The following is a 57671-nucleotide window of genomic DNA, read 5'->3' as shown; positions in this document are numbered from 1 at the left end:
ATGGGAGATGCTGGAACAGCCGCAGACGGTGGAAGCACTGACAGACAAGATGGCCGCATATTATGAGATCCCAAAAGAGGAGCAGGGAGAACTGGCGAAGGATATAGAGGCATTTGTACAGGAACTGCTTGTATTTGGCGCTGTGCGCCGGGAACTGGGCTGTCCGAAGGGAAGCTGTGAGGGGCGGCTGCATATTGCGGGAATAAAAATCGAAGTCTATGGAGAAAAAGGATGCATTCCGAAGCAGTTTGATGCATTTCGCATGACAGATGGTGGAAATCCGGAGAAAGCAATCCCGGATCTTATCCTAGAACTGGCAGAACGTCTGCCAGGGAGCCGTCAGAACGGAACCATTCTGATCCGCAACAGGGATCTGACGGTTGCCATCTGGGAGGAGGGCTATGTTTTCCGGTTCGATACACTGAAGAATATTTACGAAATCTGGATGAAAGAAGACGGCAGTTATGCGCGGATTTATTATCGCTGCCCTATCAACGAGGAAGAGCAGGATTCCCTTTTCCTTGCAATCCGCCCGGTATTTCTGTTTCTGGCGCAGCGAAGGGGAATGTTTGCACTGCATTCGGCATCCCTTTTGTATCTTGAAAAAGCCTGGCTGTTTTCCGGTCCGTCGGGGATGGGAAAATCAACCCACACGGCACTCTGGAAAAAATTGTTTGCGACACCGTTTCTGAACGGGGATCTGAACCTGATCGGAAAAGAGGGAGAGAAATTCGTTGTCTATGGCATCCCGTGGTGCGGAACATCAAAAATCTTTACGACGGAGAAAAAAGAGCTGGGTGGAATTGTACTGTTGGAAAAGGCGCCGTCGGAAGAACTGGTTTCTCTGACAGAAGAACAGAAAACGCTCCGCGTGATGCAGCGCATGATTTCCCCACCCTGGACCGCAGAGCTGATGGTAAAAAATTTAAAATTCGCAGAAGCGGTTGCAAAGGAAAAGCCGGTTTACTTCCTGCGATGCACAAAGAATGACACAGCGGCGGAAACGATACGGCGGCAGATCGAGGAGGATGAATCATGAAGGAGCTTCGGCAGAAGATAGGGAAATACCTTCAGGCAGAAATGCTGCAGAAGATGTGGAAGGAATTTCGCTGGATTTTTCAGTACGCCAGAAGGTACTGGAAAGCCATGCTTTTTTATACGGCGCTTGGCATTTTCGGAACCGGTGTTTCACTGGCATCGAGTGTGATCTCAAAGGATCTTGTCGATATCATTACAGGCCACCAGACAGGAAAGCTGATTCAGACCTTTGCGCTGATGATAGGATTTTCCTTTGGAAATACCCTGATTTCCCAGGCGACCAGTTATGCCTCGACGATGATTAACCTGAAAGTAGACCGGGAAATCCAGAATGACATTTTTGAAAAAATTCTGGTGACGGACTGGGAATCCTTAACCACTTATCACACGGGCGATCTGGTTACACGCTGGAGCTCGGACGCATCGAACATTTCCGGAGGTATTCTGAACTGGCTGCCGAATCTTGTGATTTACACGGTAAAATTTATCAGTGCACTGGCAGTTGTTGTTCATTACGATCCGACATTTGCAGTCTTTGCACTGCTCGGAATCCCGTTCAGTGCCCTGCTGTCGCGCCCGCTGCTGCGGCGGATGACAAACAATAATCAGCGGAGCGCACAGATGAGCGCGAAGCTGTACGGCTTCAACCAGGAGGCATTTTCCAATATTCAGACGATTAAGGCATTCGATATGATTCGATTTTATGTAAATCGTCTGAAAAATTTGCAGCAGGACTACATCAAAATGCGGCTCGATTTCCAGAAAATGTCCATTGCAACATCACTTCTGATGACGCTGATCAGCTACGTTGTTTCCTACAGCTGCTATGGCTGGGGAATTTACCGTGTCTGGAGCGGAGCAATTTCCTATGGAACGATGACCATGTTTCTGTCCCTTTCCGGTACGCTGACCGGTGCGGTCAACTCTTTGGTAAGCCTTGTGCCGTCGGCGATATCGCTCGGCATTTCAGCCGGCCGTCTGATGGATATCGTAGAGATGCCGCAGGAGGATTACAGTGCAGATGGCGAAGTAGAACGGTTTGCGGAGAAATATCAGTCGGGAGGTATCGGACTTAAGATGCAGGATCTTTGCTATACGTATCACACAGGGACGGAAGTGTTTTCGAATGCTTCGATGGAAGCGTGGCCGCATGAGATTATTGCACTGGTTGGCCCGTCGGGAGGGGGGAAAACAACCATGCTCCGCCTGATTTTGTCCCTGCTGCGTGCGCAGGAGGGGGAAGCCTGGATCGGTGCAGGAGAGGAACCATCGCAGAGGCTTGCCCTGTCGCCGTCTACGCGAAAGCTGTTTTCCTACGTGCCGCAGGGAAACACGATGTTTTCGGGAACAATAGCGGAAAATATGCGGAATGTGAAGCCGGAAGCAACGGAGGAAGAGATTATGGAGGCATTAAAGCTGGCATGTGCCTGGGATTTTGTGGAAAAACTGCCAGACGGTATTGAGAGTATGGTGAAAGAACGCGGCGGCGGATTTTCAGAAGGGCAGGCACAGCGGCTTTCGATTGCGCGCGCACTGCTTCGGAAATCACCGATTTTGCTGCTGGATGAAGCAACCTCAGCACTTGATGTGGCGACAGAGCGGAAGGTGCTGAACAATATTATGACGGATACGTATCCGCGAACCTGCATTGTAACGACACATCGGCCTACGGTACTCGGGATCTGTACGAGAGTGTATGCGATTCGGGATAAGAAGTGCGAAGTGGTGGGTGAAACGGAGATCGCGGAGATGGAGAAGGATTTTTAAAGATAAAAAAAGAAAAAGCAATGGGGACGCACCTCATTGCTTTTTCTTTTGATAACTTGCTGAAGATGAATCGGTAATTTTAGCACTAACAACCGCAAGACCTGGCTCTGAACAGTTATCAAAGTTTTTAGAGCAGGTTTGCTTTTTAGCTTACCGAGTAGGTGAAGCCGGTCATCTTCAGATCGTCGATGCTGGTTCCGTGATTTAAATGGATACCAATCGTCAGCGGATTTGATGCTGTGCTGGCAAAGGTAAACGTAGCAGTCTTTCCGGAGCAGGATGCCTGTACAGATGCATCATCCGTTTCCGCCTGATCAACCGTGTCGTTGAACGTAATGTTCAATGTGATCGTTCCGTTAATACCTGACCAGTCTGCCATTGCAAGACCTTTACCGCCATTTGTGCCCCAGCGATCCCACACGCCGTGGTAAGTAACATTCAGAGTTCCTTGGCCGCTTGCCGCATAAACGCCTTCTGCCATTCCGGTGTCGATAGAGACAACAGGTTTTTTATAAGTTTTAGTCATAGGTCAGTAATTTCCTTTCTTGTGAAAATTCTTTTTATTACAAAATTATTATAGAAATAAAATCACACACATGTCAATAGATCTGAGGTAAAAAATTACAATTTTAATTAAAATACATGTTGCTTTATAATCTGTCACGTGAACGAACAGAAAAACAGTTTTTTATTTCTCAAACTGTGATTTTTCCGGAAACAGGATAGAAAATGCATGGTTTAATTCCTGTTTTACTTTTTCATATGGGACTTCAAAGTTGTTGTCGTTGATACAAATACATTTTGACTTCTGCTTCGTAATCGTCTTTACCAGCTCCGGGTTTTCCGGCTGCAGATTAAAGTATCGGCAGAATTTATGAATATTCTTCGGAACAAAATTTCCGCTCAGCTTCTGATATTCCCGCAGAACATACTGGCTGATATCTTCTTTATGACGGAAAGGATGGCAACAGACATGATGCAAAAGCTCTTCTTCGTTTTTCCAGAAGAAACGGTAGGACTCTTTTTTTAGCGGGGATGGTCCGTGTACGGTATAAAATCCGGTAAACCGCGGAAATGCCATTTCCAGAAGATTATATCCGAAATACATCAACGGATAGCCGGGATGAAAATATGCGCCCGGCTGTTTCTTCATATTTTCCCGTTTATCGAAATATTTGGCGAGAACCATCGCATTGTTCAGATAGACATACGGCATAATCTGGTCATCTGCATTTGCAACATCTGGCTGAAGCGCAAGCATGTCAACAGGTCTTTCGTCTCTAAAAAAATCTTCCGGAGAAACTTTTTTTATGAGAAACATATCATCATTGAAATAAACAAAATTTTCTGTCAGCCATTCAATGCGATGAAAATTCCACTCAATCGGATGGGAACTAAAGGTAGGAAGAAATTCCGCAGGAATAAAATCCTCGTGCCGCACAATATGCAGTTTGGGATGCTCTTCCTTTAACCATTTCGGCAGATGCCCATAGGTTATAAAATGAATTTGGTTGACCCATGGTGCAAATGTTTCAACACCACGGAACCAGTATTTCAAAATATCCCAGTCGCGATATCTTGCGGTACTGTTATCCAGAGATTCATCCACAAAGATTCCCTGCTTTCTTAAGGTTTCCTGCCGCTGCATGTCCCAGACAGGATCTGACCCGTCTACCCATGTAATCACAAAATCAATTTTAGGAGTTTTCATTTGCTGTGATCCTTTCGTACAGTGTTATGTGTGGCTTGTTTGTATTATATTAAAAAAATTACAAAAACTGATATTTGTATAATTTTATCACAACATGTACTGGCGTACAATGAAAGAGTGGTGAAAGAAGGTTGACGTTCTGTATATTATGGCGACCTGATGCTGTTTCACCTGGTGATTGGTGCAATGTATCTGGCGAAGGAAGAGATGACATATGAAGGAAAAAATGTTTCTGTGGTCAGAAAGCTGCTGAAACAGTATGGGTCAGATCCGTTTGTTCGAAAAACCCTGACGATACGGAATTGCCTGCATTACGCAGTTCAAATCAAATCGGTATTCTGGAAACTATTGAGCTTCACCCTCGTATTATTTTTACGTATTCACGCATATGGTTTTTTGTCAGCTATCCTCGTTTTCATGTCCCGGCTTGAAATTGACAGTCTGTAGACGATTCCTGACAAATCTTTCTTTTTTCTGAATGTTTTTAACTTTGCTTGTTATTTTTTCATCATTATAGTATGATGAATACAACAGCCAATTTTTTCAGAAAGGGGGAAAAACGCATGGGTATTACAGCTTACCTGCCGGTTTACTGGCTGATCGCACTCGTCGTTTTTTTAGTGATTGAGGCAGCAACACTTGGCCTTGCGACGATCTGGTTTGCAGGTGGGGCGCTTGTTGCTTTGATCGCCGCCATGTGCGGAGCCGGGATTGTAATTCAGATTGTACTGTTTCTTGTTGTATCGCTGGTACTTCTGTTTTTTACACGTCCGCTCGCCGTTCGCTTTCTGAATAAGGATACACTGAAGACGAACGTGGACCGTGTGGTTGGCATGGAAGGAGTTGTGACGGAGGAAATCTCCAATCTTGCGGGAACCGGAATGGTTTCGCTTGAAGGAAACATGTGGACTGCGCGTACAGAGAACGAAGGAGGTACGATTCCCGTGGATGCAGTTGTTACGGTGCTCCGTGTGGAAGGCGTCAAGCTGATTGTAAAGGTCAAAGAAAAAGAAGGAGGAAATGAAACATGAGTGGTGGAGGAGTTGCAGGAATTTTATTGATTTTGCTTCTTGTGGTTGCATTGTTTATCGCAGCATCGTGTGTGAAAATTGTACCGCAGGCTAGTGCTTACGTGGTAGAGAGCCTTGGAAAATACAAGGACACCTGGGCAACCGGTCTTCATTTTAAGGTTCCGTTTATCGAGCGTGTAGCGATTCGCGTAAACCTGAAAGAGCAGGTGGTGGATTTCCCGCCGCAGCCGGTTATCACAAAAGATAATGTTACGATGCAGATTGATACCGTTGTATTCTTCCAGATTACCGATCCGAAGCTGTTTGCATACGGTGTTGTCAATCCGCTGATGGCAATTGAAAACCTGACGGCAACAACGCTTCGAAATATCATTGGAGATCTGGAGCTCGATGAAACGCTGACATCCCGTGAGATCATCAACACGAAGATGCAGGCTGCGCTTGATATCGCGACCGATCCGTGGGGAATTAAAGTAAACCGTGTCGAGCTGAAAAACATTATGCCTCCGGCAGCCATCCAGGAAGCGATGGAGAAACAGATGAAGGCAGAGCGTGAACGCCGTGAAGCAATCCTGATTGCAGAAGGGGAGAAAAAATCGACCATCCTTGTTGCCGAAGGTAAAAAACAGTCGGCCATCCTCGATGCAGAGGCTGAAAAACAGGCGGCGATTCTTCGTGCAGAGGCAGAAAAAGAGAAACGAATCCGTGAGGCAGAAGGCCAGGCAGAGGCAATCCTCAAGGTACAGCAGGCAAATGCCGATGGTATCCGTGCGATCAAAGAAGCCGGTGCGGACGATGCCGTTCTTACCTTAAAGAGCCTCGAGGCACTCGGTGTTCTGGCAAATGGAAAGGCAACAAAGATTGTTGTTCCGTCCGATCTGCAGGGACTGGCAAGTCTGGCCACCACATTTAAAGGTATTGTGGAGGAACAGAAAGTGCCGGCAGGAAAAGAAGTGCAGAAGTAAAATAGAGATAAATCGATAAGAAAAGAGAATTCTCCCACAGAAAGCGTGATGCCGGATGTGGGAGATTTTTCATGGACAGCGAACAAAAGTCCGCAGTTACAAGAGCCCCCGGTGACAGCCGTGATAACGGGAAAAATGGAAAGAGAGTGTTTTTAAAGTGCATAAAAATGCATATTATATGAATAATATAAAGAAAATACGTAAAAATATACATTCTCCTCTTGACAGACGAACAGGTCTGTTTCATAATAGAGACTATTCAAGGAAACCAAGGGGCAAAAAACCTTTTGACCCAACATCACAGTATAGGAAATAATAAAATACACCATATGCAGATATAAGGAGGAACAAGCCATGGATTTAAAAGGACGCGATTTTCTGACATTGAAAGATTTTACACCGGAAGAGATTGCCTATCTGCTGGATCTGTCCGCAGAGCTGAAGGAGAAGAAAAAGAAAGGCATTCCGGTGGATACCCTGCGTGGTAAAAACGTTGCGTTGATTTTTGAGAAAACCAGCACCAGAACCCGCTGTTCCTTCGAGGTAGCTGCACACGATCTCGGTATGGGAACAACGTATCTGGATCCGACCGGTTCCCAGATCGGCAAAAAAGAGAGCATTAAAGATACAGCCCGCGTTCTTGCCGGTATGTATGAGGGAATCGAGTACCGTGGATTCGGCCAGGAGATCGTAGAAGAGCTGGCAAAATATTCCAAAGTCCCGGTATGGAACGGACTGACGAACGAGTACCACCCGACCCAGATGCTCGCCGATATGCTGACAATCCAGGAAGAGTTCGGCCACTTAAAAGGCATCAAACTCGTTTACATGGGCGACGCCCGCTACAATATGGGAAATTCCCTGATGATTGCATCTGCCAAGATGGGAATGGATTTTGTGGCCTGTGCACCGAAGAAATACTTCCCGGACGCAGAGCTTGTGGCTCAGTGTGAGGAGTATGCAAAGGAGAGCGGTGCAACCATCACCCTCACCGAGGACGTAAAAGAAGGAACAAAAGATGCCGATGTTATCTATACCGATGTCTGGGTATCTATGGGTGAGCCGGACAGCGTATGGGAGGAGAGAATCCACGATCTGACTCCGTACCGTGTCACAAAAGAAGCAATGGCAAATGCAAAAGATACCGCCGTATTCCTGCACTGCCTGCCGTCCTTCCACGATCTGAAAACAAAGATCGGAAAAGAGATCCACGACCGCTACGGCCTGAATGAGATGGAAGTAACCGATGAAGTATTTGAATCTGCGCAGTCGAGAGTATTCGAAGAAGCAGAGAACCGTATGCATACGATCAAAGCAGTTATGGCAGCGACCCTCGGAGCATAAAGTTTTGGGTGGAAAAACCGGAATAGACTGTGTATAATAGAATAACGAAGAAACACGCACAGCAGCGCTGCGGAAAACTCTTCCGCAGCGCTGCTGTTGATTTTACGAAACGAAGAAAGCGTGCTTCTTATGTGAGAAAGCGACACGGGGAGTGTGATAATACGATATGCTGGAAAATAAGAGAGCTGAGACGCTGCGCCTTCTGCGGGAATCCGGGAAAAATGTTTCCGGACAGGAGCTGTGTGAACATTTTGGGATTTCCCGCACCGCAGTATGGAAGATGATGAATCAGTTGAAGGAAGAAGGATACGAAATTGAGGCTGTTCAGAATAAGGGATACCGTCTGTTAAATGAGCCGGATCTCGTAACGAAGGATGAGCTGGAAAGCCGCACGCATACGAAATATGTCGGACAGACGGTTTATTACAGCCGCGAGGTGGATTCGACAAACACGTGGGCGAAGCGGCTGGCGGAAGAAGGTGCGCCGAACGGCACTCTGACAACGGCCGAGACGCAGACCGCCGGAAAAGGCCGCCGCGGCAGAGTCTGGAAATCGCCGGAGGGAACTTCCGTTTCGATGTCGATTCTGCTGTATCCGGATCTTGAGCCGGCCAAAGCACCGATGCTGACGATTGTAATGGGACTTGCCGTAGTGCAGGGTGTGCAAAGAGCGCTCGGTGTCGATACGAAAATCAAATGGCCGAACGACGCGGTGCTGAATAGGAAAAAGCTCTGTGGGATCCTGACAGAGATGAGCGCACAGATTGATTATATCAATTATGTTGTCATCGGAACAGGAATCAATGTCAATCAGATGGAATTCCCGGAAGAAATCGCGGAGATTGCGACCTCACTGGCGATAGAAATGGGTCATCCCGTCAACCGGGCGAAAGTGGTCGCAGCAGTGCTGGAGGCATTTGAGGAGGATTATGAAAAATTCCTGGAAGCAGGGGATCTCTCTGAGCTGAAGGAAGCATATGAGGCTGTGCTTGCAAACAAAGATCAGCCGGTGCGTGTACTCGATCCGAAGGAACCGTTCGAGGGCGTTGCACTTGGCATCACGCCGACCGGTGAGCTGCGCGTGCAAAAAGAGGACGGAACGATCGCTGAGGTGCATTCCGGCGAGGTTTCGGTGCGAGGCTTATACAGCTACGTATAGAGAGACCGGAAAAAGGAAGAGAAAGGAAAAATCATGTATTCAGATAATGAAAAAGTAGTGCTCTGCGGAGCAAGTGCATACGAACAGAAATATTATTTTAACCAGGATTTTGCATCCCTGCCACAGTCTGTGCAGGATGAGCTTCATGTTATGTGTGTTATGTTTACGGTGGAAATCGGCGGTATTTTTACCATGTGGTTTGACAGCGACGGAAGTCTGCAGTTTGAGACGGAGGCCGTAGACGCAGATGCGATGTACGACGAGATCGGCGGCGCGCTTCGGATTAAGCAGTATCAGGAAGAAAAAAAGGAGCTGCTGGAATCCCTGGAGCTGTATTACCGTGTCTTCTTCCTCGGTGAGGAGGTGCCGGAGGAGGCGCTGATGGAAGAGGACGGAGAGAAGCAGAATGGAAAATAAGAAACGTACACTGCAAAAGATGCCGCCACTGAGAATCGGAAACGTGGAGATGCCGAACCCACTCGTGCTTGCACCGATGGCGGGGGTGACGGATCTGCCGTTTCGTGTTCTGTGCAAGGAGCAGGGCGCGGGCCTGATCTGTATGGAAATGGTGAGTGCGAAGGCAATTTTATATAAAAATAAAAATACCGAGGATCTGATGACGATCGATCCGGTTGAGCATCCGGTGTCCCTGCAGCTTTTCGGCAGTGATCCGGAGATTTTGGGGCAGATTGCCGCGCAGATCGAAGAAAGGCCGTTTGATATTCTGGATTTTAACATGGGCTGCCCGGTGCCAAAGGTTGTCAATAACGGCGAAGGCTCGGCCCTTATGAAGGATCCGCATCTGGTGAGGGAAATCGTGACAAGCATGGTAAAGGCAGTGAAAAAGCCTGTAACCGTAAAGATCCGAAAGGGCTTTAACGAAGAATCGGCGAATGCTGTGGAAATTGCGAAGATCCTTGAGGACTGCGGAGTGGCCGCAATTGCGGTTCATGGAAGAACGAGAGCGCAGTTTTATTCCGGAAAAGCAGACTGGGATATCATCCGCCGGGTAAAAGAGGCAGTCTCGATTCCGGTTATCGGAAACGGCGATGTGACAGATGCGGCGAGTGCCGAGGCACTGGTGGAGCAGACCGGCTGTGATGGAATCATGATCGGACGCGGCGCGGAAGGAAATCCGTGGATTTTTAAACAGATTCTTCATTATATGGAAACAGGCGAAACGCTTGCAAGGCCGACCCAGCATGAGGTAAAAGAAATGATGCTCCGCCATGCACGGATGCAGGTGGAATATAAGGGCGGCGCGATCGGCATCCGCGAGATGCGCAAGCATGTTGCATGGTATACGGCAGGCTTTCCGCACTCGGCAAAGCTGCGCGCGGCGATCAATCAGGTGGAGAGCCTGCAGGCGCTGGAACAGATGCTGAATGAGTGGGAACGAGGATAAAAAATAAGTCAAAAAAGTACCTATGATATGCCAATATTGATATATCATGGGTGCTTTTTCTGTGCTATACTGATAAACAGAGGTATTGGGACAAAAAACACTAAAGAGGGAGTGTAGTGTATGACTATGAAGGAACTTTTCGCACCGTCCGACATGACGGTGGGAAAGCCGTGGGAAAAGATTGTAGCTTTTACAATCCCTATGCTGATCGGCAACATTGCCCAGCAGCTCTACAACACGGTTGACAGTATTGTAATCGGAAAATATGTCGGGGACAACGCGCTTGCGGCAGTTGGAAGCGCCAGCCCGATCTTAAACCTGCTTCTGGTTCTGTTCGTCGGAATTTCCGTCGGCGCCGGCGTCATGGTGTCGCAGTATTTTGGAGCAAAACAAAGAAAAGAGCTTTCGATGACGATCGGAAACTGCGTCACGCTGACAGCAATTTCCTCCATCATTATTATGATTCTGGGAGCCGTCCTCTCAAGGCCGCTGCTGGAAATGCTGAAAACACCGGATTCTATCATCGACTGGTGTACCTCGTATCTGGTGATCCTGATGGTGGGCTGTGCCGGCAGTGCGTACTATAACATTCTATGTGGTATCCTTCGCGGACTCGGCGATTCGATTTCGGCGCTGATTTATCTGCTGGTGGCAACGGTCATCAACATTGTATTGGATATTGTATTCGTTTCCCAGTTCCACATGGGCGTTGCCGGAGTTGCATACGCGACCGTGATTGCGCAGGCAATTTCTGCAGTACTCTGCATGTGGCGTCTGATGCGTATGACCGACATCTTTGATTTCAGACCCAAATATCTGAAAATGAAAAAACAGTATTCGATGGAAATTATCCGCCTTGGTCTGCCGTCCGGTATTACCCAGGCGATCTTCTCCATGGCGATGGTTATCGTACAGTCGCTGACCAACAGCTTCGGTGAAATGGTTATCGCCGCGAATGTTATCATCATGCGTGTCGATGGCTTTGCAATGATGCCGAACTTTTCGTTTGGTACCGCGATGACAACGTATGCCGGTCAGAATGTCGGTGCACGCCGTATGGACCGCGTAGAGCAGGGTGCAAAACAGGGAACACTGGTTGCAGTCGGAACCTCAACGACCATTACCCTTTTAATTGTTATTTTCGGCCATCATCTGATGGGAATCTTTACGAATACCACAGAGCTCGTAACATTAAGTGCCAATATGATGAAGATCCTTGCGGTCGGCTATATTGCCATGGCAATAACACAGTCGCTTTCCGGCGTCATGCGTGGAGCAGGCGATACGATGACCCCGATGTGGATTTCGATGGTTGTTACCGTTGTAATCCGTGTGCCGCTGGCATACGGTCTGGCCTTTCTGACCAGAACGCCGGAGCTGCCAAACGGACGATATCAGGTACTCTGGATTTCCATGCTGGTAAGCTGGTGCATGGGTGCGCTTCTGACGCTGATTTTCTATAAAAAAGGAAATTGGAAAAAGAAAGCACTGACAGGAAGCTCATCCGAAAAATAAAGGAAAAATAAGAGAAAGATGCAGGAAGGATTTGTGAAAAAGAAAATCTTTCCTGCGTTTCTTTTTTTCTTGACATTCCGTGGGCAATCCTTTATACTACTTTAATTGTTAGGATAGGCGGAGTCTATCCTTATTTCAACCGGGAATACTGAAAATACAGCGCATTTCCGGAGAGTTTACAGAATAAAATCAGATATGACTGGATACAGAAACGATAGAAAGGGTGTATAAAATGGAACAGAAAAAAACGATTCTTACCTATGCCGGCCTGAAAAAACTGGAGGACGAGCTTCATGATCTCAAAGTAAACAAACGTAGAGAAATTGCCGGTAAAATCAAAGAAGCAAGAGAGCAGGGAGACCTTTCCGAGAACGCCGAGTACGATGCAGCAAAAGATGAGCAGCGTGATATCGAGGCAAGAATTGAAGAGATCGAAAAAATCCTGAAAAACGCAGAGGTTGTTGTTGAGGACGAAGTAGATTCTGATAAGATCAATATCGGATGTAAAGTAGACGTACTGGATCTGGAGTATGACGAGGAAATCGAGTTCCAGATCGTTGGTTCCACCGAGGCAAATAGCCTGGAAGGAAAAATTTCCAACGAGTCTCCGGTAGGAAAAGCTCTGATCGGCGCGCACAAGGATGATATTGTCGATGTAGAAACACCGGCCGGAATTATGCAGTACAAAGTACTTTCTATCCAGAGAAATATCTAAAAAATACAAAGAAAAGGGAGTGAAGAGATTGGCACAGCAGACACAGGAACAGGACATTAACCACTTACTGAAGGTTCGCCGCGAGAAACTTGCAGAGCTGCAGCAGAACGGAAGAGACCCGTTCCAGATTACAAAGTTCGATCAGACACATCATTCGCTTGAGGTGAAAGGTCTTTACGAGGCACATGAGACTGAGCTGTTAAAAGACCGCCAGGAGCCGAACGTAGAGGGAATGGATGAGGAGCAGGCGAAAGAAGCTCTTAAAAAGGATTACGAAGAGAGAAGAAATATCATGGACGCAAGTCCGATCCATGTGGCAATTGCAGGACGTATGATGTTTAAGAGAGTCATGGGCAAGGCTTCTTTCTGCAATATCCAGGATTTACAGGGAAGCATCCAGGTATACGTTGCAAGAGATGCGATCGGAACAGAGTCTTACGCTGATTTTAAAAAATCGGATATCGGTGATATCTTCGGAGTGGAAGGATTTGCTTTCAGAACAAGAACAGGTGAGATTTCTATCCATGCAGAGAAGGTGACACTCCTCTCCAAGAGCTTACAGATCCTCCCGGAGAAGTTCCACGGTCTGACAGATGTAGATACCCGTTACCGTCAGAGATATGTAGACCTGATCATGAATACAGAGTCTAAAGATACCTTTATCAAGCGTTCCAAGATTCTCAGTGCGATCCGCAAGTACTTAAGCGGAGAAGGATTCATGGAAGTTGAGACTCCAATGCTTGTACAGAACGCAGGTGGAGCAGCAGCAAGACCGTTCGAGACACATTTCAATGCCCTGAACGAAGATCTGAAGCTTCGTATTTCCCTTGAGCTGTACCTGAAGAGACTGATCGTCGGAGGACTCGAGAAGGTATATGAGATCGGACGTGTATTCCGTAATGAGGGTCTTGATACAAGACATAACCCGGAGTTCACTCTGATGGAGCTTTACCAGGCATTTACAGATTACCACGGCATGATGGATCTGACAGAGAATTTGTATCGTTTTGTTGCACAGGAAGTGCTCGGAACGACACAGATCGTATACAAGGGAATCCCGATGGATCTCGGCAAGCCGTTCGAGCGTATCACAATGGTTGACGCAGTGAAGAAGTACGCAGGCGTTGACTGGAATGAAGTTGAGACTCTGGAGCAGGCAAGAGAACTTGCAAAAGAGCATCATATTGAGTTTGAAGAGAGACATAAAAAAGGTGATATCCTGAATCTCTTCTTTGAGGAGTTTGTAGAGGAGCACCTGCTTCAGCCGACGTTCGTTATGGACCACCCGGTTGAGATCTCGCCGCTGACGAAGAAAAAGCCAGAAAATCCGGAATATGTAGAGCGTTTCGAGTTCTTCATGAATGGATGGGAAATGGCAAATGCTTACTCTGAGCTGAATGACCCGATCGACCAGAGAGAACGTTTTAAAGCCCAGGAAGAACTGCTTGCACAGGGCGATGATGAAGCCAATACAACAGATGAAGACTTCATGAACGCATTGGAGATCGGTATGCCGCCGACCGGTGGTATTGGATTCGGCATTGACCGTATGTGTATGCTTCTGACAGGAGCTGAGGCAATCAGAGACGTGCTGCTCTTCCCGACAATGAAATCACAGGGCGCTGCTAAGAACGAAGCAAACAACGCAGCTCAGTCTGGTGCAGCAGCTCCGGCAGAGACAAAAGTAGCTGAGAAGGTTGATTTCTCCAATGTGAAGATTGAACCAATCTTTGAAGAAATGGTTGATTTCGATACATTTGCAAAATCTGATTTCCGTGCAGTTAAGATTCTTGAGTGTGAAGCAGTTCCGAAATCCAAGAAGCTTCTGAAGTTTGTACTGGATGACGGAGAACGCAAGGATCGCGTGATTTTAAGTGGTATTCACGAGTATTACGAGCCGGAAGAACTGGTTGGTAAGACAGCAATCGCTATCGTTAACCTGCCACCGAGAAAGATGATGGGAATTGATTCCGAGGGTATGCTGATTTCAGCAGTACACGAGGAAGATGGTCACGAGGGACTGAACCTTCTGATGGTAAATGACAGAATCCCAGCAGGTGCTAAGCTCTATTAAGATGATGTAAAGATGTACCGTTTTACCAAATAGACGGGACGTACTTCATTTGATAAAAAACTAAAAAAACAGCGATTTACATTAAACTTACATCAATTGATGCAGAAATCGGTGCAAGCAAGGGAAAATCGCATAATTAGTGCAATGGGTGGGCAATTCCAATCGGAGTTGCCCATTTTCTAAAATGAATGGAAATGCAAATCGATATTTAGCGAGGTAAAGATATATGCTTCATTTAGAAAAAGTAAATGGTAATAATGTCTGGGATATCCTGAAACTGACGGTATCGAAATCGCAGAAGAACTTCGTTGCCACCAATGAGATCAGCATCATTGAAGCGTATACTGCAATTACGGGAAACGGTCATGCATTCCCGTTTGGTATATATGATGAGGATAAGCCTGTAGGCTTCCTGATGATTGGTTTTGATGTTGATGATTATTGGACGGATGCACCTGAAATTGCAAAGGGAAACTATAATCTGTGGCGTCTTATGATCGATAAGGCATATCAAAACAGAGGGTACGGAAAAGAAGCGGTCAGCCTTGCATTAGAGTTCATAAAATCTATGCCTTGTGGAGAAGCGGAATACTGTTGGCTATCATATGAACCCGATAATGCAGTTGCCCGTCAGATGTATCGCTCTTTCGGTTTCGAAGAAACCGGTGAAATGGACGGCGAAGAACTGATCGCTGTTCTGAGACTGCAATTAACAACTTCAAGTTTTTGAAACTGAGAAATAGGAAGTTGTGGAGGTAATTATCAATGAGAAATATTTACGATAATAGTGAATTTTTTGCCGCATATGCGGAAATGGGAAGAAGCAAAGATGGTCTGAAAGCTGCTGGAGAGTGGCATCAGTTGCAATCGTTATTCCCTAAATTACAGGGAAAAAAAGTTTTGGATTTAGGATGTGGTTACGGTTGGCATTGCAAATATGCCGCACAAATGGGAGCTACTGAAATTCTTGGTATTGATAGTAGTCAAAAAATGATTGCAAAAGCAGTAGCTGATAACTCTGATGACAAAATCAAGTATAAAGTTTGCGGTGTTGAAGAATACATTTATCCTGAAAATACTTATGACCTAGTTGTTTCTAACCTGGTACTGCACTATATCGAAAATTTAGCTAATGTTTATCAAAAGGTGTATTGCACATTAAAAGTAGGTGGGTATTTCCTATTCAATATTGAACATCCGACTTTCACCGCAGGTGTTAATGAGGATTGGATTTATGATGAAAATGGGAAACCTAAATATTGGCCAATCGACAATTACTATTACCCAGGCGAAAGAGAAACCAATTTTCTTGGTCAACGAGTAATTAAACAGCACCACACATTAACGCAGATATTGAATCCACTTATAAAATGTGGTTTTCAAATTGAGGCTATTGAGGAAGCAATGCCTCCGGCAGATATGATGGGTATGCCGGGAATGTGTAATGAAATGCGTAGACCTATGATGTTGTTGGTTAAGGTTAAAAAGGTTTAATAAACAACTTCTAGTTTGTAGATGCAAATACATAGTAATTATGGTGTAGGGGACAAGGAATTGTTCCTTGCAAATCGCAATTTATAAAGGAGAATATTGATGAACCTATTTTTATGTTCGCACTTTTCAAGTGTAGGAAGTCTGATAAAGGAAGAAATTGAAAATAAAAAAGTCGCATTTATTCCAACAGCTTCGCTGCGTGAAGGCTACACCGGTTATGTCGGCTCGGCTCGAAAATTATTCAAAAAGTTGGGAGCAATCGTAACTGAAATTGATATTTCAACGGAGGCTTATTCAACGATACAGTCTGTTTTTGAAGATGCGGATGTGATATATTTTACCGGCGGAAATTCTTTTTTCCTTATAGACCAGCTCCGTAAAACGGGAACGGATGAGCTGTTGAAGAAAGAATTGGCAAAGGGAAAACTGATGATTGGTGAATCGGCAGGTGCGATTATATGCGCTCCAAGCATCCAATATATCGAGCAAATGGATGAAAAGCCGGAGGACTACTCACAAGAAGATGATGCAGGGCTTGATTTGATTGATTTCTATGTTCTTCCGCATTATCTTACAGCACCATTTAAGAAAGTTACCGAGAAAATAATGACTGAGTTTTCGGATTTGAATCTATGCCCAATTAACAACCGTCAGGGAATTGTAATTGATGGTGAAGGTTCAAAGGTTATTTGTAAAGACTAATTTGAAAATTCTAGTTGATATTTCACATATTTTAGGAAATTTAATAACTGTTATATTTAATTATCAAATTCTTCGCAAACCCTTGAAAATACTAAGTTTGTAGCAAGTGAGCTTTCCCTTACTCTTTCCCTTGTGTTATATTCTCACATTGGTTTTCATGAACCTTAATATGGGAAAAAATAAGGGAAAGAAAATTTCATAACACAGTATAACAATAACGACATGGTGAACTGATTGAAATGTTTTCGATATTTAACTCTATAACTGATTATTAAAAGAAAATGGAGATAAGATACGATGAGAACAATTTATGCAGAATACAACATAAATCACGATAGTATTGATGTTTACACAAGTGCCGGATATATGCTTCGCATTGATTGCTGGAAAGCTGAAAAAAATCTAAAAACCACATACGGATCAGAATGTGCGCTTACTTCATTGGCTGTGGATGAGCCTTTGGAATATGCAAGATTATATCTTGAGGGTAATTTACAGATGTGGGTAGATGCAGAAGACTCACTAGAGTTATAATTCTTATCCATATAAATAATATGCAAATATATATCCCATCAATATAGCGAATATACTGAAGTAAAAGTATCTTTATAATCAATTTTAACCAAAAGAATATGTTCTTAGAGGAGGTGTCTCCCGAAAGAACATATTCTTCTATTATGGGTATTATAAATATAGAACATGCTTTTCTTGTGCTACAATTTCTTCACTATGAGTTACAACAATAACTGTTTTTCCCTGTTCACTTAACTCATGCAATATATTCATAACAATCTCACTATTTTTTTTGTCTAAGGAACCAGTTGGTTCGTCTGCTAATACAATCGAACATTTCTTTAGCATTAAACGAGCTAACGCAACTCTCTGCTGTTCGCCACCAGATAATTGATAGACTTTTTTGTTAATTACTTTCTGTAAACCAACTTTTTCAAGAGCTTCATTTATTAAAATATCCGTTCTACCTGATTTTTTTATTATTTCTAGATTTTCTTTTACTGTTTTGTTTTCCAAAAGGGCAAAATTTTGAAATAAAAATCCAACAACTTCTTTGAAATATTTCTGCTTTTTTCCTTTTTTTGTCACATCAAAACCATTCACAATAATAGAACCTTTGTCAGGAGTTTCAATACCTCCAATCATATTAAGTAAAGTACTTTTTCCGCATCCACTTTCGCCACTAATTACCAAAAAACTGCTATCTGGAATTTCCAAATGAAAATTTTTGAACAAAATTTTATCATTATATGCTTTGCATAGATTTTCAATTATTATCATAAGCAACCTCCTTTTAATGATTTCGGTATGTTTGTTTTTTCAACAATTGTGATATTAAAGAAAATAATTGTAAATTCTATTAGTGCCATAAATGAACTAACAAGAATGCTAATTCCTACTTCAGTCTGTACCGATAATAAAGAATAGATAAGCATACCTACTAATATCACAAAATTTTCCACTACAATCATTTTAAGAAGTGTTTTGTGCCGTTCAAATAAACTATATCCAAAGATTTTCATCAAGGAAATTTTCATTGCATTTTCTCGGAACTCTAGTCTACTTACGGTAACAATAATCATAATATTTAAAAGCAATACAATCGTACAAAGAGAACTTAAAAATCCCACGAGTTTTATTAAAAATGTGTGATTATATAAATACTGTTCATGTACGTTTGTAATTACTAGCTGATAATTTCCAAGCATATCTTCATACTTTTTGCTGATATTTCTTAGCTGTTTTTCATCACATTGAAATAAAACTGCTCCTGCTTTATAGCTTTCAAGATACCCACCATTGACTGCTAAATCTTTGTTTGCCTGATAAATAATTATCGGATTTTTGCTTTTTTCGATACCATTTATTCTACTTGTATCTAAATAGGAAAAGTATTCTGTTTCGCTATACTCTATGTACTGAATATTTAATTGTTGTAAATTATCATGATTTAAAACATGGCTCAAGGAGTCATAGGCTAATTGCTTGTTTTTAGCAAAATATCTATTCTTTGGAATGAAAATAATCAAATCAGAAGATTCATTCTCTACTGCATTTATCTGCTTCGTAAAACCTTGTAACATATCTTTTGCATGATTATTTACATATATCACATCATTTTTATCATTTAAAATATTCAAGCATATTACAGGCTTTAATGTGTTATATTCATTCTTGTATAGTTTATTCCAAAAAGCTTCTTCTTTTTCAGCATTAAAATCAGTAGTCTTTACGGTAAAATAATTTGCATCATAATATTCTTCTAACAAATGTTCATTTGTAAATAGGTTATTATGAATACTACTAATATTAGTGATAATTGTAAAAACAGCGGCTACCCCTGCTATAAATTTTAACGAATAAATTAAAAAATCCACTCCTCTTTTGTGTGTTGCATTTGCGAATGCCTTTCTAATATCAAAAAAGCAAAAAGAACAATATGGAATAGTGGAAAGAATAATTCCAATGGAATATAAAATTGTGACGAGTCTATTCTCATATGCTCCCGATATATAATTTGACAGCAATATTTTTGCAACAATAAATAATGCAATGTCAAAAGTTACATCGAATAAAGCAGCCTTAAATGCTATGAAACCAGCACTTTCTCCTAAGGAAACTCGTACAACAACCTCTTTTTTTCGCCTAACCACTTCAATTACATTTAGAACAATCATCAATGCAATAATCATACCCCATATAATAAAAATCATGTCCTTTTCCGTAGAATTCCAATATTCTGGATAAGTTAAGCTATATTTTTCTGATAATTTCTGATATGCAGAGATAATATTGTCCTCATTTCCTATGTATGAGATAAAGTTTTCATAACCCACAGAGGTACTTTGCAATTCTGAGAGATTATGAAATTTTACTTTCGTAATTCCGGAAACTAAAGCGGTATATTCTGATTCTTCTATGTTTGCAGTATTTTTTAATGTTTGTCTGATTACTTTATCATCGCCATAAATATGAAGTGTTGAAAGGTATTTATTATTGATTTCATTGTACTGAGAAAAAATATGTACATCATTCTCCGTTGCAGTTTCTGATACATCTTTCAGAAACTGCGACATATCTTCACTAGCAACTTCATAGCGTGATGACGTAAAATATGCTGTAGAAAAGTTCCAAAGCTGATCTTGAAATATTTCAGATTGCATAAGTATTCCAAAAATCAGGAAACAAAACAAACATAAGTTTTTAATTGCTTTCATTTATTTCAACCCCAGATTCCATACTTTATTTGCTTTTTCAAATATCGTAGTCAATATTGTGCTATTTTCATCAACAATCCATTGATCTTCTTGATCTTCAGCTTTTTTGCTACTTGACAACATAATTTGAGTATTCAAATCCTTATAGTCATTAAATAGCACGCCTTGACTTATTCCTTGGTGAAATGGTTTTATCCAAATAATTAGTGCATATCGAACATCTGACTCAGCTATCGCAAGATTTCCATTCCAAAGCAAATAATCAGGGACAGACACACTATACTGGAATCCATCTTTATCTGTGTAAATTTTTACTCCAGATTCTTCTATTTCAGGGAAGTCTTTCTGAAATTCGTTATATGGTTTATAACTCCCGAAGTACCAAAATAAATTATAGCAACAGAACAAAATAACCAAAACAATTCCTATATATTTTATTTTTTTCTTCATTTATATACACTCCACAAAAAAGAGTGGTTGGAATTCCAACCACTCAGCCATTATCCCGAACCTTTGTTTAGTAGCTATTACCGTAGGTAATACTATTTCCTTTATGAGCAACCTCAATTTTAGACCAATTACCTTTACCAACATTTGAACCCGAAAAAGAACCATTTCCATTTTTGACATATGCGTAATGATCTTTAGTTGAATGATATGCGTGTGCATAATCTTCATTAATAGCAAGAGTATTATAACCATAAGTCAAAACACCTTTTCCGCCATCAGATGTAGTGCTCAATTCCCACTTTTTATCAAATGTCTTATTCCCGTTTGTAACAGAAAATGCCATTACTGGAATTGATGAAGAAATTAACATTGCACTAATAGCTACCCCTACAATCACTTTCTTTGCTCTCATAAGTTTTACCTCCTTTGATCTGCTGTATTTCTATTTATATTTTATCAAATAATTTGTATCCAGTCAATCAGTATCTTGACTTATATAGCGTCGAATTGTAAGATATATTCCTTGTAAAATTAACCAAAAGAACAACAGATTTATTGATAATGCTTTTTTAATTACTTCTCCAAAATAAATGATGACAGCCGCACTTGTCAGTATCATCAGTAGGGTAATAACATCCCAACAGTTTTTCTTATATAATTCTATAACCTTTATTTCTATCAGTATCGCCAGTATTCCTGTCCCTGCCACACATATTCCCACAACCAATATCAGCAATAACCAATATATGATTCCGGCTATAATCTCATTTGGAATTTTTGTGCTGATTTGTGCCACAGATTGCCCGGCATCAATCGTCCAACCGATAAAAGTTTGTATGAATGACGCTGCATCATGGAAGAATGATTTGCAATCGGAAAGAAACACATCTGACTGTACTGCCTGAAAAAGAGTGGTTGTCAGCGAATACCATGCAAGAAGGAACAAGGTTGTTTGGAACATTACCGTTTTTGCTTTATACTGTCCTGCAAGTCGCTCTTTTTGTGTTTCGTATTTCGCTTTTTCATTCTGATAGGCTGTCCGGTCACAGGCTTCACATTTTTCATAGGGTACCGGCTTTTCTACCGGTATCTCTACGATTTTCTGATGTGTCCGGGCATAATCCCGTTGTTGTGTTAAGCATCGTATTTTATCTTGACATTCCCCTATCGTGACGTTTGCGCTTCGCAGCTTCTCTTTCTCGTTCCGCAATGCTCTGTCTGCTAGCTTCAAGTCGTTCTTTAATGCTTGAATATTCCCGGCTCTGTTCTCTTTGTTTAATTTCTCGTTCAAGGTCAGAGATTCGTTGAGCTGCGTCTTTAGTTCCACGATAAGCTGGTCTTTCTGTTCCAGTTCTTCTTGTATCTCCTCGGTCAAGAGGAGAAGTTCTTCCAACTGTTCGGCGTTCTTTGATTCTCTGGATTCGTTCATCTATATCACGTCCTTTCTCTATCTGCTGTTCCAGTTCAGCAATTCGGTGTTCTGTTTCAGTAATAAACTGTTTTCGCTGTTCAGCTTCTGTACCAATTTCTGCCATTGCTGATTTTCGTTTTCCAAAAGTTCTATCTTCGTTTTCTGTTCTTCCATCTTGGAAAGCAGTTCCTCGGTATTTGGCAAAATGTTGAGCAGCTCGGATAACTCGCTGTTTAATTTTTGCAATTTCTGATTCTGTTCCTGCATAAGAGAGAGTTGGGTGTCCCGATTCTGCATTTCCAGAATCATTTCTGCCATTAAGGTCTGCTGTTCTTCGATTTGCCCAATCATGGATTCCATTAAGGGTATAATTTCCCGGCTTTCTTCTAATGTCATTTAATCGCTCCTTCCATAATGATAATGCACCCGATACTTTTCCAAAGGTGTCCAGTATCTTTTGCAATAACGTGTTTTGTTGTTTTATGATTTGATTTTCCGCTACTTTCCACGAACCTTTTATTTCCTGCCCGGCAAGAAACTTTTGTTCAATCTTTCTTGCGTCAGCGCCTTCATGGATGGTAGGAATCTGGAGTTTTCCCTGTTTTTCATAAGAACGGTGATCGACCTGATTATGCAAAGGAAGATGTTCATTACACACCTTTGCCCACTCACTCCGCCACAGTTCACAATTTTTTGGATTGTTCCATCCGGTAGCATCGGTCAGCACCCGTTTCCATTGCAGGCGGTTTCTTGCACCAATCTTCTGAATTCCGTTTTCGTCTAATACAGGGATACGGATTCCATGACGGTCAGGGTTTTTCTTATCCTGCCACCAGTTCGGATGGGATTCATCAATCACGATATTTCCGTTTTTATCTCTGACAAAATCCCAATCCTTGACTTCTTTCTTTCCCCAAGAATGATCCGGGTTAAAAGGACGCATAGTCAGAAGCAGATGAACATGGGGGTTGCCATCCCCTTTATCGTGGATACTCCAATCAGCACACATTCCTCTATCTACAAAAGTTTTTTGAATATAGTCAGTTGTATATTGAATTTGTTCCTGTCTGTTCCATTCTTTGGGAAGGGCAAATTCAAATGACCTGCCAAGTTGGGCATCTGCATTTTTTTCAATCTTCAATACCTCATTCCATAACCTTTGTTTCTGAAATGTGATTTTAAATTTTTCTAAAGTAGCTTCTTTATCTTCTGATCTTTTGTATCGGACAGATTTTTGAAAGCGTTTTATATTTTCTTCTAGTACTATCTGCCATTCAGGAGGTACGTTTTCACACATCATAAGACTGGTGTAGACCACTTCTTTTTTAGAAGTGTAATAACTGATTCTCCCGGTTTCCTCGTTTTTCATCACATCCCCATTGAGATATGCGGAAGCGGAGATAACAGATTTCCCTTTACTTCGTCCGACTATTTTGATTGTGTAATGAAAAATCGCCATGTCTGGATTCCTCCTTTCTGACGTATCCGGCATAGATTTCCGGCAACATTGCTTTCAGTTTTAGAAAAAGCAGCATTGCCGGAACGCCCTCTGCGTAAGAGTGCCCTGCGCATAGCAGCCTGCATGGAATGCGCCTCTCTGGCGAAGAGTGCCTCCTGCGGCATGAGCAGGTCTGGCTGAAAGCCCCGCCGACGGAACGAGCCCGGCAAGCGTGAGCGAAGACCGGTTGCCACTTGTGGCAAACTTATTGGGACGACCTCTGGTTGTCCATAAGTGCGCCCTTCATGAAAAAGCAATGAAGGGAATGAAAAACTCATCCCCCGCCATTACACTTCATCCATATCGGTATTTGTTTCTTTCTGCATTGCCTTTGAAAAAAATTTCCCATTGGCTTCCTGCTTTTTCAGAAAACCAATCAGCTTTGGGATGTCCTCTTCCTCAATAGGCGCACCGAGAACGGATTCCACCGCACCGCCAACCTGACAGAGCCTATGGGTTCGTTTTTTACTTTCTTCGGCTTTCTTTCGTTTCAGAAGTTCTTTCTTCTGTACTGCATATCGTTTTGCTTTTTCAAGGCTTTCCTGTTCCTTCTTTTCCATTTCAAGCATTCGTTCTTCATAACTTTTTGTTGATTTTGCCATGATTACATTCCCCTTTCTTTTACAAACATAAGTTCTCGGTTGCGTATCAGAAGAAGCACATGGTATAATCTTCTTGCGTGTAGGTATATCATGGCTTCGGTCTGATAGAACCTTTGGCGGTTTCTTGGGAAGCCGCCTTTTTAATTTGCCGCAGTTCTTGTTACGGCTTTTACATTTCCTCTATCCCTCAAATCACGACCTTCATTAGCTTCCATAAACATTTCCAGAATATCGGTTTTAATCAGGACTTTGCGACCAACCTTTAATACTGGAAGTTTCTTCCATTCTACAAGCTGTCTTAAGGTATTTCTGCCGATTCCCGTATAGTCAGCAGCTTCTTCGATGGATAATGCAATTTTTCTTTGCGTCATATAATCACCTCCTTATAAATTGCATTATGCAATTCTTGTGATGTAAGTATATCCTTTTCACATCTTTTTGTCAAGCGTTACGAAATATTAAAAATAAATATTGCATTGCATATTGCAATTTTGGAAAAACAATGCTATAATTCATACATACCGAAAAAGGAGGCAGTCAGCATGAAAGATAAAGAATTACGCAAGCTGATAGGCAGCAGAATAAAACAGCGCCGTCTGGAATTGAATCTGACACAGCCTTATGTCGCAGAGAAGATGGGAGTTACCGCTTCTACAATCCTGCGTTATGAGAATGGTTCGATTGACAATACGAAAAAAATGGTGCTGGAAGGTCTTTCGGAAGCACTCCATGTATCTGTGGAATGGCTCAAAGGGGAAACAGATGAATATGAAACCGACATTACGGATAAGAGAGAATTACAGATTCGTGATGCGATGGGAGATATTCTGGAACAGTTACCGCTTGCCCTTACCAAAGAAGAAGATGCTTTTTCAAAAGATTTATTACTGCTGATGTTAAAACAATATGGTCTGTTTTTGGATTCCTTCCAGTTCGCCTGCAAAAACTTCAAGGGAAATGCTGGTCAGACGGATATTGCCAAAACAATAGGGTTTGAATCGAATGAGGAATATAATGAGATTATGTTCTTAAGGGAAATCACTCATACCATCAATGCTTTTAATGAGATGGCAGACATTGTAAGGCTCTATTCCAAGAAACCAAAAACAGCAGAACAAAGGCTTGCAAATCTTTTATCAGAAGTCTTATACGAAGATTCCGAATCGGTATAGTAAGACAACCGGAGTTATGATATACTTACACGCACGAAGCATTTCATCAGTTCCGATTGTCTAATATCGAAAGGAGACATACGATTATGGCAAAAGGATCTGTAAGAAAAAAAGGAAAGAAATGGTACTACCGCTTCTATGTAGAGGACGCAAGCGGCAATCTTGTTCAGAAAGAATGCGTTGGAACAGAAAGCAAAAGTGAAACTGAAAAACTGCTCCGTCAGGCAATGGATGATTATGAGAAAAAGAAATTTGTTGCCAAAGCGGATAATCTCACAGTCGGACAGCTTTTGGATGTGTGGGCAGAGGAGGAATTAAAAACAGGTACGCTCAGCAATGGTACGGTGGAGAATTACCTCGGAACAATCCGAAATATTAAGAAACACCCATTGGCAGAACGTAAACTGAAAAATGTAACCTCTGAACATTTGCAATCTTTCTTCGATTTGCTTTCCTTCGGGGGAGTTCATCCCGATGGAAAAGAGAGAAAGGGTTACAGCAAAGATTACATCCATTCTTTTTCCGCAGTCATGCAGCAATCATTCCGCTTTGCAGTATTTCCAAAGCAGTATATTACGTTCAATCCTATGCAGTATATTAAACTGCGGTATCAGACGGATGAAGTGGATTTGTTTTCTGATGAGGATATGGACGGAAATGTCCAACCAATTTCACGAGAAGATTATGAAAGACTGCTTGCTTATCTGCAAAAAAAGAACCCAGCCGCAATACTTCCAATCCAGATAGCCTATTATGCCGGGCTTCGTATTGGAGAAGCCTGTGGTTTGGCATGGCAGGACGTAAATCTGGAAGAACAATGCCTTACCATAAGACGCAGCATCCGATATGATGGCTCAAAGCGCAAATATATCATCGGACCAACCAAGCGGAAAAAAGTAAGGGTTGTTGATTTTGGAGATACACTGGTAGAGATTTTCCGTAATGCCCGGAAAGAGCAGTTAAAAAATCGAATGCAGTACGAAGAACTTTATCACACGAACTACTACAAAGAGGTCAAAGAGAAAAACAGAGTGTACTACGAATATTATTGCTTAGACAGAACGCAGGAAGTCCCGGCAGATTATAAAGAAATTTCTTTTGTCTGCTTAAGACCGGATGGTTGTCTGGAACTTCCGACTACTTTGGGGACGGTATGCAGAAAGGTGGCAAAAGCATTAGAGGGATTTGAAGGCTTTCATTTCCACCAGTTACGTCACACCTATACAAGCAACCTTTTAGCAAATGGAGCAGCCCCAAAAGATGTACAGGAATTGTTGGGACACTCAGATGTCAGTACCACAATGAACGTCTATGCTCACTCCACAAGAGATGCGAAACGAAAATCGGTTCGGCTTCTTGATAAAGTGGTAGGCAATGACTAAAAAATTTCCCTTATTTCCCTTGTGATTATCTCATAAGGGCAAAAATAAGGGAAACTACATATCATTTCACTAATGAACAGGCGGGAAAGCCTGTAAAATAGGGAAAGTTAGAGGAATAATTATATAAATTCAAGTTTGTCGGACTTACTCTACAATAATCAAAGACCGCTTACATCGTGTAGGCGGTCTCTTTTCTTATTCAGAAATATTTGATTTTGAGCTTTCTTTTCTTGGCTGACATTACCTTGCAGAGAACATTGTCAACCCCGTCGGTATATCTGCCTTGTGCTATCAGGCTGTTCTTTAAACGGATAAGTGATTGTATTACTCTGCCATATTCGTCATCATTAAGATAGATGAAGCACTTGAATTGATGGGCAGGTAGACTATATGTATGGAGAAGCATTTTATAAGCCTGAAATGAAAGAAGGAAATCCTATAAGGTTATATAGTTTGGATGAAATCACGGAGATATTCGGTAAATTAGGACTTCGTATTTGTAACAGCTTTGCTGATTTCAGTGGAAAGCCGAGTTCTGATAATGATATTCAATTGATGGTTTATTCCATACGAGAATAAAAATAGAGTAGACGAATTATTTAGCAATCTTCATCAAATCTTTATTTTTTTCTGTTAGGTTATATTTCAGTAAGAAATGAAATATGGAAGGAAGGATAGTAAAGATGGAAATGATGTTGCAGACACAAAATTTGTGTAAATATTTTAGAAAGCAGAAAGCGGTAAATAATGTTTCACTTAATATAGAAAAGAAACAGATTTATGGACTGCTTGGACCGAATGGTGCGGGAAAATCTACCACATTGAAAATGTTGACCGGTATGATGAAACCCACTGCAGGAAAGATTTACTTTGATGGAAAACTTTGGGATAGGAAAGATTTATCAAAAATAGGAGCGCTAATTGAGAATCCGCCTATTTATGAAAATCTTTCCGCCAGAGAGAATTTGAAGGTAAGACAATTATTGCTTGGTACAGATGAAAACAGAATTGATGAGGTCTTGCAGATTGTATCACTTACAAACACCGGAAAGAAGAAAGCAGGACAGTTTTCTTTGGGAATGAAGCAAAGACTAGGCATTGCAATGGCATTGCTTGGAGAACCGGAACTTTTGATATTGGATGAACCTACGAATGGATTAGATCCAATAGGCATCGAGGAATTACGAGAGCTGATCCGGTCTTTTCCGGAACAGGGAATCACTGTAATTCTCTCCAGTCATATTCTCTCAGAGGTACAGTTACTTGCAGATAAAGTCGGGATTATTTCAGGTGGAATCTTAGGATACGAAGGAGCATTAAAGCAGGGAGATAATCTTGAAGATTTGTTTATGAATGTGGTAAGAAAAAACCAGAAAGCAGGTGAAATCCATGGTTAATATTATAAAAGCAGAACATCAAAAAGCCAAAAGAACCATGCGAAAAAAGTTTATCTGGGGATTTCCTCTTCTTACATTTGTCATGGCATTTATATTTACTCTTGGGATGACAAATGCTTATGCAGAAAGTGTTTGGAACTGGTGGTATACACTTTTGCTGCCGGGGATGATTGCTCTATTTTGTTATCTTTCTGTGGCGCAGGAGAAAAAGATAAAATACTATCATTTAACGACTATTCCCACAGATAGAAGAAAATTGTTGCTGGGGAAAATTATTTATATTGGGTACATGATTTTGTTTTCTAATGTGATTGTGTTTGCAGGAGCAACGCTTGGAGGCTTTCTTCTAACGACACATGTTCCAGTTGGAGGAGCGTTGATGGCAGTATTGTTTCTGACGGTTTCTGAGTTATGGGAGATTCCGGTAGCTTTATTTTTAAGTGAACGATTTGGAATGATTGTAAACCTGTTCGTCTGCCTGTTTATTACCGTCAGCGGTGTGGTAATATCACAAACCAGAATCTGGTATGTACTTGTTTCTGCAATCCCTATGCGAATGATGTGCCCGTTGCTTCATGTTTTACCAAATGGACTTGCCGCAGAAGCAGGGAATCCTCTTTTGGATACGGGAGTCATTGTTCCGGGAATGTGTCTCTCAATCATCTGGTTTGTTTTTGTAACGGTTCTGTTTTTGAAATGGTTTGAGAGAAGAGAGGTGAAATAAGATGATTGGAAGATCTCTTAATGCAGACTTGCGAAAGATGAAAGGAACATCTGTGATTCTGGCACACTTATTGATTCCGATTATAATTAGCGTTATATTTTTAATATATTACTTTTTTTCACCATGGAATGAAAATATGAAAGTGATTGCATTTTATCAGGCAATAGGAGCAGGACTTCCGGTACTTATTGGAATTTTTACAGCAAGTGTGATGGAACAGGAACAAAACGCAGGTGATTTTCAAAATCTGTTGTCTTTACCAGATAAACCTGCAGCATTTTTATCGAAACTGTTGATGCTACTGGTTTTGTGTCTGTGCTCTATCCTATTGACAGCAATCATATTCGGAATTGGATTTGGAAGAATCGCATCAAGCGATATCGAAATCATGAAAGGATGTATATTTGCAGCATTGCTGCTGTGGGGAAGCAGTGTTCCACTTTATCTGTGGCAGCTGATTCTGGCTTTTCAGTTTGGAAAAGGGGTATCCATTGGAGCAGGGATTATATCAGGACTAATTAGTGCATTGATGCTTACCGGACTTGGAGATTATGTGTGGAAATATGTATTTGTCTGCTGGACGGGTAGAGTACCATATACTTATCTGCAATCTATATTGGGAGAAACTAGTGTAGGTGAATGGTTGTCATTCATACCAGGTTGCTTAATATTTACAGGGATTAGTATGGTATACTATTTTTGGTGGGTAAACCACTGGGAAGGAAACAGAATATCGGAATAGAATCGAGGGAAACTATGGCAAAAATACTGGCAGTTGATGATGAACCGGCAATTTTGGAAATGATAGAAAGCATTTTGAATAAGGATGGACATCTGGTTACCAAAGTAAGTAATCCACTAAAAATTAATATGGAAGAATTACATCGTTATGACCTGATTTTACTGGACATTATGATGCCTGGAATTGATGGCTTCGAATTATGCAAAAGAATTAGGATACTTGTGGATTGTCCGATTTTGTTTCTTACGGCAAAAACGGAGGAAAACAGTCTGGTAAACGGACTTTCTTTAGGAGCAGATGATTATATTTCAAAGCCATTTGGAGTGATGGAACTTCGGGCAAGGATCAATGCACATCTTAGAAGAGAGCACAGGGAACATTCTGTCCGGATGGTTTTAGGGAGAGTCTGCATTCAGATGTCTCAAAAGAAACTGTTGATGGATGATAAAGAACTTCCGTTTACGAAAGCAGAGTACGAAATCTGTGAATTTCTGGCTAAAAACAGAGGACAGGTTTTCTCGAAGGAACAGATATTGGAAGCGGTCTTTGGCTTTGACAATGAGAGTAATGACAGTACTATAATCACGCATATCAAAAATATAAGAGCAAAATTTGCGGATTATGATTATATGCCGATAAAAACAGTCTGGGGGATTGGATATAAATGGGAAGAGTAAAGAGAAGCAATGCACTCAGCAGGATTTTTATGAGATATGTACTGGTCATGCTTGGATCATTAGTTGGTTTGGTGATTGTTGCTTATCTGCTGCTGTGCCTTTTGATTAGTGTGGGCTGTATTTATCCGGCAAATTATGCAGAGCAAAAGATTAATGAAGCATATGATACGATTCTACGTGCAGATAAAGTGACTGCTGAGATGATTCCCGCACTTTGTGATTATGTAATCTTTTCAGAGAATGGAGAGAAAATAGGTGGAGATCTGTCAGAACAATATGAACAGATAGCATGGAATGTTGCAAAGTACGGAAACGCATCCGGGAAATATTTTTATAAAGTAATTGTAAGGGAAAATGAATATGTTGTATTGCAATATCGCCTGACACCTCAATATCATTCAGCTTTTTTGAGGGAGCATTTTATAGGACCACAGAATGTGATGAGTATTATGTCTGTGATTGGAGCGGTAGCGATTATCATCATTCCGTCCATACGTTTTGGAAAAAGAATCAAAAAGCAGATGCAGCCTGTATTAGACGCAATCGGACAAATAAAGGATCAAAATCTGGAATATGAGACATCCTGTTCCGGTATCAAAGAGTTTGATGACTGTTTATCGGCAATCGATGATATGCGAGATGCATTGCGAGAATCTTTAGAAAAGCAGTGGAAAACAGAGCAGGAAAAGAAACAGCAGATGTCTGCTTTGGCGCATGATATTAAAACACCTCTTACGATTGTACGGGGAAATGCAGAACTACTTTCAGAGACTGAACTGACCACAGAACAGAAGAAAAATATCACTTATGTTTTAAACGGCACAATACAGATACAAAGTTATGTAAAACAGTTGATAGATGTCACAAAATCATGGAATTGCAGTGATGTTACCTATACAACGGTGAGGTTAGAAGATTTTTTCGCAGATATAAAGGAACAGGCACTCGGACTGGTAGAAATCTATCACCAGAAGATAGATTGGAAGGCGGAACAAAGTGACAAAAAGGTAACGATTGCTTATGAGCCAATGTTCCGAGCCGTAATGAATGTGATTCAGAATGCAGTGGAGCATACAAAAGAAAATGGAATCATTTATATTGACGCAAAGGAGCAGGATGACCGGCTGACATTCATTGTGGAGGATAGCGGATCAGGATTTACAAAAGAAGCATTATTGCATGGCACAGAGCAGTTTTTTATGGATGACACAAGTAGAAATGGCGAAGCCCATTATGGGATGGGACTATTTTTTGCAAAAACTGTGGCTGAAAAATATGGTGGAGGTATTAAACTTTCAAATTCTGAAAATACAGGTGGGGCGAGGGTAGAAATATTTTTCCTGAGTAGTCAGGAAACAAGCTAAATGAAAAGTCTAATCCCCCAGCATAGCTGGGGGATTAGACTTTTCATTTATACGGATATTCGCAAACTACAAGATAAAGCCAAAACTTCATATACTCTAACAGTTAGCGAAAGATGCCAGAGCAGTATACCATGTCAAACGAATTGTGTTAGTTAATCTGGATCTTATTGATGAATATCTGGAAGCATTCCGTGATGAAGAATTTTGATGAAAGAACAGGAGGAACAACTATTCCTCGAAAATTGAGAATTACATATGTTCAATTCTTTGTATTAGGTATATATTTTGAAAAGTTATCCGGTTATACTGACAATATCAAAAGGCAGAACTGTTAGAATGAGGTGAGCAGATGGATACAGCACAGAGAATAAGGATAATTCGGATGATTGAAAAAATAGAGAAGAACCCAGGATTCAGTAGTAAAATCGGTGTGAGAAATACATCTGAGTTTATATCAAGTAAACAATCAAAAAAATGAATGATTCAAATCATAACAGGAGTCAGAAGGAGTAGAATATGTTATCGTTATTATTTGCTATATGCATGATCTGGTTTATTGGAAAATTTTTTATATTTGGTGTAAAAGCATCCTGGGGAATCTTAAAGCTGCTCTGTACAGTTGTATTTTTCCCGGTGATTTTGATAGGAATGGTTGTTGGCGGACTGATTTATATTGCACTTCCATTGTTGATCATCGGCGGAATCATTGCACTTATATCATCTAACTCATAAAAATACGAGGAGGGAAGAAATTATGGGATATGATATAGAAAAAGAGAAACGAGAAGCGATTGAAGCAGGACAACGTGCGTTAAGTAGTCTTCGGACAGCAAAAGAGAACCTGAACAGTGCAAAGAATTGGGGCTTGGTGGATATGTTTGGAGGTGGATTCTTTTCTACGATGTTGAAACACTCCAAGATGGATCAGGCAAGACAAAATATGGAACAGGCGAAATATGATCTTCGTAATTTCAGTAGGGAATTAAATGATGTGAACGTGGCTTGTAATTTAAACATCAATACTGGAGACTTCTTATCCTTTGCAGATTATTTTTTTGATGGATTTGTTGTGGATTGGATGGTGCAGGATCGAATCAATAATGCTAGACATCAGGTGGAAGAAGCTATCCGCAGAACGGAATACATCATAAACCAGTTACAGCATATGTAAAGGAAAGAGGCAGTGAACCATAAATAGGTTCGCTGCCTTGTTTTTTCATACTTATTTCTGTTTCTTTTTTTCTTCTCTGAGCAATTCGATGTTTAGTCCCTGCTCTCCGGCTGTTTTATCAACCCAGAGATTCAGAGAATCTATTGCCAGAGAAATTTCATCCAGTTTGTTGCTGATAAAAGCAAAATCCTTGATCTCATCATCACTGATCTTACCGTCACGGGCAATCTGGATCAGACGTGTGGTAAGAGGATTAATCTCATTCAGACTGGCAATGGTTTCCAGGATTATATTGGACAAGTCAGAAACTTCGACTTCCGGGACATAACGGTGACCGATTTCGCATTTATGAGAGCAGTAATAATTGCAGAGATCTGGTCGCCCGTAAGCGTCTGCCATCTGGATAATATCATAAGGTGTAGGTTCCTGCATTTCATATTCAAATTTTTCAATTTTAGAATCAGAAACAGCAGTCATTTTTTCGCTGGCTTCTAATCTGGTAAGACCGGCTTCTTCCCGGCAAATCTGATAAATTGTTTTATTTTCTCTTGTAGATTGTTTCCCCATGAGAATAACCTCCCCGTATATCGCCGAACATGAGAATTATCAGGTGTTAAGTCCACATGCTGTGCGTGTATTTTCTTTATAGATTTTATTATACTTGAAGCATCAGTAAACAACAAGTGCATTGTTGATACGGAATTATGAAAGGAAGAAAAAACATGAGGAAAACTAGAAGTGATTGTAGAGTAGGAACATTTGAAAAGAAGCATGGTCTTCCACCGGGGACTATTAGAAACAAAAATGGAAGAGATACCAGAAGTGACAAAAAAATTGGCACCATTCGCAAAGAAGCAAAGTAGGAACATAATCATGGAAAAGAAAATAAGAAAAAGATATCATTCAGAAGAAGCTGTAAAAAAAGCGTTAAAAATTGAATCATTTCGAAATTTAACAAAGGATAAAGTGATGGAGTTTACATCTATGATTCCATATATGGAAAAGGAAGTGGCGCTTGAAATAATAAAGCAGTTCCCAGTATATGTAGAGTTTGTGGAATCAGCAATAGAAAATTATACACAGTTATGCAAAACAATTTTAGAAACAAATAAAGAAGAATATGAACAAGCAGTTCATGCACATCAGTATGTTCTTGAGACCTTCGCAAATCAGCTGGAACAAGAAAACTTAACAGAGGAGGAAAGAAGGGAATTTTCTGAAAAAATGATGGAAGAAGCTGATAAAATAACGGAATTATATTTACAGCAGCAGAAATTTCATGAGCGAGTGTTCAAGACGATTGGGGGAGTTGTAACATTAGCTTTGGGAGTGACGGTAACAATGTTAGGTTTAAAAGCAATTGGTAGCGATGAAGATTTACCTCAACTAGATGATGAGAATCAGAATGTTGCATAATAGCTTTATCTATAATTGAAAACAACAGGATGGAAAGGCTCAGGAAAAAGTATTCTGGGCCTTTTGTCTTAGAAGGATAGCAGTATAAAAGAGCAGGGATTTTTATACCCCACCTATTGATATACACTGTAACCATCAAAGAAGATTAAATCATAAAATTCAAAGAAATGGAGGAGTTGGCAATGAAAGGTTTTAACACTGGTGATGGTTACATGGGATTGGAGACTGTGAGAAAAAGTCTGTAACACTTTTTCTATGCGAACCCTACAAAAATATTAGAAGAATAACGTATGCAAAACTTCCTGTTTGCCAACTTGCCCTTTGAGAGAGGAAAAATCCTTTTCTCAAAGGGCTTTTTTGTTTATACGGATATTCGCAAACTTACAAGATAAAGCTAAAATTTCATATACTCTAAGCACAAGGAGGTTGAGGTTTATGAGCCAAACAGCACAGTGTCTAAGGCATATAAGCCACGAACCTGGTATACATTCTGCCAAATGGGAACAATGACGCAGGGTATCTGTAAATTAAAAAATAATGAAAAGAAGAATAAAAAAATACAACACGAAAGGATGCGTCAAGGTAATGCAAGAATTATCGTGATACATCCTTTTGTATTTGGATTGAGTATTTTTCTTTCCCTGCTTGTCAAAAGTAATGGATGGAATGTATAATATTGTTAATGATCCAGAGATATTTATTTTGGAAACAGCTTAATCAATTTGGAGGTATAAAATGAAAGCACATAAGTATTGGTCAATCGGAGCGTTAATTACTATGATTGGAACTTTTTATACTGGATATAAAGGATCCAAATCAGGTCATAGGTATTTTGCGTGTAGCACTCTTATATGTATGATCATGTCTATGTATACGGGACATAAAATGATTTCAGGTAATAAAAGAACAAGAAAACAGGTGGAAAATACAAAAGCGGAGGAATAGTAAATGTTAGAGTTAGGAAAAAAAGCACCGGACTTTGAATTGCCGGATCAGAATGGAGAAATGCATAAATTAAGCGATTATGCAGGAAAAAAAGTGATCTTATATTTTTATCCAAAGGATAATACACCAGGATGTACGAAGCAGGCATGTGGCTTTTCTGAGCGTTATCCACAGTTTACTGAGAAGGGAGCTGTTATTCTCGGAGTAAGCAAGGACTCTGTAGCGTCTCACAAGAGATTTGAAGAAAAATACGGACTGGCATTTACGCTATTAGCAGATCCGGAGCGTAAAGTTATTGAAGCATATGATGTCTGGAAAGAAAAGAAAAATTATGGAAAAGTATCTATGGGTGTAGTAAGAACTACATATCTTATTGATGAGCAGGGAATCATTATAAAGGCAAATGATAAAGTCAAGGCGGCAGATGATCCTGAAAATATGCTTAAGGAATTGGCATAATGAAGATTATTTTATCACCTGCAAAAAAGATGATTGTAGATACCGATAACTTAGCACCGGTTGAACTGCCTGTCTATATTGATAAGACAGCAGAAGTATTAAACTGGATGAAAAGCAAATCAAAAGAAGAACTGAAAGCTATCTGGAAATGTAATGACAAGATTGCAGAGCAGAACTTTAACAGATTGGAAAATATGGATCTTTATAACAGGCTTACTCCGGCTGTTTTAGCATATGAAGGGATTGCATTTCAATATATGGCACCATCTGTGTTTGAAATCCAGCAGTTTGAGTATTTGCAAAATCATTTAAGAATCTTGTCCGCGTTTTATGGCATTTTAAAACCAATGGATGGTGTGACTCCTTATCGTCTTGAAATGCAGGCAAAGGTTGGAATTGGAGATGCAAAAAATCTGTATGAGTACTGGGGAGAATTGTTATACCGATCAATAATCGATGACAGGAGGATTATCATTAATCTTGCATCAAAAGAATACTCAAAATGTATAGAAAAGTATCTGACATCACAGGACAGATATATTACGATTGTATTTTGTGAGTTATCCGGAGATAAATTGGTAACAAAAGGTACCTATGCCAAGATGGCTCGTGGTGAAATGGTCAGATTCATAGCGGAAAATAATATTGAAAATCCGGTGGAGATTCAGAAATTTGACAGACTCGGATATTCGTTTAGGTCTGATTTATCTTCAGATTCAGAATATGTATTTGAACGCAAAATAAAATAGTTATTCAGGTAAAAGATGCTCAGTTTGACAGTTTTTGTAATAATGAGAATTATTACTATTTTTATTGACAGCAGGATGAGGGTGGTATATAATCCTTATTAAGAACTAATCCTAATAAGGAGGACAAATGACAAGTAGGAGAAATACCATTCAAAAAGATCTCGTAAGAAATACCGTATACGAAATGAGAAGACACGTTACGGCAAATGAAGTGTATGAATTTATAAAAGAAGCATATCCAACAATTGGAAAAGGAACTGTATATAGAAATCTTGATATATTGGTAGAGGAAGGTGCATTAAGAAAGGTTGAAGTTCCGAATGGACCGAACCGATTTGATTTTACATTGAAAAATCATTACCATGTAAGATGTATAAAGTGCGGTGAAATTTTTGATGTGGATATGGATCAAATACCGGATTTACTGGAAAGAATTCATAACACTCATGGAATTGAATTTGTGGATTATGATATTTCATTTAAAGGCATTTGCCCGAAATGCAGGGAGAAGGTAAAGGAGGAACAGCATGGATAGGAAAGCAATGTATAAGTTGAGTTATGGACTGTTTATATTGACCGCTAAAGAAGCAGAAAAAGATAACGGATGCATCATTAATACAGCCATTCAGGCAGCTTCGGAACCAAACCAGTTAAGTATCTGTGTAAATAAGGCAAATTATACGCATGATATGATTCAAAGAACCGGAAAATTTACTGTATCAGTCTTAAGTCAGAAGGCACAATTTGAATTGTTCAAACATTTTGGCTTCCAATCAGGAAGAGATACCAATAAGTTTGAAGCCTTTGAGCAGTGTGCCAGGGGCACAAATGGTATTTATTATATTACAGAAGGTACAAATGCATACATTTCTGTGACAGTTACTAAAACAGAGGACTTGGGTTCACATACGATGTTTATCGGTGAGATAACCGATATGGAAGTTTTAAGCAATGTTCCTTCAGTAACATATGATTATTATCAGAATAATATTAAGCCTAAGCCACAGGAGGTTGGAAAAACAGAGGACGGTCAGACAATATGGCGTTGCAGAATTTGCGGATATGAATATGTAGGCGAGGAATTACCAGATGACTTTATATGTCCTTTGTGCAAGCACCCGGCATCAGATTTTGAAAAAGTAGTAAAGAAAACGGAGGTAAAAGAGATGGCAGCAAACAAATATGCAGGAACACAGACAGAGAAGAATTTACAGGAGGCATTTGCAGGGGAATCACAGGCAAGAAATAAGTATACCTATTTTGCTTCTGTAGCGAAAAAGGAAGGTTACGAGCAGATGTCAGCATTGTTTTTAAAGACTGCAGATAATGAGAAAGAACATGCAAAGATGTGGTTCAAGGAATTAGCAGGAATTGGTGATACAAAGGAAAACCTGGTGGCAGCGGCAGAAGGCGAAAATTATGAGTGGACAGATATGTATGATGGCTTTGCTAAAACAGCTGAGGAAGAAGGATTCCCTGAGCTTGCAGCAAAATTCAGGGCAGTAGGTGAGATTGAGAAGCACCATGAGGAAAGATATCGTGCACTTCTTAAGAATATTGAAACTTCACAGGTATTTGAAAAGAGCGAAGTTAAGGTATGGGAATGCCGTAACTGCGGACATATTGTGGTAGGAACTAAGGCGCCTGAAGTATGTCCGGTATGTAATCATCCACAGAGCTATTTTGAAGTACATGAAGAGAATTATTAAGGAGATGAGATTATTACGAAGAAGAAAGTGATTAATTCAAAAAAAGCAGTAATGATAGGCTGTGGCTTTGTTGGTTCTGCATCGGTATTTGCTCTGATGCAGAGTGGCTTGTTTACAGAGATTAAGTGATAATTCTTTTGAAATGAAGCTATGGGAGATTATCCCAAGACAAAAACAGGTTTTTGATTGGAAAACGTGTAAAAATGTCGCAGTTTTTTTGCAAAGATTGTAGATTATAAATCTTCTTTTACAAGCGATAATAATCTGATGAAAACAATGATCATCAGGTGCTTCAAAACATCTTTCCAATTTGGTGCAGGCAGATATTATTGAACCAGTATCCGGTCACGGAAAAGGAAAATATAAATTCAAGAAGTAGTTTAGGTATTGTAAAATTTCCACTCGATGAGTGGAAAATTTGCTTATCCAATGCGTCGTAAAACCCCTTGCTTCAGCTATGGGGATATAAGACGCGTCCATCGAATTTACGCAAGTAATTGAAGATGGACAAAATAACAATTGTGTTAATTGATAAAACATTGTATAATACAAACATGAACACAACATATAAATCAAACAATAATGTCGTCTATTCCTGTAAATACCATGTAGTATGGTGCCCCAAATATAGACGAAAAGTATTAACGAACGGTGTAGATGTCCGGCTGAAGGAGCTGCTCACAGAGTATGCTGCAAATCTTTCTGTAGACATTCTGGAAATGGAGATCATGCCGGATCATGTTCATATGCTGCTGGAAGTAGATCCTCAGTTTGGAATCCACAAAGCTGTAAAATCGTTCAAAGGCTATACGTCCAGAATTTTAAGACAGGAATTTCCCCATCTCAAAACGAAAATGCCGACGCTCTGGACAAACAGCTATTTTGTATCTACCGTTGGCGGTGCCCCGCTGGAAGCAGTAAAACAGTATATCGAAAACCAGAAAACATCGCAGAGACAAAAGGATAAGATGGGCTAATGCAAAAAGGGATCAAATTCAGGATCTACCCGAACAGAGAACAGAAAAACTTCATCCACCAGACGCTGGGATGCTGCCGGCTGATCTACAACCGGGGACTTGCCATGCGCAAGGAAAGCTATGAAGAAGGGAAGAAGATTGGATATATCCAGACTTCCGCCATGCTGACCGAACTGAAAAGACAGGAGGAGTTTGCTTTTTTGAAAGCAGCAGATTCCATTGCCTTACAGCAGTCTCTGCGGGATCTCGACCGGAGCTTTGTGAATTTCTTTCAAAAACGTGCTTCCTATCCAACCTTCAAGAGCAAACATAACCGGTTCCAGTCATACAGAACGGTCAATCAAAAAGATAATATCCGTATTGTGGGAAGATATATCAAACTTCCGAAACTTGGATTTGTCAAAATACGCCAGTCGATGGAAGTGGGAAAAATTAATCACGTAACCATTGAGTACACACCGGCCGGAAAATATTTTGCAGTCTTAAATATTGATTTCGAACCGGAACCACGCCCAAATGCTGGAGGAACGATTGGAATTGATGTCGGAATCAAAGCATTCTATTCTGACAGCAATGGAAATACGGTATCAAATCCCAGATATCTGGAACGCTCCATGCGAAAACTCATAAGAGAACAGCGCAGACTTTCCCGGAAGCAGAAAGATTCCCATAACCGCGGGAAGCAGCGGCTCAGGGTAGCCAGAGTGCATGAGAAAATAGCCAATCAGCGGAATGATTTCCTGCAGAAACAGTCAACGATGCTGGTGCGCGAAAACCAAACCATCTGTATCGAGGATCTGAACGTGAAGGGAATGATCCGGAACCATAAACTGGCAAAATCCATAGCAAGTGTTTCCTGGGCAAAGTTTTTCAAAATGCTGGAATATAAAGCCAGCTGGTATGGAAATGAAATTCAAAGAGTACCAACGATGTATCCGAGCAGTCAAACCTGCAGCTCTTGCGGCTACAGAAATCCACGGATAAAAAATCTGAGCATTCGTATCTGGGAGTGCCCGAAATGCCATGCAGTTCATGACCGGGATACGAATGCAGGCATTAATATTCTGAAAAAAGCACTGCAGATGCAGTCTGCATAAAGATGAAAAGCTGTACCGTAGGGCATACGGGAACAGGATAAACATAGCTTGTGGACACTGTGTAAGACATTGCAGTACCGTAAGGTATTCGTCAATGCAGTGGTGGAAGAAACAAGAATCCCCCTGCTTTAGCTGTGGGGAGTGTCAAGTCTGCGTCTCAAATACGCTGCTTCTTTTTCATACTCTGTAATGGAAAACCAAGGAAAATCTCTTTTTACCTCTCTCATAGCGCTGCCTCCTGTGCATTACGATACAATCGGTTGATTCTTCCTGATTGCGGAAATGATTTTTCAGACACGCTCTGGCTTCTCTTCGGAAAAAGAAAGTAATAGCCACCAAAAATATCGGAAAAACTTTGTGAAAAAATAGAATTGTGTTTTGCAAGGGTTCCATGTAAAATAGCGGGCAGGAGGAGAAAGAGAGAAAAGGAGATTCTTAATCTTATGGGAACAAATGAAAAGAATATGACTGCGGGATCCCCCGGAAAACTGATCATAACGTTTGCCATACCATTGATGCTCGGAAATATTTTCCAGCAGTTTTATACGATGGCGGACACCATGATTGTTGGCCGGGTGGTAGGAGTAGAAGCGTTGGCGGCAGTAGGCGCCGGAGACTGGCTGGTCTGGCTGGTGCTGGGCATCATGACAGGTATCACACAGGGCTTTTCGATTCTTGTATCGCAGTACTATGGAGCAGGGGAAAAGGAAAATCTGAAATGTGCGGTGGCGAAAAGCTATATTATGACAGCATTACTGTCTGTGATTGTACTCGCGGTAAGTGAAGGAGCAGTTTATCACGTTCTTTTATTTTTGCAGACACCGGATAATGTTATTGATCTGACGATGCTATATTTGCGGCTGATTTTTGCGGGAGTCCCGATTATAGCTGCCTATAATATCTTTGCGGCGATCCTGAGGGCACTTGGAAACAGCAGATCTCCACTGATTGCAATGACAGTGGCAGCAGTGATCAATGTGGGACTTGACCTGCTGTTTGTGGCAGTTTTTGGCTGGGGCGTAGCCGGAGCAGCCGTGGCGACTGTTATTGCACAGGGATTTTCAGCCTTGTACTGTCTGCTTGTATTACGGAAAATCAGGGATATCCGACTGGAAAAGGAGGATTTTTACAGGCAACCGTCTATGAGTCTGCGGCTTTTGAAGCTGGGTACTCCTCTTGCCATACAGAACGTGATCATTTCTGTGGGAGGACTTACGGTGCAGTATGTGATCAATGGCTTTGGCTTTCTGTTTGTAGCCGGATTTACGGCAACGAACAAGCTGTATGGAATTTTGGAGATGGCGGCCGTTTCCTATGGATATGCGATTACAACGTATGTAGGGCAGAATCTTGGCGCAAAGAAATATCAGAGAATCCGAAAAGGTGTGCGCAGCGGTACGTATATGGCAGTGCTCACTTCTGTTTTCATTTCCGGTATGATGGTGCTGATTGGGCGTAATATATTGTCTCTGTTTGTATCCGGTGAACCGGAGCAGATCCGACAGGTATTAGATATTGCATATAAGTATTTGTTTATCATGGCTGTCTTTTTGTGGATACTGTATTTGCTGCATGTGTATCGTTCCGCGATCCAGGGGCTGGGCAATACTTTGATTCCGCTTGCCAGCGGCATTGCAGAATTTGTGATGCGTGTCAGCGTTGCGCTGCTGCTGCCGAAATGGATCGGCGAAGAGGGAATATACTATGCCGAGATCTGTGCATGGAGCAGTGCGGCTGTTTTACTGATCATAAGCTATATGATTCTGATACGAAAATATAAAGATGCTAAAACGTCAGAAAGCTGATGCAGTCTCGCCTGCAAGAGGATTTTAGATCTCTTACCCCGCTTAAAGCATAAGTAAGAAATAATACAAAAAAAGCAGTGCTGCAGAACGCAAACTACAGGAAACAGATGGGAAGGCGTACCCGAGGTACGACAAAAATCTGTCATGCGGTAATTTGCGCTCTGTGGGACTGCTTTTTTGCATGATTCTTGGAGTTTTGGGGAATTACGACAAGAAATAACCAAAAATTTCAATAACTAATCCAAAAATATTCTATTTTTTTTTAGGCCTCTTGTGATTATAATGAATTCATCAGCTAGGAACGAAGCGAATCTAGCAAAATCACCAAACGGGAGGAATGAAAATGAAAAGAAAAGCATTAGCAGCAATTATGGCAGTAGCTATGGCAGTATCCATGGCTGGTTGTGGAGGATCCACATCAGAGTCTAAAGATTCTACCCAGAAAACAGAAACAGCAGATTCTACGGCATCAACGGGCGGAAGCGTAGAAAACAAGGACAAACCTCTGTGCTGGTTCAACCGTCAGCCATCCAGCAGTGCTACCGGCGAACTGGACAAAGATGCTCTGAACTTCAACGGAAATACTTATTATGTAGGTTTCGATGCAAATCAGGGTGCTGAGCTGCAGGGACAGATGGTTCTGGATTACATCAAGAAAAACGCAGACACGATCGACAGAAACGGTGACGGCGTAATCGGATATGTTCTGGCAATCGGTGATATCGGACATAACGATTCTATCGCTCGTACACGTGGTGTTCGTTCCGCACTTGGAACAGGTGTAGATGCAGACGGCGGAGTAGATTCTACACCGGCCGGAACAAACGTAGACGGAAAAGCAAAGGTTGTGCAGGATGCAACTCTGGATGTAGACGGAAAAACATATACCATCCGTGAGCTGGCTTCTCAGGAAATGAAAAACTCAGCAGGTGCAACATGGGATGCTGCAACAGCTGGTAACGCGATCGGAACATGGACAGCTTCCTTCGGTGATCAGATCGATGTTGTAGTTTCCAACAACGATGGTATGGGAATGTCAATGTTCAATGCATGGGCAAAAGACAACAAAGTTCCTACCTTCGGTTATGATGCAAACAGCGATGCTGTAGCAGCAATCGGTGAAGGATATGGCGGAACAATTTCTCAGCATGCAGACGTTCAGGCTTACCTGACACTGAGAGTTCTGCGTAACGCACTGGACGGTGTAGATATCAATACCGGTATCGGTACAGCAGATGAAGCCGGCAACTGCCTGACAGAGGGTGAAGATTACAGATACAGCGAAGAAGAGAGATCTTACTACGCATTAAATATTGCTGTAACAGCCGATAACTACAACGATTTCACAGATTCTACAAAAGTTTACGACAAGGTTGCAAAACAGCTGGATGAAAGCAAGAGCCCATCCAAAAAAGTATGGCTGAATATCTACAACGCATCGGATAACTTCCTGAGCTCTACCTATCAGCCTCTGCTGGAGAAATATGATGATCTGCTGAACCTGAAGGTAGATTACATCGGTGGAGACGGACAGACAGAGTCCAATATCACAAACCGTCTTGGAAACCCGAGCGAGTATGATGCTTTTGCAATTAACATGGTTAAGACCGATAATGCAGCAGCATATACATCACTTCTCTCCAAATAATTTAGAGACAGAATAAAAGTGTAAATGGCAACGATTCAGAGCCATGCGAAATCGAGATGAGGTTTCTGAATCGTTACCGTAAATGAATGAAATTATAGAGGGGTGTCAGCAATGATACCCTTCTTTACTAAGAAAAGGAAGCGCAGCTATGACAGAAGATAAGAATAAATATATCTTATCGATTAACGGCATGAGCAAATCGTTCGGTAGAAATAAGGTTCTGAAACATATCAGCATGAATGTCAAACCTGGAACCATTATGGGACTGATGGGTGAAAACGGTGCCGGAAAATCGACAATGATGAAATGCCTCTTTGGAACCTATCAGAAAGATGAAGGAACCATCGTACTGGACGGAAAAGAAGTGAATTTCTCCGGTCCGAAGGATGCACTGGAAAACGGAGTGGCAATGGTACACCAGGAGTTGAACCAGTGTCTTGAAAGAAGTGTTGTAGATAACATGTTCCTTGGAAGATACCCAAAGAATTCCGTTGGAGTGATCGACGAAGGAAGAATGAAAAAAGAAACATCAGACCTGTTCAGAAAGCTGGGAATTACAGTTGATCTGACGCAGCCAATGAAGAAAATGTCTGTATCTCAGAGGCAGATGTGTGAGATCGCAAAAGCGATTTCCTATCATTCCAAAGTCATTGTACTGGATGAACCTACATCATCCCTGACTGCACCGGAGGTTGAAAAGCTCTTTAAGATGATGCGTCAGCTGAAGGCACAGGGAATTGCCCTGATCTACATTTCACATAAAATGGATGAAATATTTGAAATCTGCGATGAAATATCCGTATTGCGAGACGGAAGCCTGGTCATGACCAAGCCAAGTAAAGAAACGGATATGAACGAACTGATCGCCGCCATGGTTGGACGTTCTCTGGACAACAGATTTCCGCCTGTAGACAATACACCGGGAGAAACGATTCTCTCCGTACAGAATATATCAACAAAATATGCACCGAAACTGCAGAATATTTCTTTTGATATTAAAAAAGGAGAAATTTTCGGATTCTATGGTCTGGTCGGTGCCGGTCGTACCGAACTTCTGGAGACCATCTTCGGAATTCGTACAAGAGCAGAAGGAAATATCGTATATGACGGAAAGGTACTGAACTTCTCCTCCCCGAAGGATGCCATGGATCACGGATTTGCTCTGATTACAGAGGAAAGAAAAGCCAATGGTCTGTTCCTGAAGGGCAATATTACATTCAATACTACCATTGCGAATATGAAGCATTATAAGAGCGGAATCGCATTATCACATGACAAGATGGTGCGTGCAACGGCTGAAGAAATCAAGATCATGCATACAAAATGTATGGGACCGGATGATATGATCGCCAACCTTTCCGGTGGTAATCAGCAGAAGGTTATCTTTGGTAAATGGCTGGAACGTTCACCGAGCGTATTCATGATGGATGACCCGACACGAGGAATTGATGTTGGAGCAAAATATGAAATCTATGAACTGATTATCAATATGGCGAAACAGGGAAAAACAATCATCGTTGTTTCTTCCGAAATGCCGGAGATTCTTGGTATTACCAACCGAATCGGTGTTATGTCTAACGGACGTCTGGCCGGAATCGTAAATACCAAAGAAACAAACCAGGAAGAATTATTGAGACTCAGTGCTAAATACCTGTAACAGGAGGAAAATTGGAAATGGCAGAAAACAGCGTTATTATTTCGTCGGAAGAAGAAGCAAAGCTTTTGAAGCCGATCGATGAATATGTGGAAGAAATCCAGAAAAAAATCGATGCATTACGTGCAGACGGCTTTGACAAAGTGAGCGATCTGAAAAAACAGATCGCGATCGCAAAAGAAAACAAGAACTTATCCGCAACACAGAGAGATAAGATCATTGAAAACAGCAAAAAAGAGCTGGAAAATGCAAAAAAAGTAGAAGCAGACAACAAAGAAGAAATCAAAAAGCTGATCGCAGAGGCAGAAAGCTATCTGGCTGCGCATTACAAAAAGGATTATTACGACGTAGTAAACAAAAGCTGCAAAGCTGCAAAAGCAGAAGAAAACAGCAGATATGAGAAGATCAAAGCAGATCTGAAGAGCGAGCATCAGAAAAAGGTTGCTTCTCTGAAGGATGCAGAAGAGATCAAGGCTGAGAAATATGTGCTCAAAAATAAATTGTTTGATGCACAGATGGCTCACGAATCGAAGCTTCAGGAGATCAAGGACAGAAGACATGAAGCATTCATGCATAAATATCACCTGATCGACCTGTTGCGGGCTTCCAAATTTACATTCCCGCAGCAGAGAATACAGAAACTGGAAAATTACAGATATACTTTCGATTTATCTCAGTTCCTGTACAAAAACGGTCTGTATATCGTAATCATTCTGATCTTCATCGCACTGTGTATCATCACACCGATCGTCAAAAATACACAGCTGCTGACTGTTACCAACATCCTGAATATCTTACAGCAGGCATCCCCGCGTATGTTCCTTGCACTTGGTGTTGCCGGTCTGATCCTGTTAACAGGTACCGACCTTTCCGTAGGACGTATGGTTGGTATGGGTATGGTTACAGCAACCATCATCATGCATAACGGAATCAATACAGGTGCCGTATTCGGACATGTATTTGACTTCTCCGCTATGCCTGCTACAGCGAAAGCACTGTTTGCACTGTTAATGTGTGTAATCCTTACGACAGCATTTGCCATGATTGCCGGATTCTTCATGGCGAGATTCAAAATGCATCCGTTTATCTCTACCATGGCGAACATGCTGATCATCTTCGGTCTGGTTACCTATGCGACCAAGGGTGTATCCTTCGGTGCGATTGATTCTGCCATCCCGAATACCTTCATTCCGCAGATCGGAAAATTCCCGACCATCATTCTGTGGGCTGTTGCAGCAGTTGCCATTGTATGGTTTATCTGGAACAAAACAACGTTTGGCAAAAACCTGTATGCGGTAGGCGGAAACCCGGAAGCGGCAGCAGTATCCGGTATCTCTGTATTTAAAGTAACAATGGGAGCATTTATGCTGGCAGGTATCCTGTATGGCTTCGGTTCCTGGCTGGAATGTAACCGTATGGTTGGTTCCGGTAGTGCAGCTTACGGACAGGGATGGGATATGGATGCCATCGCAGCCTGCGTAGTTGGTGGTGTATCCTTTACCGGTGGTATCGGTAAGATCTCCGGAGTTGTAACCGGTGTACTGATCTTTACCTCCCTGACATATGCCCTGACGATTCTGGGTATTGATACCAACCTTCAGTTCATCTTCGAAGGTATCATTATTCTGGCAGCCGTAACACTTGACTGTCTGAAATATGTACAGAAAAAATAATGAGACATTCATAAAGATACCAGGAGTGCAAAGCACGTAGCAATCTGGTATCAAAGGGGTCAGAAAAACTTTTGATTCCAACATCTTCATAAACAGATAGAATATAAGACAGCCCGGTCGTCCGATGGATGACCAGGGCGGTCTTTTGTTCTGTTCTGGCAAAATTTGTAACTATTCAGAGCCATGCGAAATGGAAGAAAAATCGCGAATCATGTTTACATGAATGAGCTATTTTTCTGGAATTTCATATGGCGAGAAGCAACATCGAGATGCAGCGTAAGCGGAATCGAGATGGGGCTCTGAATAATTACAAAATTTTTGTAACTATTCATTCAGCAGAGAGCAATCTTCTGCTATAATAAAGGAACAATAATATGCTCCGCAAAACAGGAGGATAAGAATGGAACAATATAAAGTGATTCTTGTCGATGATGAAGTAGAGGTCATCGATGTTATGAAAAAAAAGATCCGCTGGAATGATCTGGGATTTGACGTAGTGGGAAGTGCCACCAACGGCGTGAAGGCTCTGGAGCTGGTAGAAAAGCTTCAGCCTGATGTGGTGCTGACGGACATTAAGATGCCTTATATGGATGGACTGGAGCTGGCAAGAAAGCTGAACCAGGACTATCCCAATATTTACATTATGCTTTGCACCGGTTTTGATGAATTCGAATATGCAAAAGAGGCCGTCCATCTGGAAATTAAGGAATATATGCTGAAACCCATCAGCGCCACCGAGCTGTCAGAAAGCCTGATGAAGCTGAAAGCCACACTGGACAGGGAACGGGAAGAAAAGTTAAATGTAAAAAAACTGGAAGACTATTTCCAGGAGGTATTACCAAAGCTGCAGTCCAATTTCTTCATTTCCCTGATTGAAGGAAGAGTCAGAGAAGAGGACTATGAACGATTCCTTTTGGATTATCAGGTGGATATGAAGGGACCTTTGTTTTGCTGTATTATCTTTCATACCTCGGAAAATGATGTGCCGGATGGGATGAATCCCTTATTATTATCCATGTCTGTGGAACGGGAGATCAAACAGCGGCTGATGGAGAACTGTAATTGCCAGGAATTCATCTATATGGGTAATACCATTCTGATTATGGAACTCCATTCAGAAGATGAGATAGCTCAATTGACGGACAAGTGTGACCGGTTCTGCCGCTGGGCATGGAGAATTATGGGGGCGGCGGTTACCGCAGGGGTCGGAACCGTCTGCAACAATCTGTACGATATCAGTATTTCCTACGAGGGAGCCAGAGAGGCGGTATCCTACCGTGTCCTGTACGGAACGAAACGAGCCATCAATATCGCAGAGATCGTTCCCAAAGAGTCAAAAAAGGCGGTTCCCTTAGAAGAAACAAAGATGCAGGAGCTGTTTCGTGCCATCCATGTAGGGGATCAGGAAAAGATCCGGAAAGAAGCCATCAAAGAGACAGAAAAGCTCCATAAGAATGCAGCCACCATCAGCCAGTACAATCTGGCCACCATGGAGATTGTCAGCGGCTTTTTCAAATTTTGTGCCAATAATTCCATGGATTTCAATGAAATTTCCGGAAATGTACAGAATCTTTACGAAAGAGTGACTCAGCTGGATGAAAGCTCTATGACAAACTGGATCATCAATATGTCTATGGCGATCAGCGAAAAACTGAGAAGTACCAGAAACAGTACCTCCAGACGGATCATCACCGATGCGCAGAACATCGTAAAAGACAGATATATGGAACCGGCGCTCTCGCTGGATGATGTGTGCGCAGATCTTGGGGTGTCCAATTCTTACTTTTCGTCCATCTTTAAAAAGGAGACCGGTCAGTCCTTTGTCTCCTATCTTACCGATTACCGAATGGACCGGGCAGAAGAAATGGTGCTGAACACCGATGAAAAAAGCTATAAGATCGCAGAAAAAGTAGGATATCAGGATGCGAACTACTTCAGCTATGTATTCAAAAAGAAATTCGGTGTTTCCCCTTCCAAATACAGAGCTTCCGGAAAATAAAAAGACGGAAAGCAGAAAGAGCAAGCACAGAAAGACTCCGAGAGTACATCAGGCAGAAAAGAGGGAACAGGTGAAAGGGAAAATACATGAAAGATAGAAAAAGAAATCCGGATTCCCGGAAGAATATCGCACTTAACATACAGTCGATCATCCTGTCTGTCCTTATGGCGATTTCACTGGTTACGATCATTGTAATGGGATTGCTGCTTTACCATCGATTCAAGCTGGCTCTGGAAAAAACAGCGGTAGACAACACGGAAGCTACCGTGGAGGCTACCGTAGACCGGTTAAATGCAGATCTGCTGGATATCCGGCAGATCCTGAACGGGGCAAACTACAACGTAGTCCAGCAGTTTGATATATCCAGCCGGGAATTCTCGGAGCAGTTCAGTCTGCTCTATGAGACCAATTCCGATAAGATTCAGAGCCTGGCTTTGTATGACCCAAAAGGAAATCTGATTGCATCGGAGCCGGTGGCGGCAGAAAAGAAAAATGTGAAGGTGCAGACGCAGGAATGGTATAAAAATGCGGAAGATGCCATTGAAAATATACACTTTTCCACACCGCATATCCAGGAGCTGTTTGAGGACGGCTCTTATCGGTACCAATGGGTCGTTTCCCTGAGCAGGTATGTAGATGTCAACAAGGGAGAGACACCGGAAACCGGTATTCTTTTACTGGATATGAAATATTCTGTGATCAGGGACGTGATGAAGCAGATCAATGACTGTTCCGGCGGAATCTACTATTATCTGATCAGTCAGGACGGAGAGATGATCTATCATCCCCGGGGAACGGAATTAAACCGTGGATTATTTGAAGAAAACAGTCTGGAAACGGCAAAATACGAGGACGGAACCTACGAGATCCATTCCAACAGTCAGAATGAGACCGTGATCGTCGGCAGCGTAGCCTATACAGGCTGGAAAATGATCGGTGTTGTGCCGGAGAGTGTGCAGGCGGCAAACTACAAGAACTTCCGTTACTATGTATTTGCTACTGTTCTGGTTCTTATGGTCATGCTTTTGGAGGGAAACCAGCTGGTTTCCCGGAAGATATCCAAACCGATCCGGGAGCTGGATGCTTCCGTCAAGGCCCACGAGGCAGGAGGAAAACCGGATATCTATATCGGCGGCTCCTCGGAGATCCGCCATCTGGGACATTCTGTGCAGAAGTCCTATGAACAGATCGAAAAACTGATGGACGAGATCATCCGGCAGCAAAATGAACGAAGAAAAAGTGAACTGGATGCCCTGCAAAGCCAGATCAACCCCCATTTTCTGTATAATACACTGGAATCCATCACGTGGATGGTGGAAGCCCAGGAAAATGAAGCAGCGGTTCGTATGATTTCTGAACTGGCAAAATTACTTCGTGTCAGTCTATCCCGCGGTAAGACCATCATTCCCATTAAGGATGAGCTGCAGCACAGCAGAAGCTATATGAATATCCAGCTGGCCCGGTACAAAGAGCGGTTTAAAACAGAATTCCGAATCGAGGAAGAGATCGAAAACTGCTGCATCGTAAAGCTGGTGATCCAGCCCATCCTGGAAAATGCCATCTATTATGGCGTTGGCAATATGGATGAGGATGATGGCGGCATGATCATCGTCAGCGGAAAAAAGAAAGACGAGGACATTCTGATCACCATCGAAGACAATGGGATGGGCATGCGGGAAGAAGTCCTGGAAAATATTCTGACGGATAACAGCAAGGTTCCGAAGCATGGTTCCGGTGTGGGCGTAATCAATGTGCATTCCAGAATCCGGCTGATGTTTGGCGAAGAATACGGACTTTCCATAGAAAGCGAACCGGACGAAGGAACAAGGGTTACGATCCGTATTCCGGCAATCCCATATACACCGGAAAACGCAGAAGCATTGGAATTACAAAAATACATACAGAGGAGACCGGGCGGATGAAAAAGAACAGAATGAAATTTCTTATAATTGAGTTTCTTTTGCTGCTGCTGGCAGTATTCTTTGTATGGAAGATTTTCGATCAGAACGTAGCAGAGCCCCGGATTGCGGTGATTCTTCCGGAGTCCGGTGACAAACGCTGGGATGCCCTGATCAAGGGAATGAAGCAGGCTGCGGCAGAGAACAACGTTCATATGATCATCTGCAATACGGAAGAGATCGACGGGCCGGAGGCGGAAAGAGAATTTATCAGGGAACAGAAGGACAACGATATTGATGGCTTTATCATATATCCGGCACCCGGTCATGAGACGGAAAATATGCTGAAAAAAGAGTGTGGAAAGAAACCGTATCTGCTGATTGCAGATGGTCTGGCGGTAAAAGAAGGGGAAACTGCCAGTCCCACGATCCAGCCGGATTACCGGGAGATCGGAAGATGGCTGGGAGAACGGCTGAGAACAAAAAAGCAGAAGATCGGAATTATCGCCGACTGGAAAATGTCCGAGGCTGTACAGGCGGAGATTTGTGGATTGAACGAGGCGCTGGAAGGCAGCGAAAGCAAGATCAGCTGGTGTATTTACCGGAGAAAAGAACAGGACATTGTGGAGCGGATGAAGAAGGAAACAGAGGCGGATGCTCTTGTCATCCTGGATGCAGGAATATTGGAAGAGTTTGGAGAGCAGGCAGAAAATGGAACATACGAGGGCGCGGAGCTCTATGGAGTGGGTTACAGTCTGAAGACAATTGCACTTCTGGATAACGGAAACATTCAGGGGCTGGCTGTGCCGGACGGATATGAAATCGGCTATAAAAGTGTGGAAGAAATAACCAAAAGGATCGAGCACAGGTCTTATAAAATGCAAGGATATATAACCGAATATCAGGTACTTGGCAAGGAAAATTTCTCTATGGACGAAGATTTAGAAAGGTTTTTATATTCCTATGAATAAAAAGAAAAGAAGGGTGGCAGTATTATTATCTGCCACGATAGGGAGTGCGGTGCTTGTGCTGTCGGGGTGTTCCGGCAAGTCGGACCAGACAGAGAAAACCCTGCGGGTCGGAGTGATAACCTACACTCAGGATGATCCTTTTATCAATGGATTGACGGATGAACTGAAGGCGCAGCTGAAAGCCATGGAAAACAAAGAACGAAGGATTATCGTATCGACAAAAAGCGGAAACGACGATCAGCAGGAACAGAACGAAAAGGTGGAAGAGATGATTGATGCCGGCTGTGATGTGCTCTGTATCAATCTTGTGGACCGGACAGCTCCGTCCCGGATCATCCGAATGGCAAGGAATGAAGACATTCCTGTGATCTTTTTTAACAGGGAACCGGTAAGGGAAGACCTGATGCAGTGGGAAAAGCTGTATTATGTGGGCTGTGATGCAGAACAGTCCGGGATTATGCAGGGCGAGATTGCAGAAGAATACATCAAGAGCCATCCGGAAGTCGATAAAAATCAGGATGGAAAGATCCAATACGTGCTTCTGGAAGGAGAAGCAGGCCATCAGGATGCCATCAGCAGAACAGAGTATTCCGTAAAGACACTGATGAAGAATGATGTTATACTGGAAAAGCTAAGCTATCAGTTAGCGGACTGGAACCGGGGACAGGCGGAAAACCGCATGAACCGTCTGATCAGCCAGTACGGAAAAAAGATTGAACTTGTTATGTCCAACAACGATGAGATGGCACTTGGGGCTGTGGAGGCCTATCGGAAAGCAGGCTATGTCCGTGAAGAATGGCCGGTGATCTTCGGAATTGATGGCCTGGAAGAGGCTCTGGAAGCCGTAAAGGCAGGAGAGATGCAGGGCAGCATCCTAAATGACAGAGTGGATCAGGCAAAGAAAATGGCGAAAATGGCAGTGGAGCTGTTCGAGGGAGAGGAATTTGACCAGGAAAGCCTGAAAGAAGGCCGGTATTATTTTTCAGAATATCAGAAGGTAGACGGCAGCAACATCGATGAGTACCTGAACGCAGAAGAGACGATTTCCCACTCCGGAATGTAAGCAGGAAGACTGCGTTTGCAGGCAGAAAGAGTAAGTAAAGACGTGTCTTTATTTTAAACCAATCAAGCAAGCAGCGAAGCGGATTGCGAATATCCGCCTGACAGAATGAGGAAAAACAGATGGAACATACATGGACCAAAGATTTTTATCAGGAGACAGATCCGGCGAAACGGCAGCAGATCTTAAAAGAACATATCGGAGAGGAGGAAGCCTGGGAAGAAGAATACCGGGCTCGGCTCTGGACGGTCCGATACGGACAACGCAGGCTCCAGAAGGATGAATTTGTCAAATGCCTGATGGAACTGAAGTATCTGGCGGAAGGAACCTCCCTGGATCTGGGAGGCGACAGAAGAAAGACGGGAGCCCGGATTCTCTCCACGTTGTGCCTGGCGGAAGCCATGCAGTCAGATGAGGGATACCAGAAAATTCTTGCAGATGAACTGTACAATGTATTCCTGAAATTTATTCAGGTCAGCAGAGGAGGCAGAGGATTTACCTCTCTGGTATTCGGCATGGGACAATTGTCCGAAGAAGGAATCGCGAAAAAAATCGCCGAACAGATCAGTGTGATCGCGTTCAAGGCACCACGCCTGCTTCACATGGAAAAAGAATTCACCCTGCTCCGGGAAGCCGCCCTCCGGGCATATCGGCAGGAGTATCCGAACAGGGAGCATTTTCTGAATAAATATTGAGGTTATTGCAGTAATGTCTGAAAAGTGACCGGGCGGAAAGAGAAAGGAGAATAAAATGGAATACAGAAAATTTGACAATGTTATAGTAGCAAGGATTGACAAAGACGAGGAAATATTGGAGCAGCTGAGGGTAATTGCCATAAAGGAGAATATAAAGCTTGCCAGTGTCCAGGCTCTTGGAGCGATCAATGATTTCACAGTCGGAGTATACAAGACAGACGAAAAGAAATATTATTCAAACAGCTTCCAGGGGTATTATGAAATTACATCACTGACAGGTACAATCAATACAATGGATGGAGAATACTATGCACATCTTCATATGAGTGCCGGAAATCAGAAGGGCGAGGTGTTTGGAGGACATCTGAACAGAGCGATTGTCAGTGCAACCTGTGAGCTGGTCATCACGGTAATTGACGGAAGAGTGGACAGAGTTCATGATGAGGAAACCGGACTTAATATTTTTAAGTTTAACTGAAGCTGCAAAGCAGCTATTCGGTTATGAGCAAGTAGCGAAGCGGATTGCGAATATCCGCTTGACTTAAAAGCCTGAGAGGAAATAGTGAGAAGCAACATCGGGATGCAGCGTAAGCGAAATCGAGATGTGATCTGAAGAGATAATACAATTTACGAAAAAGTGGATTTTCCACATAAATACCTGAACTGGAGGTGTAGGGGCTATGATAAAAGAACATTATTCGATCCTGTTTTGCAGCTTAACGGGTAATACAAAGAAGCTGGCTGATGCAATCTATGAAACGTTGCCAAAGGACAAATGCGATTATTTTGGCACAAACGATTCGCAGGTACCGCAATCCGACGTATGCTATATCGGATTTTGGACGGACAAAGGGAATGCAGACCAAAAGACATTAGAATTGCTGTCGAAATTAAAAAATAAAAAGATTTTTCTGTTTGGAACAGCTGGATTTGGCGGAAGTGATGCCTATTTTGAAAAGATTCTCGGACAAGTCAAACAGTCGATCGATGCAAGCAATACGGTCATCGGTGAGTATATGTGCCAGGGAAAGATGCCGCAGTCTGTGCGTGAACGGTATGTGAAAATGAAAGAAAACCCGGAACATCCGGCCAATCTTGATCTGCTGATTCAAAATTTTGACCGTGCTTTGTCACACCCGGACAGCGAAGATTTGGAAAGACTGAAAAAGTCATTATGAGATAGAAAAGTATGTTGTGCTTGATAAAAATAATCAGATAAGAGCAAAATTCGCGAAATGATTGCAATGGATCGTCAAATGGAATAGAATGGAGAGAAAAAAGAAAGGTGTGGAAAAGGCAGGGCTGGCAAAGCATATCCGGCAGATGAGGTCATGCAGAAGTAAAAACAATGAAAACTACAACAAAACAAACTCATTTATACAGTAACACGGATCTTCGCAAGCTTTTAATTCCGATCATCATTGAACAGTTACTTTCTTCCCTGATGGGAACTGTCGACACGATGATGGTCAGCAATGTCGGGTCTGCCGCAATTTCGGCAGTCTCGTTGGTGGATTCCATTAATATCTTAGTCATTCAGGCGCTTTCTGCGCTGGCGGCAGGAGGAGCGATTCTCTGTTCGCAGTATATTGGAAGCGAAAAACGGGATGGAGCAATCCGTTCGGCACAACAGGTGCTTTTTGTTATGACAGTTTTGTCCGTCGCATTATCCGCGGGCTGCCTGATTTTCCGTGTTCCGCTGCTGCGTGTGATTTTCGGGGCAGTGGAAGCGGATGTTATGAAAAATTCACAGGTGTATTTCCTGTTTACGCTGCTGTCATTCCCGTTTATCGGTCTTTACGATGCGGGCGCATCCATTCTGCGGGCGCAGAACAACAGCCGCAGTCCGATGGTGATTTCGGTGATTTCCAACTTTATGAACATCGGCGGAAATGCCATTCTTATTTTCGGCTTCCATATGGGTGTCGAAGGAGCCGCGATTTCGACTTTAATTTCGCGTATTTTCTGTGCGGTTGTCGTACTGTGGAAGCTTCGGGATGAAAGCAGACCGATTTTTGTGAAGCAGTATCTTTCCATTCGGCCGGACTTTGGTTTGATCAAAAAAATACTGTTCATCGGTATTCCATCGGGAATCGAGAACAGTATGTTCCAGTTTGGAAAGCTGGCGATTCAGTCCACTGTGTCCACACTTGGCACGGTTGCCATTGCCGCGCAGGCGATGACGAACATCCTTGAGAACCTGAACGGTGTCGCTGCGATTGGTGTCGGCATCGGACTGATGACGGTAGTCGGTCAGTGTCTCGGCGCGGGCCGGAAGGATGAAGCAATCTACTATATTAAAAAACTGTGCTGGCTGTCAGAAGTGGTTATCGTTGCAAGCTGTCTGCTGGTATTTGTGCTGACAAAACCGATTACGATAATCGGCGGTATGGAGGCAGAGAGTGCAAAGCTCTGCATGCAGATGATGATCTTTATCACGATTGTAAAGCCACTCTGCTGGGTCATGGCGTTTGTCCCGGGATACGGCATGCGGGCTGCCGGGGATGTAAAATTCTCCATGATCACGTCCTGCTGTACGATGTGGCTGTGCCGTGTGAGTCTCTGCATTTATCTGTGCCGCGTATGGGGATTCGGCCCGATCGCCGTCTGGATCGGCATGGCGGCAGACTGGAGCCTGCGGTCCATTCTCTTTACCATCCGGTTCAAATCAGGAAAATGGCTGAATCATCATTTGATAGAAGAAAAGAAACAGGAGAGCTAAACATCTTCTTCCGGTAAAAAGGAAAGCGCATATGCAAGAGAGTCGTTGAGATGAGATTTTTGACCGCGGCTGGAAGCCGTACCGGATCAATCACCTGAGCTGGTGGAAAGAGGAGCTTGCATCCGAAGAAGAGATGGAAGAGGGACGGAACAATCTTGCAGCACATGACAATCGGAATGTAGATGAAAAGAAAATCCTTTTGTATGAACAGATCATTCGGGTTGTGTAGAAACAGGAAGAAAAAACTGGATTTTTCCAGTACCGGATGATAAGATAAAACTGTGTTTCGGGATGGCTTAAACATATGGAGGTGCAGGATGGAACCAATTTATTTGTCAATCCAGCAGAAAGAAACTGGCAGCCGCATCAAATCCCTTCTTCGTGAAAGCGGATACACCGTGAGAGACATTCAGAATGCCATGGGTTTTGAAAATCCACAGGCGGTCTATAAATGGATTTCCGGCAAGTGCCTGCCAAGTCTGGACAACTTTCTCATTTTAAGCAGATTATTAAACACAAGCATCGAAGATATCCTCGTCATTGACGGGGATATTCCTCGTTTCCGAAGCAAATACAGAGAAATCCGAGAAAGATTAAACCGCTGGTATAATGACAAAATCGTTATTTTGTGATACAGTGAAGAAAAAGCAGAAAAAGAACCGGTTAAAAAGGTTTTGGAAAGGAAAAACAGATGTCAGCAGGAATACGTTTTGGCTACCGCAATTTAGAACATACCCCAGAAGCAACGTTTGTCGTCAAACAGCGTGGCTTTGTTTTGATATGTTCAATTGAGAAAAGCGACAGAACGGATTCTGTGGAATATGATACGGGAGGATCAAATTAGATGACCGCATCAGACAACTGGATACGAACGAAGAGGAGCCGCTTATCTTATGTTGAACACATGGGATAGGTGGCTTTTTCTATTAAATTTTTATATCAGAACAAATTGAGAAGGGAGAAACCCGGAATGGATCAGATCAAAATCAAAGGAAAAGTAAATACAGCCATCTGCTATGCCAGGGTCGTAGAGGAGGAAGCCATCGAGCAGATCCGCCGCATGTGCGATTATCCGATGACGGAAGGCTCGCGGATCCGCATCATGCCGGATGTGCATGCGGGAAAAGGATGTACGATCGGAACAACGATGACTATCCGTGACAAGGCAGTGCCGAACGTCGTTGGCGTGGACATCGGGTGCGGCATGTACACCGTAAATCTTGGAAGAGCCGAACTTGATTTTGCAAAAATCGACGAGGCGGCACATGTTATCCCGTCTGGCATGAATGTCTGGGAGGGGAGACAGGAACGTTTTGACCTGATGACACTTGCCTGCAGCCGGGAATTAAAAGACACAAAACGCCTGGAGCGGTCGCTTGGAACCTTAGGCGGCGGCAACCATTTTATCGAGATCGATGAAGCCGCCGACGGCACAAAATATCTCGTCATCCATT

General features: G+C 42.2%; 58 protein-coding genes and 3 pseudogenes (2 of these 61 cut by a window edge). 50 read left to right on the top strand and 11 right to left on the bottom strand.

Annotation, left to right across the window (positions count from 1 at the left end):
* Positions 1-1039 carry the 3' portion of a PqqD family protein gene (locus DWX26_RS07325; protein WP_118601157.1) on the top strand. Its footprint begins 128 nt before the window's first position, so the window shows 1039 of its 1167 coding nt (coding positions 129-1167); the start codon falls outside the window, past its left edge; the stop codon is at positions 1037-1039.
* A complete protein-coding gene (locus tag DWX26_RS07320; RefSeq protein ID WP_118601156.1) occupies positions 1036-2805 on the top strand; it encodes a peptidase domain-containing ABC transporter in 1770 nt (589 codons plus the stop codon). Before DWX26_RS07325 ends, DWX26_RS07320 begins: the two co-directional genes overlap by 4 nt.
* 145 nt (positions 2806-2950) lie before the next feature.
* On the opposite strand, the gene DWX26_RS07315 is transcribed toward DWX26_RS07320, so the two are convergent.
* Both DWX26_RS07315 and DWX26_RS07310 read right to left on the bottom strand, forming a co-directional pair.
* On the bottom strand, positions 2951-3331 hold the full coding sequence (locus DWX26_RS07315; RefSeq protein ID WP_118595567.1) for a hypothetical protein: 381 nt from the start codon (positions 3329-3331) through the stop codon (positions 2951-2953).
* Between the two features lie 162 nt (positions 3332-3493).
* Complete coding sequence (locus DWX26_RS07310; protein WP_118601155.1) at positions 3494-4516, bottom strand: stealth family protein; 1023 nt, start codon at positions 4514-4516, stop codon at positions 3494-3496.
* 563 nt (positions 4517-5079) lie between these two features.
* On the opposite strand from DWX26_RS07310, the gene DWX26_RS07300 reads away from it, so the two are divergent.
* The 13 genes from DWX26_RS07300 to DWX26_RS07240 all read left to right on the top strand — a co-directional run bounded on the left by DWX26_RS07300 (position 5080) and on the right by DWX26_RS07240 (position 17454).
* A complete protein-coding gene (locus DWX26_RS07300) occupies positions 5080-5547 on the top strand; it encodes an NfeD family protein (RefSeq protein ID WP_118601153.1) in 468 nt (155 codons plus the stop codon).
* Positions 5544-6512: an SPFH domain-containing protein gene (locus tag DWX26_RS07295; protein ID WP_117510131.1), complete on the top strand. Its 969-nt coding sequence runs from the start codon at positions 5544-5546 to the stop codon at positions 6510-6512. Before DWX26_RS07300 ends, DWX26_RS07295 begins: the two co-directional genes overlap by 4 nt.
* 354 nt (positions 6513-6866) lie before the next feature.
* Positions 6867-7856 carry an ornithine carbamoyltransferase gene (gene argF / locus DWX26_RS07290; protein ID WP_118601152.1) on the top strand — a complete coding sequence of 330 codons (990 nt, stop codon included), beginning with the start codon at positions 6867-6869 and terminating at the stop codon, positions 7854-7856.
* Positions 7857-8022: 166 nt separating this feature from the next.
* Complete coding sequence (locus DWX26_RS07285) at positions 8023-9015, top strand: biotin--[acetyl-CoA-carboxylase] ligase (RefSeq protein WP_118601151.1); 993 nt, start codon at positions 8023-8025, stop codon at positions 9013-9015.
* A 33-nt stretch (positions 9016-9048) separates the two neighbouring features.
* A complete protein-coding gene (locus DWX26_RS07280) occupies positions 9049-9432 on the top strand; it encodes a DUF6145 family protein (protein WP_118601150.1) in 384 nt (127 codons plus the stop codon).
* On the top strand, positions 9422-10420 hold the full coding sequence (dusB, locus tag DWX26_RS07275; protein WP_243030573.1) for a tRNA dihydrouridine synthase DusB: 999 nt from the start codon (positions 9422-9424) through the stop codon (positions 10418-10420). The genes DWX26_RS07280 and dusB overlap by 11 nt, the downstream gene beginning before the upstream one ends.
* Before the next feature lie 120 nt (positions 10421-10540).
* Positions 10541-11935: an MATE family efflux transporter gene (locus tag DWX26_RS07270; RefSeq protein WP_118601149.1), complete on the top strand. Its 1395-nt coding sequence runs from the start codon at positions 10541-10543 to the stop codon at positions 11933-11935.
* Between the two features lie 232 nt (positions 11936-12167).
* Positions 12168-12650 (top strand): transcription elongation factor GreA, encoded by a 483-nt coding sequence (gene greA, locus DWX26_RS07265; RefSeq protein ID WP_022461080.1) that lies wholly within the window; start codon positions 12168-12170, stop codon positions 12648-12650.
* Between the two features lie 28 nt (positions 12651-12678).
* Entirely contained in the window at positions 12679-14724 is a 2046-nt protein-coding gene (gene lysS / locus DWX26_RS07260) for a lysine--tRNA ligase (RefSeq protein ID WP_118601148.1), read from the top strand.
* 226 nt (positions 14725-14950) lie between these two features.
* Positions 14951-15454, top strand: coding sequence for a GNAT family N-acetyltransferase (locus DWX26_RS07255; RefSeq protein WP_022461045.1), 504 nt, complete (start codon positions 14951-14953; stop codon positions 15452-15454).
* 35 nt (positions 15455-15489) lie between these two features.
* Positions 15490-16218: a class I SAM-dependent methyltransferase gene (locus DWX26_RS07250; RefSeq protein WP_118601147.1), complete on the top strand. Its 729-nt coding sequence runs from the start codon at positions 15490-15492 to the stop codon at positions 16216-16218.
* Positions 16219-16317: 99 nt separating this feature from the next.
* Positions 16318-16920, top strand: coding sequence for a Type 1 glutamine amidotransferase-like domain-containing protein (locus tag DWX26_RS07245; protein ID WP_055225706.1), 603 nt, complete (start codon positions 16318-16320; stop codon positions 16918-16920).
* Positions 16921-17217: 297 nt separating this feature from the next.
* Complete coding sequence (locus DWX26_RS07240; RefSeq protein WP_004843528.1) at positions 17218-17454, top strand: DUF6061 family protein; 237 nt, start codon at positions 17218-17220, stop codon at positions 17452-17454.
* A 150-nt stretch (positions 17455-17604) separates the two neighbouring features.
* Here DWX26_RS07240 and DWX26_RS07235 read toward each other — a convergent pair whose 3' ends face one another.
* The 8 genes from DWX26_RS07235 to DWX26_RS07195 all read right to left on the bottom strand — a co-directional run bounded on the left by DWX26_RS07235 (position 17605) and on the right by DWX26_RS07195 (position 24482).
* Positions 17605-18213: an ATP-binding cassette domain-containing protein gene (locus DWX26_RS07235; protein WP_004843527.1), complete on the bottom strand. Its 609-nt coding sequence runs from the start codon at positions 18211-18213 to the stop codon at positions 17605-17607.
* On the bottom strand, positions 18210-20150 hold the full coding sequence (locus tag DWX26_RS07230; protein WP_004843526.1) for a DUF1430 domain-containing protein: 1941 nt from the start codon (positions 20148-20150) through the stop codon (positions 18210-18212). The genes DWX26_RS07235 and DWX26_RS07230 overlap by 4 nt, the downstream gene beginning before the upstream one ends.
* Entirely contained in the window at positions 20151-20600 is a 450-nt protein-coding gene (locus DWX26_RS07225; RefSeq protein WP_004843525.1) for a hypothetical protein, read from the bottom strand.
* A gap of 67 nt (positions 20601-20667) precedes the next feature.
* Positions 20668-21012, bottom strand: coding sequence for a broad-spectrum bacteriocin mediterrocin MdcF (gene mdcF / locus DWX26_RS07220; protein WP_005608346.1), 345 nt, complete (start codon positions 21010-21012; stop codon positions 20668-20670).
* A gap of 63 nt (positions 21013-21075) precedes the next feature.
* Entirely contained in the window at positions 21076-21810 is a 735-nt protein-coding gene (locus DWX26_RS07215) for a DUF6040 family protein (RefSeq protein ID WP_118601146.1), read from the bottom strand.
* Entirely contained in the window at positions 21749-23470 is a 1722-nt protein-coding gene (locus DWX26_RS07210; RefSeq protein ID WP_117807244.1) for a MobA/MobL family protein, read from the bottom strand. Before DWX26_RS07210 ends, DWX26_RS07215 begins: the two co-directional genes overlap by 62 nt.
* 326 nt (positions 23471-23796) lie before the next feature.
* Positions 23797-24111 (bottom strand): relaxasome subunit MobC, encoded by a 315-nt coding sequence (locus DWX26_RS07200; RefSeq protein ID WP_118601145.1) that lies wholly within the window; start codon positions 24109-24111, stop codon positions 23797-23799.
* A gap of 140 nt (positions 24112-24251) precedes the next feature.
* The gene (locus DWX26_RS07195) at positions 24252-24482 is read right to left on the bottom strand and encodes a helix-turn-helix domain-containing protein (protein ID WP_004843519.1); all 231 of its coding nucleotides are present in this window, start codon (positions 24480-24482) and stop codon (positions 24252-24254) included.
* Positions 24483-24653: 171 nt separating this feature from the next.
* Between DWX26_RS07195 and DWX26_RS07190 the strand changes: the two genes are divergently transcribed.
* The 11 genes and pseudogenes from DWX26_RS07190 to DWX26_RS07140 all read left to right on the top strand — a co-directional run bounded on the left by DWX26_RS07190 (position 24654) and on the right by DWX26_RS07140 (position 32740).
* The gene (locus DWX26_RS07190) at positions 24654-25283 is read left to right on the top strand and encodes a helix-turn-helix domain-containing protein (RefSeq protein ID WP_015529844.1); all 630 of its coding nucleotides are present in this window, start codon (positions 24654-24656) and stop codon (positions 25281-25283) included.
* 86 nt (positions 25284-25369) lie between these two features.
* The gene (locus DWX26_RS07185) at positions 25370-26665 is read left to right on the top strand and encodes a tyrosine-type recombinase/integrase (RefSeq protein WP_006859611.1); all 1296 of its coding nucleotides are present in this window, start codon (positions 25370-25372) and stop codon (positions 26663-26665) included.
* 390 nt (positions 26666-27055) lie between these two features.
* Positions 27056-27244, top strand: a complete 189-nt coding sequence (locus DWX26_RS07175) for a hypothetical protein (protein ID WP_118601144.1) — start codon at positions 27056-27058, stop codon at positions 27242-27244.
* A gap of 104 nt (positions 27245-27348) precedes the next feature.
* Positions 27349-28062 carry a lantibiotic protection ABC transporter ATP-binding protein gene (locus tag DWX26_RS07170; RefSeq protein WP_055225704.1) on the top strand — a complete coding sequence of 238 codons (714 nt, stop codon included), beginning with the start codon at positions 27349-27351 and terminating at the stop codon, positions 28060-28062.
* Positions 28055-28786, top strand: a complete 732-nt coding sequence (locus DWX26_RS07165) for a lantibiotic immunity ABC transporter MutE/EpiE family permease subunit (protein WP_118601143.1) — start codon at positions 28055-28057, stop codon at positions 28784-28786. The genes DWX26_RS07170 and DWX26_RS07165 overlap by 8 nt, the downstream gene beginning before the upstream one ends.
* 1 nt (position 28787) lies before the next feature.
* The gene (locus DWX26_RS07160; RefSeq protein WP_118601142.1) at positions 28788-29528 is read left to right on the top strand and encodes a lantibiotic immunity ABC transporter MutG family permease subunit; all 741 of its coding nucleotides are present in this window, start codon (positions 28788-28790) and stop codon (positions 29526-29528) included.
* 14 nt (positions 29529-29542) lie between these two features.
* Entirely contained in the window at positions 29543-30205 is a 663-nt protein-coding gene (locus DWX26_RS07155; RefSeq protein ID WP_055195474.1) for a response regulator transcription factor, read from the top strand.
* The gene (locus tag DWX26_RS07150; RefSeq protein ID WP_118601141.1) at positions 30193-31569 is read left to right on the top strand and encodes a sensor histidine kinase; all 1377 of its coding nucleotides are present in this window, start codon (positions 30193-30195) and stop codon (positions 31567-31569) included. The genes DWX26_RS07155 and DWX26_RS07150 overlap by 13 nt, the downstream gene beginning before the upstream one ends.
* Before the next feature lie 112 nt (positions 31570-31681).
* A pseudogene (locus tag DWX26_RS17130) lies at positions 31682-31777 on the top strand (DUF6462 family protein); the annotation flags it as partial.
* A 308-nt stretch (positions 31778-32085) separates the two neighbouring features.
* Positions 32086-32301 carry a hypothetical protein gene (locus tag DWX26_RS07145; protein ID WP_055221652.1) on the top strand — a complete coding sequence of 72 codons (216 nt, stop codon included), beginning with the start codon at positions 32086-32088 and terminating at the stop codon, positions 32299-32301.
* A 22-nt stretch (positions 32302-32323) separates the two neighbouring features.
* On the top strand, positions 32324-32740 hold the full coding sequence (locus DWX26_RS07140) for a hypothetical protein (RefSeq protein ID WP_055225697.1): 417 nt from the start codon (positions 32324-32326) through the stop codon (positions 32738-32740).
* 51 nt (positions 32741-32791) lie between these two features.
* Here the strand turns inward: DWX26_RS07140 and DWX26_RS07135 are convergent, their stop codons facing one another.
* Positions 32792-33307: a helix-turn-helix domain-containing protein gene (locus DWX26_RS07135; RefSeq protein WP_055182202.1), complete on the bottom strand. Its 516-nt coding sequence runs from the start codon at positions 33305-33307 to the stop codon at positions 32792-32794.
* Positions 33308-33499: 192 nt separating this feature from the next.
* Here DWX26_RS07135 and DWX26_RS07130 point away from each other — a divergent pair, with 192 nt between their 5' ends.
* The 24 genes and pseudogenes from DWX26_RS07130 to DWX26_RS07015 all read left to right on the top strand — a co-directional run.
* Complete coding sequence (locus DWX26_RS07130; RefSeq protein WP_172680796.1) at positions 33500-34156, top strand: hypothetical protein; 657 nt, start codon at positions 33500-33502, stop codon at positions 34154-34156.
* A gap of 735 nt (positions 34157-34891) precedes the next feature.
* Positions 34892-35101: a DUF6219 family protein gene (locus DWX26_RS17125; RefSeq protein WP_021737557.1), complete on the top strand. Its 210-nt coding sequence runs from the start codon at positions 34892-34894 to the stop codon at positions 35099-35101.
* A gap of 3 nt (positions 35102-35104) precedes the next feature.
* Positions 35105-35560, top strand: coding sequence for a thioredoxin-dependent thiol peroxidase (gene bcp, locus DWX26_RS07115; protein WP_021737556.1), 456 nt, complete (start codon positions 35105-35107; stop codon positions 35558-35560).
* Positions 35560-36309 (top strand): peroxide stress protein YaaA, encoded by a 750-nt coding sequence (gene yaaA, locus DWX26_RS07110; protein WP_055267392.1) that lies wholly within the window; start codon positions 35560-35562, stop codon positions 36307-36309. Before bcp ends, yaaA begins: the two co-directional genes overlap by 1 nt.
* 127 nt (positions 36310-36436) lie before the next feature.
* Entirely contained in the window at positions 36437-36844 is a 408-nt protein-coding gene (locus DWX26_RS07105; protein ID WP_055225693.1) for a Fur family transcriptional regulator, read from the top strand.
* Positions 36837-37457, top strand: a pseudogene (locus tag DWX26_RS17675) (flavin reductase); the annotation flags it as partial. The gene DWX26_RS07105 and the pseudogene DWX26_RS17675, both read left to right, overlap by 8 nt.
* Before the next feature lie 18 nt (positions 37458-37475).
* Positions 37476-38018, top strand: coding sequence for a rubrerythrin (gene rbr, locus DWX26_RS17670; RefSeq protein WP_005426680.1), 543 nt, complete (start codon positions 37476-37478; stop codon positions 38016-38018).
* Positions 38019-38045: 27 nt separating this feature from the next.
* Positions 38046-38141, top strand: a pseudogene (locus DWX26_RS17860) (L-lactate dehydrogenase); the annotation flags it as partial.
* 431 nt (positions 38142-38572) lie between these two features.
* The gene (gene tnpA, locus DWX26_RS07090) at positions 38573-38995 is read left to right on the top strand and encodes an IS200/IS605 family transposase (protein ID WP_118601174.1); all 423 of its coding nucleotides are present in this window, start codon (positions 38573-38575) and stop codon (positions 38993-38995) included.
* The gene (gene tnpB / locus DWX26_RS07085; RefSeq protein WP_118601140.1) at positions 38995-40092 is read left to right on the top strand and encodes an IS200/IS605 family element RNA-guided endonuclease TnpB; all 1098 of its coding nucleotides are present in this window, start codon (positions 38995-38997) and stop codon (positions 40090-40092) included. Before tnpA ends, tnpB begins: the two co-directional genes overlap by 1 nt.
* Positions 40093-40535: 443 nt before the next feature.
* Complete coding sequence (locus DWX26_RS07080; RefSeq protein WP_055220187.1) at positions 40536-41897, top strand: MATE family efflux transporter; 1362 nt, start codon at positions 40536-40538, stop codon at positions 41895-41897.
* Positions 41898-42240: 343 nt separating this feature from the next.
* Positions 42241-43545 (top strand): substrate-binding domain-containing protein, encoded by a 1305-nt coding sequence (locus DWX26_RS07075; RefSeq protein WP_022461114.1) that lies wholly within the window; start codon positions 42241-42243, stop codon positions 43543-43545.
* Between the two features lie 148 nt (positions 43546-43693).
* Entirely contained in the window at positions 43694-45202 is a 1509-nt protein-coding gene (locus DWX26_RS07070) for a sugar ABC transporter ATP-binding protein (protein ID WP_118601138.1), read from the top strand.
* 17 nt (positions 45203-45219) lie between these two features.
* Positions 45220-46872: a galactose/methyl galactoside ABC transporter permease MglC gene (locus DWX26_RS07065; protein WP_022461116.1), complete on the top strand. Its 1653-nt coding sequence runs from the start codon at positions 45220-45222 to the stop codon at positions 46870-46872.
* Between the two features lie 400 nt (positions 46873-47272).
* Entirely contained in the window at positions 47273-48871 is a 1599-nt protein-coding gene (locus tag DWX26_RS07060) for a response regulator (RefSeq protein ID WP_022462801.1), read from the top strand.
* Positions 48872-48957: 86 nt separating this feature from the next.
* Positions 48958-50793: a cache domain-containing sensor histidine kinase gene (locus DWX26_RS07055; RefSeq protein WP_118601137.1), complete on the top strand. Its 1836-nt coding sequence runs from the start codon at positions 48958-48960 to the stop codon at positions 50791-50793.
* The gene (locus tag DWX26_RS07050) at positions 50790-51740 is read left to right on the top strand and encodes a substrate-binding domain-containing protein (protein WP_118601136.1); all 951 of its coding nucleotides are present in this window, start codon (positions 50790-50792) and stop codon (positions 51738-51740) included. The genes DWX26_RS07055 and DWX26_RS07050 overlap by 4 nt, the downstream gene beginning before the upstream one ends.
* Before the next feature lie 13 nt (positions 51741-51753).
* Positions 51754-52803, top strand: coding sequence for a galactose ABC transporter substrate-binding protein (locus tag DWX26_RS07045; protein WP_319638367.1), 1050 nt, complete (start codon positions 51754-51756; stop codon positions 52801-52803).
* Positions 52804-52922: 119 nt separating this feature from the next.
* Positions 52923-53495 carry a DUF6553 family protein gene (locus DWX26_RS07040; RefSeq protein ID WP_118595950.1) on the top strand — a complete coding sequence of 191 codons (573 nt, stop codon included), beginning with the start codon at positions 52923-52925 and terminating at the stop codon, positions 53493-53495.
* 55 nt (positions 53496-53550) lie between these two features.
* Complete coding sequence (locus DWX26_RS07035) at positions 53551-53973, top strand: PPC domain-containing DNA-binding protein (protein ID WP_055228550.1); 423 nt, start codon at positions 53551-53553, stop codon at positions 53971-53973.
* A 202-nt stretch (positions 53974-54175) separates the two neighbouring features.
* Positions 54176-54673 (top strand): flavodoxin family protein BilS, encoded by a 498-nt coding sequence (gene bilS, locus DWX26_RS07030; RefSeq protein WP_055220197.1) that lies wholly within the window; start codon positions 54176-54178, stop codon positions 54671-54673.
* A 170-nt stretch (positions 54674-54843) separates the two neighbouring features.
* A complete protein-coding gene (locus tag DWX26_RS07025; protein ID WP_118601135.1) occupies positions 54844-56217 on the top strand; it encodes an MATE family efflux transporter in 1374 nt (457 codons plus the stop codon).
* Positions 56218-56534: 317 nt separating this feature from the next.
* Positions 56535-56849, top strand: coding sequence for a helix-turn-helix domain-containing protein (locus tag DWX26_RS07020; protein WP_022461712.1), 315 nt, complete (start codon positions 56535-56537; stop codon positions 56847-56849).
* A 338-nt stretch (positions 56850-57187) separates the two neighbouring features.
* On the top strand, positions 57188-57671 hold the 5' portion of the coding sequence (locus DWX26_RS07015; RefSeq protein ID WP_118601134.1) for an RtcB family protein. Its footprint extends 725 nt past the window's final position; 484 of the gene's 1209 nt are visible here — the first part of the coding sequence; its start codon is at positions 57188-57190; the stop codon falls past the right edge of the window.

It is taken from the genome of Blautia sp. AF19-1, assembly GCF_003479155.1.
Taxonomy (GTDB): Bacteria; Bacillota; Clostridia; order Lachnospirales; family Lachnospiraceae; genus Fusicatenibacter; species Fusicatenibacter saccharivorans.
The sequence above is the reverse complement of the archived record's forward strand: the minus strand, read 5'-3'. Positions and strand labels throughout refer to the sequence as shown.

What these genes read in the sequence shown, in the direction of transcription:
- DWX26_RS07320 (WP_118601156.1), top strand. Translation starts at nt 1,036, where the DNA reads ATGAAGGAGCTTCGGCAGAAGATAGGGAAATACCTTCAGGCAGAAATG.
- DWX26_RS07315 (WP_118595567.1), bottom strand. Translation starts at nt 3,331, where the DNA reads ATGACTAAAACTTATAAAAAACCTGTTGTCTCTATCGACACCGGAATG.
- DWX26_RS07310 (WP_118601155.1), bottom strand. Translation starts at nt 4,516, where the DNA reads ATGAAAACTCCTAAAATTGATTTTGTGATTACATGGGTAGACGGGTCA.
- DWX26_RS07300 (WP_118601153.1), top strand. Translation starts at nt 5,080, where the DNA reads ATGGGTATTACAGCTTACCTGCCGGTTTACTGGCTGATCGCACTCGTC.
- DWX26_RS07295 (WP_117510131.1), top strand. Translation starts at nt 5,544, where the DNA reads ATGAGTGGTGGAGGAGTTGCAGGAATTTTATTGATTTTGCTTCTTGTG.
- argF (WP_118601152.1), top strand. Translation starts at nt 6,867, where the DNA reads ATGGATTTAAAAGGACGCGATTTTCTGACATTGAAAGATTTTACACCG.
- DWX26_RS07285 (WP_118601151.1), top strand. Translation starts at nt 8,023, where the DNA reads ATGCTGGAAAATAAGAGAGCTGAGACGCTGCGCCTTCTGCGGGAATCC.
- DWX26_RS07280 (WP_118601150.1), top strand. Translation starts at nt 9,049, where the DNA reads ATGTATTCAGATAATGAAAAAGTAGTGCTCTGCGGAGCAAGTGCATAC.
- dusB (WP_243030573.1), top strand. Translation starts at nt 9,422, where the DNA reads ATGGAAAATAAGAAACGTACACTGCAAAAGATGCCGCCACTGAGAATC.
- DWX26_RS07270 (WP_118601149.1), top strand. Translation starts at nt 10,541, where the DNA reads ATGACTATGAAGGAACTTTTCGCACCGTCCGACATGACGGTGGGAAAG.
- greA (WP_022461080.1), top strand. Translation starts at nt 12,168, where the DNA reads ATGGAACAGAAAAAAACGATTCTTACCTATGCCGGCCTGAAAAAACTG.
- DWX26_RS07255 (WP_022461045.1), top strand. Translation starts at nt 14,951, where the DNA reads ATGCTTCATTTAGAAAAAGTAAATGGTAATAATGTCTGGGATATCCTG.
- DWX26_RS07250 (WP_118601147.1), top strand. Translation starts at nt 15,490, where the DNA reads ATGAGAAATATTTACGATAATAGTGAATTTTTTGCCGCATATGCGGAA.
- DWX26_RS07245 (WP_055225706.1), top strand. Translation starts at nt 16,318, where the DNA reads ATGAACCTATTTTTATGTTCGCACTTTTCAAGTGTAGGAAGTCTGATA.
- DWX26_RS07240 (WP_004843528.1), top strand. Translation starts at nt 17,218, where the DNA reads ATGAGAACAATTTATGCAGAATACAACATAAATCACGATAGTATTGAT.
- DWX26_RS07235 (WP_004843527.1), bottom strand. Translation starts at nt 18,213, where the DNA reads ATGATAATAATTGAAAATCTATGCAAAGCATATAATGATAAAATTTTG.
- DWX26_RS07230 (WP_004843526.1), bottom strand. Translation starts at nt 20,150, where the DNA reads ATGAAAGCAATTAAAAACTTATGTTTGTTTTGTTTCCTGATTTTTGGA.
- DWX26_RS07225 (WP_004843525.1), bottom strand. Translation starts at nt 20,600, where the DNA reads ATGAAGAAAAAAATAAAATATATAGGAATTGTTTTGGTTATTTTGTTC.
- mdcF (WP_005608346.1), bottom strand. Translation starts at nt 21,012, where the DNA reads ATGAGAGCAAAGAAAGTGATTGTAGGGGTAGCTATTAGTGCAATGTTA.
- DWX26_RS07210 (WP_117807244.1), bottom strand. Translation starts at nt 23,470, where the DNA reads ATGGCGATTTTTCATTACACAATCAAAATAGTCGGACGAAGTAAAGGG.
- DWX26_RS07200 (WP_118601145.1), bottom strand. Translation starts at nt 24,111, where the DNA reads ATGGCAAAATCAACAAAAAGTTATGAAGAACGAATGCTTGAAATGGAA.
- DWX26_RS07195 (WP_004843519.1), bottom strand. Translation starts at nt 24,482, where the DNA reads ATGACGCAAAGAAAAATTGCATTATCCATCGAAGAAGCTGCTGACTAT.
- DWX26_RS07190 (WP_015529844.1), top strand. Translation starts at nt 24,654, where the DNA reads ATGAAAGATAAAGAATTACGCAAGCTGATAGGCAGCAGAATAAAACAG.
- DWX26_RS07185 (WP_006859611.1), top strand. Translation starts at nt 25,370, where the DNA reads ATGGCAAAAGGATCTGTAAGAAAAAAAGGAAAGAAATGGTACTACCGC.
- DWX26_RS07175 (WP_118601144.1), top strand. Translation starts at nt 27,056, where the DNA reads ATGTATGGAGAAGCATTTTATAAGCCTGAAATGAAAGAAGGAAATCCT.
- DWX26_RS07170 (WP_055225704.1), top strand. Translation starts at nt 27,349, where the DNA reads ATGGAAATGATGTTGCAGACACAAAATTTGTGTAAATATTTTAGAAAG.
- DWX26_RS07165 (WP_118601143.1), top strand. Translation starts at nt 28,055, where the DNA reads ATGGTTAATATTATAAAAGCAGAACATCAAAAAGCCAAAAGAACCATG.
- DWX26_RS07160 (WP_118601142.1), top strand. Translation starts at nt 28,788, where the DNA reads ATGATTGGAAGATCTCTTAATGCAGACTTGCGAAAGATGAAAGGAACA.
- DWX26_RS07155 (WP_055195474.1), top strand. Translation starts at nt 29,543, where the DNA reads ATGGCAAAAATACTGGCAGTTGATGATGAACCGGCAATTTTGGAAATG.
- DWX26_RS07150 (WP_118601141.1), top strand. Translation starts at nt 30,193, where the DNA reads ATGGGAAGAGTAAAGAGAAGCAATGCACTCAGCAGGATTTTTATGAGA.
- DWX26_RS07145 (WP_055221652.1), top strand. Translation starts at nt 32,086, where the DNA reads ATGTTATCGTTATTATTTGCTATATGCATGATCTGGTTTATTGGAAAA.
- DWX26_RS07140 (WP_055225697.1), top strand. Translation starts at nt 32,324, where the DNA reads ATGGGATATGATATAGAAAAAGAGAAACGAGAAGCGATTGAAGCAGGA.
- DWX26_RS07135 (WP_055182202.1), bottom strand. Translation starts at nt 33,307, where the DNA reads ATGGGGAAACAATCTACAAGAGAAAATAAAACAATTTATCAGATTTGC.
- DWX26_RS17125 (WP_021737557.1), top strand. Translation starts at nt 34,892, where the DNA reads ATGAAAGCACATAAGTATTGGTCAATCGGAGCGTTAATTACTATGATT.
- bcp (WP_021737556.1), top strand. Translation starts at nt 35,105, where the DNA reads ATGTTAGAGTTAGGAAAAAAAGCACCGGACTTTGAATTGCCGGATCAG.
- yaaA (WP_055267392.1), top strand. Translation starts at nt 35,560, where the DNA reads ATGAAGATTATTTTATCACCTGCAAAAAAGATGATTGTAGATACCGAT.
- DWX26_RS07105 (WP_055225693.1), top strand. Translation starts at nt 36,437, where the DNA reads ATGACAAGTAGGAGAAATACCATTCAAAAAGATCTCGTAAGAAATACC.
- rbr (WP_005426680.1), top strand. Translation starts at nt 37,476, where the DNA reads ATGGCAGCAAACAAATATGCAGGAACACAGACAGAGAAGAATTTACAG.
- tnpA (WP_118601174.1), top strand. Translation starts at nt 38,573, where the DNA reads ATGAACACAACATATAAATCAAACAATAATGTCGTCTATTCCTGTAAA.
- tnpB (WP_118601140.1), top strand. Translation starts at nt 38,995, where the DNA reads ATGCAAAAAGGGATCAAATTCAGGATCTACCCGAACAGAGAACAGAAA.
- DWX26_RS07080 (WP_055220187.1), top strand. Translation starts at nt 40,536, where the DNA reads ATGGGAACAAATGAAAAGAATATGACTGCGGGATCCCCCGGAAAACTG.
- DWX26_RS07075 (WP_022461114.1), top strand. Translation starts at nt 42,241, where the DNA reads ATGAAAAGAAAAGCATTAGCAGCAATTATGGCAGTAGCTATGGCAGTA.
- DWX26_RS07070 (WP_118601138.1), top strand. Translation starts at nt 43,694, where the DNA reads ATGACAGAAGATAAGAATAAATATATCTTATCGATTAACGGCATGAGC.
- DWX26_RS07065 (WP_022461116.1), top strand. Translation starts at nt 45,220, where the DNA reads ATGGCAGAAAACAGCGTTATTATTTCGTCGGAAGAAGAAGCAAAGCTT.
- DWX26_RS07060 (WP_022462801.1), top strand. Translation starts at nt 47,273, where the DNA reads ATGGAACAATATAAAGTGATTCTTGTCGATGATGAAGTAGAGGTCATC.
- DWX26_RS07055 (WP_118601137.1), top strand. Translation starts at nt 48,958, where the DNA reads ATGAAAGATAGAAAAAGAAATCCGGATTCCCGGAAGAATATCGCACTT.
- DWX26_RS07050 (WP_118601136.1), top strand. Translation starts at nt 50,790, where the DNA reads ATGAAAAAGAACAGAATGAAATTTCTTATAATTGAGTTTCTTTTGCTG.
- DWX26_RS07040 (WP_118595950.1), top strand. Translation starts at nt 52,923, where the DNA reads ATGGAACATACATGGACCAAAGATTTTTATCAGGAGACAGATCCGGCG.
- DWX26_RS07035 (WP_055228550.1), top strand. Translation starts at nt 53,551, where the DNA reads ATGGAATACAGAAAATTTGACAATGTTATAGTAGCAAGGATTGACAAA.
- bilS (WP_055220197.1), top strand. Translation starts at nt 54,176, where the DNA reads ATGATAAAAGAACATTATTCGATCCTGTTTTGCAGCTTAACGGGTAAT.
- DWX26_RS07025 (WP_118601135.1), top strand. Translation starts at nt 54,844, where the DNA reads ATGAAAACTACAACAAAACAAACTCATTTATACAGTAACACGGATCTT.
- DWX26_RS07020 (WP_022461712.1), top strand. Translation starts at nt 56,535, where the DNA reads ATGGAACCAATTTATTTGTCAATCCAGCAGAAAGAAACTGGCAGCCGC.